Here is a 57671-nt window from a genome sequence, read left to right as displayed (position 1 = left end):
GTGATATATTGTTTGTTCTTGACCCTAGCAAATATGTCATAGCACTAGAGCAAGCAGAACTCGCATTGAAAGCAGCCCAAGAACAAGAAAAATCTCTATACGCTCAGAAAAAGATGGCGATGGCCAGTATCTCTAGAGCTGAAGCTGGCTACGAGAATGCGCGTGCAGACTACCAACGAGTTGCTGAGCTTGCTAAAAACCAAGCCGTATCAAAATCGAATTTGGATAATGTGTTCAAGCAGTATCAAGTGGCAAGTTCAGTACTAGAGATTGAGCAACATAATCTTGGTACTTTGGTTGCTCGCTTAGGAGAACCGGGTATACCAACAACAGATGTATTGTTGGCTGATAATCGTGTGAGACAAGCAAAACTTGATTTGACCAACACCACTGTACGCTCACAAAGTGCAGGGGTTGTGACTAACTTGCGTTTAGAAGTTGGCGCAATGGCGAACGCGAATATGCCGCTGATTACCTTGATATCTGACGGTTCTATGTGGGTCGCTGCAGACTTTAGAGAAAAGTCGGTCGCTCACGTGCAAGAACGTTATCGAGCGCTGGTTACGTTTGATGCTCATCCTGGGAAGGTTTTTGACTACCGCGTAGCGAGTCGAGATTTAGGTGTAGCTTCTGGACACCAAAATCCAAATGGGACTTTGACTCAGATTGAAGGAAACAACCGTTGGGTACGAGATGCACAGCGTACTCGAATTAACCTGCAAAGTGATGAAGCATTACCAAGCCCGTTATTCGTAGGTTCGCGCGCAACGCTCGCTTTGTACTCAAACGACAACCGTTTTTGGCGATTCGTAGCAAAAATGCGTATCCGGTTGATTAGTTGGTTTCATTTCATCTATTAGGCGGTTGCGATGAAGACACTTCGAATATGGTTTGGTTGTTCTTTCGGTCTGGCTGTCAGTATGACTATGGGCTGGGATTTGGGTTTCTTGGCAATCTTACTGCCTCTTTTTGTTCTTAGCATCAGCGACAGCTTGAACTTACCATTGTTACTGATCATTTTCGTTAGCGCTATTTGGTCAATCATTCAAGCCAATGTACTGTGGGGAGCATTAGGCAGCTATCCTCTTGTTTTACTGACTGCTGTGGCTTTGGTGTTCTTGTTTAAATGCATCGCCATGACAAATAAGCAGACCTTTATTGTCGGTTATATGGGCCTGATTGTTATTTCTATTTTACTGCATCTAAATAGTTATGACTTTATCGATGTCGAGCAAATCTCAATTACCATCGGGGTTTATTGCTTATTGAATATTGTTATCTGCTCAATAGCGTATTGGTTATTTCCTGATCCGATTTGTGATGAGCAATATCAGCAACGCCAAGAGTCACATCAACAGCAGCCCGCTGGTAATCTGAAAGGTGAAGTAGAACCCCCTATTCAGTATGACGTCACACAACTCATAGTGATTTGGGTTATTGTGATGTTATCTTTTATTATTTTTCAAGTCGTTGAATTGTATGACTCATCCGCGGCCTACGCGTCAATATTGGTGATCTTGGCACCTTTAACTTGTGCTGGCGCGGTTGATATGGCCAAAGTGAGAGTGATTGGCACCGCAGCAGGATGTGCTGCAGGCTTAGCGGTGCAGTTAACATTGGGTCAATGGTACGAAAATGCATTTTTATACTGGCTCTTATTCACGATTGCGATGGGACCATTTTGTTATTGGCACACACAAGGCAAGCTTAAGTCGGCCTTAGCATCTTCAGCGATGGCTTCGTTAACGGTGCCGTTGACAACCGTACTTATTCCCGGTGAACAAGATGCCTTTTTCTCGATTTTATATCGATTTAGCTCCATTTTTATCGCAGTAGTGATCAGTGCTCTATTTATCTTATTGATGCAGAAAATACTTGAGTATAAGGTGGTAAATCGTGCTGTATAAGCCTGAAAGAGACACTGCATTGATCACACCAAAACCTGCGTTGTTCATTATAGTCATATTCGTGTTGTTGGTATCAGGTTGCGCCCAAACACCTGAACGTAACGTCTTATTAAATTCCGAGCGGCTAAACCCCTTAGACACGCCGGGTTTGAGGTTTTGGGATGAATCCGTGATCTCGGCTGATAATTACGATTTTAGTCACGCTATAGAATCTCTTGTTGAACACAGTAACAAGTCCGGGCAGGTAAACCATCTTGCGCTGTCAGGTGGCGGGTTTAATGGGGCTTTCTCTGCGGGGGTTTTGAACGCATGGACTGAAAGTGGAACTCGACCCGAATTTGATGTTGTTACAGGGGTATCAACGGGCGCGATTGTGTCGATATTTGCATTTTTAGGCAGTGAATACGATCAAAAACTGAAAAATTACTATACGCGAACGACAGCCGATGAAATGTTTAAACGTAACTCAATTTTTCAGTTACCTTTCCGAAATTCAATGGTGGATGTTAGTGGTTTTGAATTCAAAGTCCGTGATGCTGTTGACACTTTAATGGTCAATCAGCTTGCTGTTGAGAGAAGCAAAGGGCGGATATTACTTATCGCGACAACAAGCTTAGACAATGAAAAAATGGCGATTTGGGACGTTGGCAAAATTGCCCAGCTCGGTACGCTTCAAGCTCAACAGTTGATACAAGATATCATTATTGCTAGCAGTGCCGTTCCTGGGCTATTCCCTGCTACTCGAATTACATTGCCATATCAGGGAGGAACGGTCGACGAACTGCATGTGGATGGTGGTGTTTCAAGGCAAGTTTTTCTTATTCCACAGGGTTTTCAAAAAACCTTTGTCCCTCAAAATATAAAAAAGAACATTTACGTTATACGTAATGGTTTTCTTAAACCTGAGTTTGAAGAGATTGAGAATGGCTTAACGTCAGTTTCTTATCGTGCGTTGTCGATTTTGATTCGTCGGCAAAGTATCGGTGATATAGAGCATATTTATAACTACAGTGAACGTAACCAAATTGGTTTCAATCTAGCTTATATAAATGATGACTTTTCGATGGGGGATCTCAGCTCATTTAGTTTAGAGTATATGCAAAAATTGTACGCTTATGGGTACCAAAAAAAGTTAGATAGTAATTTGTGGAGCCAGACATTGCCTTATTCAAACTAATATTCGTAATGCGCTTTCAGATTTAGTTTTAACATCAACATAAGCTGCGTATCGATAATTTATATCGAAAAAGTTAAAGCAAAAAAACTAACTTAAACAGACGGCTAAATCCCCTTCTTCTGTTTGACTCGGGGTTAAAAACTGACAAAGCGCATCATAAGGAATAGGGCGAGAGAAGTAATAGCCTTGCATCAAGTCACATCCACATGCCTTTAGAATAGCGAAGTGCTCGTTCGATTCTACGCCTTCTGCTAATACCACCATGCCGAAGTTCTTACCAATTGCGATGATGTTTTGCACCATAGTCAGTGACTGCTGATCGACAGCAATGTTCTCAATAAAGCTCTTATCGATTTTAAGTTCATCGATAGGCAGTGCTTTCAACATACTCAGTGACGAATAACCAGTGCCGAAATCATCTAAAGAGATCTTTATATTTTTCTCTTTCAGGGCTTCAAAAGTCGGTTTAACCAAAATCACATCTTCAATGAACAAGCTTTCCGTAATTTCTAGCGTTAAACAGCTAGGAGAGAGTTGATACTTATCTAGTGTCGCGAACAAGTGTTCAGAGAAGGATTGATGAGAAAACTGACGCACTGATATGTTGATCGACAGCCCGATCTTTTGTTCTGTTGTTCGGTGCAAGTGCGCGATCTGCATAATGCTAGACTCAATAATAAAAGTACCCAGTTTTTGCATTAAGCCTGTGTTCTCAGCTATCGGTATAAAGACATCCGGCGGAACAAAACCCAATTCGTCATCAATCCAGCGAACGAGTGCTTCTACTCCATGAATACTTTCATTTGCACGAACTAGCGGTTGGAAAACCATGAACAGCGTTTGTTTGTCGATAGCGATGCGTAACCTTTGTTCTACTTTCATTTTGTAGAGGTGCGCATCTTGCATTTCTGTTGTGAAAATACTGTATGAGTTTTGCTGCTGCTTCGCTTTATACATCGAAATATCTGCAGAACGTAACAGGCTATCTAGATCTTTTCCGTGTTCAGGGAAACGCGCGATACCGATGCTACAACCTAACAGGAACTGAGCATTTTCAACTTCATAAGGCTGAGAAAGCACTTCAATAATGCGCTTGGCGAGTCGTTTAATCTCAGCTTCATTCGACAAGGGCGTTAAGAATAAAAACTCATCGCTTGATTCACGTACCAATAGGCTGAGGCGAGATCTGAACCTCATCAAACGCAAAGCGATCTGTTTGAGAACCTTGTCTCCGAAGTCATGCCCATGGGTGTCATTGACGCACTTGAAATTATCGATATCGATAAACAATAGCGAAAACTGCTCAGATTCATCTTCAATCCATTTGCCAATATTTTTACGCATGTACAAACGGTTTGGTAGAGAGGTTAATGGATCATGGTTAGCTTGGTAAATGAGTTGGCTACGAGTGCGTTGTTCGTTCTTTGCAATCGATTTAACCAAAAAGTAGAAACCAAACTGAAGAAAAATAAAGGCAACGAAAAGAATGCTGAACTCTTGTACGAATAAGCTATCGACGTGAGTTAGGTCCGTACGTCCTACCACCCATAATTTGTAATTTGGGATGTATTTTGCGCTCATTAAAGAGTGGTATTGTTCATCGTCGACGACAAAAGAATAGGTTTCTTGTCCATTCATTGCTTCTTGCACACTAATTCCGAAGTGGTCGGTAAATATGCGTGTAATTTGCTGTATGACATCTTTGCTTACTGGAGAGGAATACGCACTCTCAGATTCGATATCACTCGAATAAAATTGGCGATAGCTGTCTGCTCTGATCAGACTTAGTGTATTGAAACTTCCGGCGTGAGCATTATTTTCAAATACGATCGTGTCGTCTAATCGTAGCCCTGCGGTCATTACTGCATCGGTTTTCTTGCCATCGATTGAAATGGATTTTCTCAGCGGGATAACCAAGCTATTCAACGATTCTTGAAAATAGGTACGGCCAAGCACCATGCTACTGCTTGAGAGGGCGTCTAAAAAGGAGTCTCTCGTTGGCGCGTATTGCAGCAAGTTCTTTTGATTAGCAAGCTGGAGATTTGAGCTGATCGAGAGGTAGTCACCATCGGTGTTCAACAAGCCAAACGCAGCTATCGCAGGGTGGGTCTCAAGTAGCTTGTCTAAAATGGGCCTAATTTGGATAGACGCAGTACGTGTAAAATCAGACTGTTGAGCCAGTTGGTGGCCAACCACTTCTAATAAGGCTTCTTGACTTGTCAGCAGCGAGTTGACTGAGCTCGAAAATAGCTCAACCTGAATGTGTTGCTGCTCTATGAAGTCGTCTCTGTTTGCTTTCCAGTTTGTTACCCCCAACGCGGCGAAAAGTATCAGGGTCAGTAGTACGATAAACGCGTACAGCGACCAGATATTTTTCTTAAATAGAGCCATGAGATGCCTTTTGTTGGTTACTACTTTTAACAGACTGCAAGTGACAAACTGTTGGGTCGTCAGCGTGATTCATGCAACGAAAGATACAAACATCAATGATGAAAGAATCAATGATTAAATAGTGTAACGACTACGAGCAGAGATTCTTGAGTGAAATATTAGTATTCATAACGTCGATAACGATTAGTTTATGATTAATCACAAATTATGGTTAACAAGTTGATGTGGAATAAAAATCAAACAGCGTTGATCGAATCTTGGTCTCAAACGAACATAGCGTTAACTGCGGCATAAAGGCTTACTTCATTAATGTGAGGTCATCATTATCAGTAAGCTCTTTATGCAAGCGCAGTATATTCTAACAGTGGCAGTAAGCGAAGTTGAATTACTCTTTAGTCACGGCGATAGGGAGTTTGTCGTTAGCACCCCATTCCGTCCATGAACCATCGTAAACGCCCATTTCTCCTGTATAGCCAGCGAGTTTGGCGGCTAATAATATGATACAGGCTGTTACGCCAGAGCCACAGCTAAAGAACATAGGTTGAGAAGGCGTTAATTGTAACGTTGAAAAGATATCAACAAGCTCTTCTTGAGGCTTCAACTTGCCGTTATCGAGTACTTGGGCAAATGGTAGGCAAATCGAATTCGGTATATGGCCACTCCGTAAGCCTTCACGTGGTTCAGGAACTTCTGAATCGAAACGAGCTTGAGAACGAGCATCTATGATGTTTGCGCTCTTGTCCGTCGAGTAACTTTCAATCTGCTGAGCACTGACAAAGTAGTTATCTTGAGTATGACCTTCAAAATTGCCCGCTTTTACTTCGGTGCGATAGTCCGTCTCTGTCGCGTAACCGGCTTCGATCCAAGCGGGTAAACCGCCATCTAGGACATATACATTGTTGTGCCCCATTGCCATAAACATCCACCATGCACGAGGAGAAGCGAAGGTTCCGGAGTTATCGTAAACCACAATCGTACTGTCTTCATTGATGCCGATTTCTTTTGCGCGAGTGTTGAAGTGTTTTTCGGTCGGGAACATGTGAGGAAGTAGAGTATGCTTGTTACAAAAGTCTTTGTCGTAGTCAAAACGAATAGCCTCAGGAATCATTTGTCCTTTGATTTTTTCTGACTCGCTTGGAATTTGAAACTCGATACTGGCGTCGAGGAGGATGATATTGTCTTCTGCTAGCAAACGTTGTTGAAGTTGTTTTGGTGAGATGAGTGGCTGATTCATTATTGTTATATCCATTCTTGTTGTTTTAGCGTTTCTTGCTGTTATAGCAAATACAGTGTTAGAGCGATTACTGTTGCTTTTGCGAATACAGTTGTTGTATCGATAGCTACTGTGCGGCTCGACAGTGGATGAACTGATAACTGCTTTGTCCGGTTATTTGATTGTTTAATGTATCAAGCGCGACCACAGAATCAATAGGGCAGTCTGTGGCAGGAGCAATAGAGACCCGAAATACGTCATTATCTTTTGTCTGAACCGTCAGATAACGCCTGGGTCCATCTAAGGATTGAGTCAGTGTGTTCGAAATCACTTTGGCTTGAATGCGTTGTCCCGTCTCAGAGGTTAGCGGGAAATAGGCAAGGGCAATTAATACGCCTACGCCAAACATTAAGATAATTAGACCTATTTTTAACTGTTTCATGAGAGTAAGTCTTTGAAGGTTATATTGAAAATATAAGTGAGATTGGCGGTAAAGTGAATGCTACTGGCTAAGAAAGCTGAATTAACTGCAATTCGACGAAAACAAAAAAGTGAGCATTTCTGCTCACTTTTAGTTCTACAGATTTTAGTGCCGCCATCAACTACCAAACTATCTGAGAATCACCGCTTGAAACCACTTGTTGTAATGGAGGTTGACCATCGTAAAACCAAATCTCTATCAAGAGGGCTTCATGGTTTACCGGTGCTGCAAAGTTGGAAGCGAACACACCATTGTCCAATGGGCCTGCAATGACTTTACTGGAGTAATCTGGCTTCAAGGTTGAGTCATCTCTTGTACTAAAACGGCTGTAGACGGTCACAAAAGAACGGTCTGTTGAAATGTTGCTGATGTCGATGTCGAGATCAAACTGTTCAACAGAGTCATAATTGAATCCGTCAGGTACAACTAAATCCTCCATGGTGTAACCTTGTGCAGTCACTGTACTGACCGGAGTCGACGGTGTTGCAGGTGTCGTGGGTGTAGATGTCGATGGAGTAGATGCACTGCCGCCACCCCCACCCCCACCGCCACCACCCCCACAACCGACTAATACTAATGGCGCTGAAGCTAAAATAACGGCTAGTGACTTTTTCATGTTCCAAGTGCTTTGTACAGACATACGTTTTTCCTCAGAGAGATTGCGATTTGAATCAACGCAATGATTGTCTCGATATTGTTTAGTGTGAATAGTCATAACGTCTCTCCTTATGGTTCGTAACGTTGGTTGTCTGCAGGTGATTGATACCATGTTTGGTTCGTCTCACCGCCGGATTCTGCGTATTGTTTAAACTCTGGGTAAGCGGTAACAATATCGACGTACTCTAGAGGCCACTCCCATTCGTCATCCGATGTCACTATTAGCGCCCAAGGGTGGTTCTCTGCTGTTTTGAAGTATTTACCTGTTGATGGATTGCTGTCATCAACGCCTAATCCAGCTTCAAAGAGGTTAGTAGTGTCAAATGCCTCGGTTGGAGCTTGGTCTGGCAAGTGAACCTCCCAGCTACGTCCTGGATGAAGAGGTAGGTTTTCACCGTGATAATACCCAGGCGTTGCGAAAATGAACGGGTCGTAAGGCATATCGGTCCAGTTGTCTGTACTCACACCGTCACCGGCTAAAGAAATACCAACTTGGAATGAGAACTGCTCATCTTCTTTACATCCATTACTGGTACGGTAGAAGGTACAACCAGTGCTGATTTTTTCTGTCAGGTCATTGGCGATAACAAAGATTGCTTCGCTACGTCCATCTTCTAGGTCAAGGTCAGTAAATACACCATTGTGTTTCATGTAAGAGCTACCACTACTCACTAAGCTCAGGTCTAAGTTAGGAAGTCGAACAGCAAAACCATTTCTGTACGTTGCCCCGACAGCTGCTAAGCGGCCGTCGATCGTAGATTTAACGACTTTTCCATCTTTAAGGATTTCGGTAATACGATACATAAGAACAGCATCGTTCATGTCGTAGTCAGCTTTATATGGCCAGTTATCTTCGTATGCGAGCGTTGCGTAGCCAGAAGCACTCGGGAAGTAACGAGCGGTGGCGCCATCGTTAAGAACATCGACTTGAATATCGACCACCTCACCAGAGGTTGAACCGCCAAAGTAACTTAGGTTGGTTTGTTGACTGAATCTAAATCGAGCCCACGTAGTACCAGTAAGTGCGTTGATATCGACGTTTAAGAACAGATCGTTTTCACCAGCATCTAACAGGTAATCTGTAAACACTTGTTCGTTGGCGCCATCGAAGCTGCCATCTTGGTTCCAATCTATCCAAGCTGAAAGGTAACCGGTTGTAGAAGCTTCAATCACCACCTTCGAATCAAGCCCGGCTTCAAGCGCAGTAACAAAACCGATACCGCCGTTTGCCCACTCATCATCAATGCCAACACTTTCATCCGACTGCGGAGTTACATAGCCATCAAGATCGGCGTCGGGCGCATCTGTACCTAACCACGTCACGCCATCCAGTTCATGTCGAGGGCCGTTGCTTGCTAATAACGTTAGGTATGTATCTGGAGCGTCACCGAAGTCGATGTTGGAATCTTCATCAACAACAGGCGCATTCGCGCAACGAGCGCCGTCATTTTGACCAGAAGCTGGGCCATTCGATACAAATTCAACCGCTGGAACAATCCCTGCTGCGATATTGGTCGCGTTGTCGGGAGATAGGTTGATTCGGTAGATTTTCCCGTCTTGATTTCGAGATACGTAGTAATAGCCGTTTACATCGAAATAACCCGCACCGAATGTGCCTGTTTCTCCGGTGTCACCGATGTAGGTTTCTGCACCAGTTGTAGGGTTGAAGCTGTATAAGCCACCCGAATCGTTATCAATACCATACAAAGAACCGTCACTTGGATGGAAGGCGAAATCAGTCAGTTTTACGGTTGCCGGGCTCCCAGCTATTTTGTTAACTGTAACAGTCGCGCTTGGGTCGGCGTCTAACGGCGATAGGTCAACGGTGAATAGCCCTTTGCCCGTGCGGTATAAGTAGTAAACGTGGCCATATACGTCACCTACATAAAAGGTGTGATCGGTTGGTAAGCCACTGGTATTGATAATTTCTGCTTGGAAGTCTTTGCCAAGACGCACCAAGCGTTTGTTGGTGGTGTCATAACCATAAATATATCTGTCTTCGAAATCGAAACCGACGCCGTTGATGTTGGCATTCATACCCGTGTCGTCTTCTAACAGGGTGGTTGAACCTGTCACTAGGTTTACACCCCAAACCTCGACGGGTTTAGACTGAAAGAGGTAAGCCTGACTGGGGCAAGTGTCGAATGGTGTTGCGTTGGCGACTAGAGGCGCACTTAATAGCAAACTTAACGTTGTAATTCTCATATCTACATCCTTGTGATGGAAGGTACAGATACTTTTACAAGTCACGTGCCAATTTTAACTTGTTGATTTTTAGTGTTTTTATTTTTTTATTTTTTTATTTTTTTGTTTTTAGGTTTGTCATTGTATTCTCAAAATGAGAACTCAAATGAAACTAATTTCTCATAGAGTATTTCAAATTGATAAAGCGATTTGAAACGCTGATGTTGAGGCCTAAAAAAGCCCTGACTTTTAGTCAAGGCTTAGGTTCTCGATAGGAGGGGATATGGTTTAGTCTATCGACACACTGAACAGCCCGGCATCTTCATCAAATTCATTTCGCGCCAACTGTGTGACATGGCATCGAGAATTAAAAGTTTGCCTTGTTTTGGCTGCCCGAATTTAGCAATCACCTTAATCGCTTCCAAAGCTTGAGCAGCGCCTACCATACCAACAACAGGTGCCATAACGCCTGCTTCAACACAACTCAGTGCTGCGTTACCAAATAGCGCGCTTAAACACTGGTAACACGGTGCGTTTTCATCTTGATAAGTGAATACGCTAATCTGACCTTCCATGCGAATAGCAGCACCAGAAACAAGTGGTGTTTTTGATGTGTAGCACAAGCGGTTTAATTGATTGCGTGTTTCAACGTTGTCGCTAGCATCAAGAACAAGAGAGTGTGCTTCGATTAAACTTGCTAGCGCTTCGTCATCAAGTCGGTGATTGACAGTTTCAATCGTCAGGTGAGGGTTTAAAACCTGTAAAGACTCAGCGGCAGAATCCACCTTCTTCTTACCAATGTCAGCATCGGTGTGAAGCACTTGTCGCTGCAGGTTTGAAAGCTCAACAACATCATCGTCGATCAGTGTCAGCTTACCAACACCCGCAGTCGCAAGGTATTGAGCAGAGGCACAACCCAAGCCACCGGCACCCAGAACCAAGATTGAGCTCTGTTTCAGAGCTTCTTGGCCTTCAAAATCAAACTGTTTAAGGATGATTTGACGGTTGTAGCGAAGCATCTCTGCGTCAGACAGTATTTCCATCAGTAAGCCTCGTTAGTAAAGCGTCGAGTTAAACAGTTGGATCTGAACCGTTTCACCAACTTCAACACGGCCACGTTCACGCTCTAGAACCACAAAGCAGTTTGCTAAGCTCATTGAGCGGAAAGTGCCTGAACTTTGGTTGCCTGTTGTTTCTACGACAAACTGACCGTTTTCAATCGAGTAGATACCACGTTGGTAATCAGTACGGCCTGGGCCTTTTTTGAATGCAGATTTAGTAATAGCAGGGATCGACTCTGGTGCCGTCCATGCTGTGTGACCTGCCAGTTTAGCCAACATCGGTTGAACCAAAACATACATCGTCATCATTGCAGATACTGGGTTGCCCGGTAGGCCACAGAACCACGCATCATCCAATTCACCGAATGCAAATGGCTTGCCCGGTTTGATTGCCAGTTTCCAAAAGCCGATTTCGCCAAGTTCTTCAAGAATATCTTTGGTGTAATCTGCTTCACCAACGCTTACACCACCAGATGTCACGACAACATCTGCTAACTCTTGAGCTTTTACAAAGGTTTCTTTAAGCGTTGCAGGGCAATCGGGGATGATGCCTAGATCAATCGCTTCACAACCGAATGCTTCGATCAGCGGTTTAATGCCATAGCGGTTACTATCGTAGATTTGACCATCTTCAAGCGGTTGACCTAACGGTTTTAGCTCATCACCGGTCGAGAAGAAAGCGACTTTAGGTTTGTGCGCAACAGTCACGTGGCTCACACCGAGTGAGGCGATCATTGGAATGTCGCGAGGTGTTAAACGTTCACCTCGGCTAAGAACGATATCACCTTGTTTGATGTCATCACCAGTAGGGCGAATATTGTTGTTCAGCTTGATGTCGTCTTGTTGAATCTCAATACCACCGTCAGTTTCGACAGTATTTTCTTGCATGATGACAGCGTCACAACCTTCAGGGATTTTTGCGCCAGTCATAATGCGAATACAGGTATTGCTTGGCCATTCACCTTCGAATGGCTGGCCTGCAAAAGATTTGCCTGCTAATGGTAGCACTTTACCGTTCTCAAGGTCTGCTAAGCGCAGTGCATAGCCGTCCATTGCTGAGTTATCAAAAGGAGGTACGAAAATAGGGGAAAGAATATCTTCAGCAAGTACGTAACCCAATGCATCTGCAAGTGGCAGAGTCAGGGTTGTTTGGATTGGTTTGATTGGTGACAGCAGCTTATCTAGTGCTTCTTCAATTGGCATTAAGCCCGGAGCGTCGCAGCAGCCCATAATTGAAATCCTTTGATCGTTATTGTTTTGATTTTGTGGTTAGCAATGGTGATTGAAAGTGATCAGAACACCTGATTCGCCAACGAAATTCTAGCCACTCTAGCACAGTTTAAGCCCCGTAAATAATGACCTCCCTTAAAATATGGGTGTATTTATTCAAAATTCCGAGTATCCTTGTTTGCCATCCAGAAGGGGTAATAAAAGAGGAAGTTCAATGTCAGGTCTTAGCGAATCAGCGAAGTTGGTTAAAGATGCGCTAGCAAGCCGTGGTTTAGAGACGCCAATGAGTCCAAACCAGGTTAGCCGAGAAGAGAAAAAGGAACGAATTGAATACCATATGCGTGAGATTCTCACTCTCCTTGAACTTGATCTTACGGACGATAGTCTGGAAGAAACACCGCAACGTATTGCCAAAATGTACGTGGATGAAATTTTCTCTGGTTTGGATTACGCCAATTTCCCTAAAATTACTGTAATTGAAAACAAGATGGGCGTTCGTGAGATGGTACGTGTAAAAGACATTACCGTGACCAGTACTTGTGAGCACCACTTAGTGACGATTGATGGTAAGACTGCGGTCGCTTATATCCCTCGTGGGAAAATTATCGGCCTTTCAAAGATTAACCGTATTGTTCGATTCTTTGCTCAGCGCCCACAAGTTCAAGAGCGTATGACTCAGCAGATCCTTGTTGCACTTCAAACGTTACTCGAAACTGATGACGTTGCTGTAACCATGGATGCGGTTCACTATTGCGTTAAATCTCGCGGTGTAATGGACGCAACCAGCGAGACGACAACGACAGCTCTGGGCGGTATTTTCAGATCAAACCCAGCAACGCGCCACGAGTTCTTACACGGCCTGCGTTAATTGCCTTGTGATGTGATAAGTACGATTTAGCCTCAGTAAATCGACAACCAAGATTCTAAGCCTCGCACTCGCGGGGCTTTTTTGTACTTGTAGTAAAGTTAATTACAATGATTGAGAATGAGCGAGTAGGGAATCTGTTAGTAAGTGTGGTTTTCTGATTTCGTATGAGATCCCCGACTCAGTCGTCCCTCTTTCTCGGGGATGACGAAGAATATTGGCGTGTTAATGCAGAAGTGTTTCGACGAGTTTATCCAGGTGTATCTGAGAATAGAGGGGATATTTTGTATGTCTGTTTATCTGTGTAAGTGTTTAGGTGAAACGCACTCAATAAATTTGGAGCACACACATTCGTCATTCCCTAAAGTGAGGAACGAGCGTAATAGGGAATCTGCTCTTATGCGAATAATTGATAATGGAAACGGTGGTTGGAAATAGATGCGCTCTACAGGGTGTAAAGCGCAACTTGGATACAGCAGCTGGTGGAATACTTAAGAAAGATTAAACAAACGCTTTAAGTGATGAACAATACCAGATGGTTTGTTCTCTGCTTGATAGATGTTCAAGCCATCATAAAAACTCGCCATGAACTCTACGCGAATCTCATCATCACTGCTTCTCGAAATGCGAGACAGTAGCGTCGCGGCTACAGCAGCATGATCATTGGCTAGGCTGTAATCCATTCCTAGTCGTCCTTGAATGAACAACCATAAATGCGTCACTAATTTTAACTGCTGAGCGTTAGAGTTTTGAAACTTGTCGCCGTGCTCACTGCCTACTGTATTATCGAAGACACTTTGCATCGCTTCGTTAGCGTCTTTATTACTCTCAAAACGATAGCTTGCATCGATATGCTCTTTGGTCAACAAGCCAAGCAATGTCTGACGCGACGAGTTATCAGGCTTATTCTCACAAGCGTGTTTAAACAGGGCATGATTTGCGTCGATAAAAGACGCTAGCTCTTTTTCAAAATCTGTCGCAATCGCAGTTACTGAGTCTAAACCAGACTCTTTCAAACAAACGTAGAGTTTAGTTTTGGCTTGCTGGTTTGCTTCAAGTTTCTGCTGACTGTTAGTTGGTAGCTCAGTCATTACTCTGTAGCTCTTCCCACGTTACTTCAGCTGATTGCGTGTCGCTATTTACGAAAGCAGAGTTACCTGACAGCATTACTGAAAGATCCATTGTGCGTTGTGTCATTGCGGCTAATTGCTCGATACCTTCGTTATCCAAACGAACGATTTGAGCTTTTAGGTAACCGAACTTACCTTTGTTCTGCTCCCACCAAACGTTCGACTTGGTGTTGAAGCTGAATACACGCACTGATTTAGATAGGCGAGTTGCCTTCTTAACACGTTCTGGATCCGGTTCGCCCACATCAACCCATTCTAGAATTTGATCATCTAACGATTTCTGCCATAAATCGGGTTCTTCAATGCTAGACAACCCTTTAGTGAACTCAAGTTCAGGAGACGCATTGATACAGAAAGCCATGATACGAGCCATCATTCGCTGTTCTGTTTCTGAAGGGTGTTGTGCAACCGTTAGATTAAAAGAGTCGTAATAGTCGCGATTCATATCGGTTAAAGAGATACGAAACTTGTAGATTGTCGGTTTAAGAGCCATTGAGGGGGTGTCTTAGGTAGAAATAGTGAAGGGGAATATTACCTTAAATCTCTGAATAGCGGGTAAAAAAATAGCCAGCAGAGGCTGGCTATTTTTAGAAAGCTTTAAAATACTAAATTAAAGTACTTTGATGCTGTCAGCTTGTGGGCCTTTTTGACCTTGAGATACTACGAACTCAACTTTTTGGCCTTCAGCAAGAGTTTTGAAACCGTCGCCTGTGATAGCAGAGAAGTGTGCGAATACGTCTGGGCCGTTTTCTTGTTGAATGAAGCCGAAGCCTTTAGTTTCGTTGAACCACTTTACTGTACCAGTAACTGTGTTAGACATGATGATATCCTAAAATTAAATTTTTATTTTGAGCCAATTGTGGCACTGATAGCGCGGAAAAGTTTATTGCTATTGCGTACAACACAACGGGGTTACTAGTAATCCAACGAAATGTTTATATACAAAGAACTTTCTTTCTAGCCGGAAACGAGTCTAAATCAAATCAGGGGATAGTCAATCGAATACATAGGGAAAGGTTGCAGAAACTTGGGGGTAGTCAAACTTTGCATTCCTTAAATATCATGGAGTTACAGTTGTATGGTGATTTCTTGTCGTTTTTGTGAAAAACATAGGTATGTTTGATGACGAAATTAGAGTTGTTGCACTGTTTTGGTACATTTTATTTTGTAGTGAGTAAGCCGCTATTTGGACTTTGAGCCCAGTTTTAACGGCTTGTATTTAGAAATTTCGTTGTCAGTATCGTGTCTCTATTTTAAAGAGGGTCAGGCTATTTTTTCAGTCGGTAAAGGTTGCCGTTATCAGTACTAAAATAGATGTCACCGTTTGGTGAGGTTTCGATGTCTCTAATTCTCTCACCTAAGTCTCCTAAAATGCGCTCTTCTTTTATTGCCTCACCTTGCTCGTTGACTGTGACGATATTGATGTGGGTAAGTTTGAGTGCCCCTGCCAACAGTTTACCTTGCAGTTCTGGGTATTTCTCGCCTTGGTAGACGATCAAACTTCCCGGTGCGATTGAAGGGACATAGACTCTTTTAGGTGCTTCAATACCATCTTTGGTTTCAGATTCACCAACGCTGATAGGGCCCCAATACTCTTTTCCGTGTGATGTGACTGGCCACCCGTAGTTGGCACCTGCTTTTATGAGGTTAATTTCATCACCACCACGCGGACCGTGTTCAATCGACCAAAGCTTCTGAGTCGGGAAATCGTAATGTAGCCCTTGTGGATTACGATGACCAAAGCTCCAAATTTCATTGAGCACCTTGCTGTTATCCGCGAATGGATTATCGCTTGGTGTACTTCCATCGGCATTCAACCGTAATATTGAGCCAGCGTGAGTCATGGTGTTTTGGCCGTTGTCTCGATCACCACGGTCGCCGATTGAAAAATACAGGTGGCTATCATCAAAGGTGATACGGCTGCCAAAGTGACGTCCGGTGTCCGTTCTGGATTTCGACACAAACACGTCTGTCCAATTGGTGATTTCACTATTGTTGTAATTAGCAGAGGCCAGTGTCGTTACGCCTTCACCATCGACGTCCTTACTGTAAGTGACGTAGAACTTACCGCTTTCAAAAGGAGAGAGTGCGATATCCAATAATCCACCTTGACCTTTAGCCCAAACATTGGGCAGCCTGAACAGTGTGCTTTGATCACCTGTTTTTAAATCGACATGTTTAATGACGCCTGATTTTTCGGTGACTAGCATGGACTTATCGTTGACATAAACTAAACCCCAAGGGATCACGAGTCCGTCAGTGATCTTTTCTGCCTGCCACGCAAAGGCTGACGTTATAGGACCAGAGGCAAGCAGCGCCAAAGCACATGAAAAAATACGGTGATGAGTGTTCATTGAAGTCCCTTGATTATGAGCATCTAGTCTTAGTCTAGCGCCTATGACCGGTAGGCGGAAAGCCGAGGTTGCTGAAAAGTGACTATTCACATATTTAGCTGAACGCCTATTGTATGATTATACAAGCTCACGTATGTTTACTGTGCCTTTCTCTATTAGATCCCGTCGGAGCATTATGAACAACTCGCCAGCAGCATTTTTGCTATTTTCTCAGTTTTTATGTTGTGAGTTAGATACGCACGATTTTTCCTCGAATGGACGAATTAAACGATGAGTCGTAGATTTGATTTTAAATCGATCTTACTTGCGTGTTTGGTCATCAGTATTGGCCAGCTCAGTATGGGCTTGGTGTTCCCTTCTTTACCTTGGATCGCGAAAGATTTTGATGTCTCGCTAGAACAAGCGCAGCTTTTGGTGAGTGTGTATTTATTAGGCTTCGGTCCTTCCCAGTTTATTTATGGCCCTATTTCCGATGCTTTGGGACGTAAGAAGGTACTGTTGAGTGGCCTGTTGATCGCCATGCTGGGACTATTGATGATCATCTTCTTCAGCCACTCGTTTACCAGTATGGTGATGGGGCGATTCCTGCAAGGCTTAGGTACTGGTTGTTGCGCGGTACTTGCTCGTGCTTCCACGCGAGACCGATTCAGTGGGGCAGATTTACCGCTCGCGATGTCTTACATTGCAATGGTTGCGTCTATTACACCTTTGATTGCGCCCGTTATCGGCGGCTTTATTAACTTCCATTTTGGCTGGAGTATGGTGTTTATCTCACTACTTGGCTATGTATCAGTGGCTTGGGTGGTATTGGCGTTCAAGTTTAAAGAAACTGTTACTCAGGTTTCGGCTATTCCTTCACCGAAGAAAATGGTTTCTCAATATAAAGAGCTACTCACTTCTCGTTATTTTATGAGCTTCGCGAGTATCGGTTGGCTTAACTTTAGCTTGATGATCACTACTGTGTCGGTGATGCCGTTTATCATGCAGAACCAGATCGGCATGACGTCAGATGAATACGCGATGTGGGCGGTGATTCCTGCATTAGGTATGCTAGGTGGAACAAGCTTATGTAACCGTATTCGCCCTATGCTTGGTAACAAGAAAACTCTGTTATGCACGCCTGTATTGCACGTTGCTGCGGCGTTGTGGCTGTTCTTCTGTCCACTCGATCCTTTATATCTCATGCTTGGTCAGTTCTTGATGATCCTTGGTAATGGTATTGCGTTACCTTGTGCTCAGGCATTAGTGATGTTGCCTTATAAGAAGAATGCAGGCGCGGCGGCTGCGATGTCTGGCGGCGGGCAGATGGTGGTGTCTTCCATGGTGAGTATGGGGTTAGTTCAATTAGGGCTAGGAGAAGCGTGGCATTTATCGCTCGTCATCATGCTGTTCACATTGATTACCCTGTTTAACATTTTGCGTGGCTTTAGTAGCCAAGAAGCCAGAGATTCTCAGCTTAGCTAGTGAGTTAGAATTAGTTAGCGAATTTAAACAGAAAAGGCCATTGAAGTGATGAATTTCAATGGCCTTTCTAATGTTCAGCGTTTGGGTTTAACTGTCAGAATATAAGCTATTCGCAGACCACGGCGACTTTTTCGCTTGCGGCTGTTTTGGCTGGAACTGGGTGGTCGATCAGTCGGATAGGGGACTCATACAGTGCCGATAATGCCTGTTCATCGAGTAACTTATCGGCACTGCCTTCAAATGCGATCTGACCTTTCTTTAAAGCAACGATGTGTGTCGCGTAGCGCAGCGCAAGATTCAAGTCGTGTAAAATAACGATCACCCCAACATCTTCTTTTTTGTTGAGTTCCGACAGTAAGCCCATCAGTTGAAATTGATGATGAACATCCAATGCAGAGGTCGGCTCATCAAGGATCAATACCGGAGACTGTTGAGCCAGTAGCATAGAAACCCATGCACGTTGACGTTCACCACCAGACAAATCATCCGCTAATGCTTGTGAGAATTCAGTAACCCCAGTTCTTTCCATTGCTTGTTGGATGATCGATTTATCTTCTGAATTCCAACGGCCTAATGCGCCTCGCCATGGAAAGCGGCCTAAACGAACCAGTTCTTCGACGGTTAAGCCAGCAGAAGCTGGGAGTTTTTGCGGTAAATACGCAATCTTCTTAGCTAAGTCTTTGCTTTTTAATGAAGAAAGAGAAGTACCGTCTAATTCAACGCTGCCATGATCCGGTAACATCTGCCCTGATAGCAAATTAACGAGTGTAGATTTACCTGAACCATTATGGCCAAGTACGACAGTGAGTTCATTGGTCGGAATAGTAAGGTCTTCAATTGAAAGAATGGTTCGTTCATCACGAACAATTTTGATGTTTGAAAGCTGAAACATGTCAGTCCTGTGTCTAGACCAATAAAGCGACTCAATGAAATCAAACGAGCTTTATTGGCCTTTAAAAATAGAGGGTGTTATTGAGCTGCTTTTTTGTTGTCGGGATGTCTTGGACAATCGTCGCAATACTTTCCTGATTCGCATTTGTAAACTAAGCAGCAGCTGACTCTGATTAGCTTTAGCATGCCCGAATTAGTATCAACCTTCAGGCTGTCCAAATGACTTTCTGACAATTGGCATGCTGCTAACCAAAGCTTAGCTTGTTCAGTGATATAGTCGTTGGTTAGGCTTGGTTCGTGTTGCTGAAGTTTTATCAAACTGCCTAACAGTAGGTCAGCCAATAAATGATTGGTAAACCCCGGACGAATACGTGTCCATTCACTTATTTGGCTGCGATAAAACTCAGTGAGTGCAAGTATGGCTTCGCCAGCTTTAGGTATCAATTCCTCAGGTGAGCCGTGTTGATGATCACCATTAAAGAAGCGATATCCTGTGACGAACTCTTTGTACCTAAACTGACCGATATTCTTGATATCAGGCAGGGAGTGAAGGCCGTAGATAGAAACGAAGGTCACATAGATGGGCTGCCAGCAGACGAGATCCCAAGTCCGGGTCAACCAATAAGCTTTACCTGCTTCTGTGTGATTTTCCGCTAAGCCATCGTAAACACGTTTGATCTCGATATGGCTCTTCTCATTCGTCATTGCGATGCTTCTGCTGCTCAGAGATCCATAGCTGCCGCTTAAATAAGGCGTGACTTGTTTAGAGTAAGCGAAGATTTTTTGGTGTAGAGAAGGAGCTCTCCGACGAGTGATGATGTTGTGCAGCTGGGAAAGCATCATAAACCATTAAATGAGAATCAGTTTCGTTATCATAGCGAACCTTCTCGAGGATAACCATACAAAATGGAGCATACCCGCGGAGAACTCGTTATATAAGATATTTATAAATTGAGCATGCCTTGGTCATTTTAAGTGATAAAAGTCGCTTTAAATGATAAAAAGTATTTCTGAATCTAATATGTTGTTACCACTACCGAGAGTTTGAAAGCTTGAATATGAACACACCTGCATTTGACCGTATCAGCCGCGTCTTGGCTTATATCCATGCGAATCTTAGTTCTGCGTTATCTCTAGAAGATATTGCAAAGCAAAGCTGTTGGTCTCGCTGGCAACTGCAAAGAGTGTTTCAAGCCGAAACAGGGCTTACTGTGGCTAACTACGTGAGAGAGCTAAAGCTGAGCCAGGCTGCCGAAGAGCTACTTGATGGAAGAGAGCGTGTCATTGATGTTGCACTTGGGCTTGGGTTCAACTCAGAAATCAGTTTTAGTCGTTCCTTTAAGCAGATGTTTGGGGCAAGCCCAAGCCAATATAGAAAAGCGGGCAAAAGAGTTGGACTAAGAAAGCCGATACAAGTTTCTGAAACCGTGAGTGCAGAAGAGAAAGGCGCTCTGAGTTTTGTTGAGGTACGCATTGATGAAAGAGAGTCTTTCCTTGTTAAAGGTATTACCTCAGAAATAAGCGGCTTGTTTTCACTGACCCAAGATTTTGCACAAAAAGTCCCTCAATTGTGGTCGCGCTTAGAAGGCGAAGTGACACTGCCAGACGATAACGCACTTCAGTTTATTGGTGTTATTGACCTTACCCAATCTTGCTTTGATGGTACCAATATTCATTATTGGGCCGGAGTAGAGCTTGATGACGAGATTTCAATTCCTCAATTGCCGAGCATTATCTCTGATAAGTTAGATGTATTGACCATTCCAAAGCAAACCTACGCCGTGGTTAAACACTGTGGTCCGATTGAGAACCTTAGACACACTCTGAGTTGGTTTGTACTTAACTGGCTGCCGAGTTCTGGTTATCGAGGTGTTGATGGTTATGAGCTTGAAGTATACCCATTAGCCTATCAAGCTCGTGCTACAGATGCTGTCATGGAATACTGGGTTCCTATTACTAAATCCTAGCCATACCTTCGCTTTACCTTTTCGTTAAACCTCATCTAAAATAGGGTCAATTGTGCTTTTAATCAGCAATTGACCTAATTCCATTGAAAATAGGCCAAGTTCTTTGTGAGTTTGCACCAAATTGTTAATTATCCCATTCATAGATACATACAATGCAAATGAGATTTATTATTATTTATATTAAGCATTGGTACCGAGGGAATCATGACCACTCACACTCGTTTTAAGTATTCATCACTTGCAGTAGCGTTGCTCACTGCGTTTTCAGCGCAAGCCTTGGCGGAAGAAACTGTAACAGCAGCAGATTCGAATGTAGAAACTGTTACGATTATGGGTAAAGCCTATCGTAATACTGCAACTAAGTCGGCACTTGAGCCAGAAGAAACGCCTCAAGGTATTACCGTTATTGATGAAGAACAGTTAGAGCAACGAGGTGTTCAATCTTTGAATCAAGCCCTTCGTTATGCACCGGGTGTTGTAACTGAAAACCGTGGTAGCTCGGTGGCAATGTTTGATTCTTACTCTATCCGTGGTTTTGCTACCAACAACGTTAACTACTACGATGGTCTTTCACTTCAATTTTTGAATGGTTGGAACTTACAACCGCAGATTGATCCGATCGCAATGCAGCAAGTAGAGATCTTCAAGGGGCCTACCTCTGTGCTTTATGGCGCAATGCCACCGGGCGGTATGGTGAACATGATTGCTAAAGCTCCGCAAACGGAATCGTCGACTAAAGTTGGCGTAGCAACAGGCTCTCGCAATCTACAAGAAGCTTCTATTGATACTACAGGTCAGTTTGGTGACAGTGATTTTTCTTACCGTTTGATCGCACTTGCTCGCAAGCAAGACAGCCAAGTTGATAATGCAGAAGAAGAGCGTTACTTAGTTGCTCCTTCGGTGGACTGGCAAGCAACCGACAACACATTAATCAACTTCAATCTGTACTACCAGAATGATCCTTCAATGGGCATCAACTCGGCAATGCCACTCGATGTGCTTAAAGCAAGCGATCCATCTGTTTCTATGGGTGACAAGAACTGGAGTAAATTCGAACGCGAAGTGTTGATGGTTGGCTATAAGATTAACCATGACTTCAATAACAATTGGACGTTCTTACAGAATGCTCGCTATACCGATGCATCTCTATATCAAGAGAACACATATCACCTTAGTTACGATCCAAGCACACCAAACCAGTTGGCTCGAGCGCTCTATTCAACAGATGAGAGCTTCAAAGGTTTTGTTATTGATAACCAGTTGAGCGGTATCGTTAATGTTGGTTCAGTAGAACACAACTTATTGCTTGGTTTAGATTACCAAGACATGGATGGCAATGTTAACTACTCAGCTTACAGTGCGAATGGCAGTGGCTTTAATAGCTTTGATCCATTAAACCCTAACAACGATCTGCTTGACCGTAGTGATGTTACTAAAGAAAACGAATACTTAGATGATACGACGTCAAGTCAGTTAGGTTTCTACGTTCAGGACCAAGTTCGTTTGGACGCATTAGTACTGATTGCGGGTGCGCGATTTGATCACTACAAATCTGAGAGTGATTACTATGCTCATGAATCTGATCACAAGCAGTTCACTTACCGTTTAGGTGGCTTGTACCAGTTTGATAATGGTTTAGCACCGTTTGCAAGCTATGCGACGAGCTTTGAACCAGCTCCGGGTGTTGATAAAACAGGTAACGAATTCGACCCAGAGAACGCACAACAAGCAGAGATCGGTGTGAAATACCTGTCTGACGATATGTCGAAAGAAGCAACAGTTTCTCTATTCCATATTGTTAAGCAAGACATGTTGATGACAGACCCGACAAATGTTTATGGTCCAAGAATCCAAGTCGGTGAAGTAGTATCGCAAGGTGCAGAACTATCTGGACGTTGGTTCGCAACAGAAAACTTCGATATTGCGGCTTCATACACATATGTTGATATGGAAATTACCGAAGACTCTAGCAACGGTTTAGAAGGTACGACGCCAATCTATGTACCTGAACACACAGCTAACATGTGGGCTAACTACAATGTATTTAACGGCATGCTAGCGGGTTCTCGATTCAGTGCAGGTGCTCGTTACGTTGGCGAAATGCAAATGGACGCAAGCAATACTCAAGGTAAAGTTCCGTCTTACACGGTTGTTGACTTGTCGGTGGGTTATGATTTGGGTGCAGCAAGCGATACGCTATCTGGCGCAACAGCGAACCTAGCGGTGAACAATATTTTCAACGAAGAATATTACGCCTGTTACGACCAATCGAACTGCTGGTTCGGTGCTGAGCAGTCTGTAGAGCTAAGCGTGAACTATGAATTCTAACTAAGTTAGCGTTCCCAATTTTAAAGCAGCCTTCACTAGGCTGCTTTTGTCGTTTGTAGAAATATCGAATTTAGATTAAGTAGGCAAATATATGAGCTTAAAACCAATAGCTTCCCATTTTTCTAAAGTAAAAAATTTGAATACAAAACTCGTTCTAACGGTGTTGTTGAGTGCTTTATCGTTTAATGCGATGGCGGATTATCAAGTTGAAGACAGCGAGGGCGTTAAAACCCTTGAAGCTCAGCCTGTTAGAGTGGCTGCGTTGAACTGGGACATTGCAGAGCAAGTGATCGAACTTGGTGTTACTCCAGTCGCGGTGCCGGATATTGCTGGGTATAGCGATTGGGTTGTTCAACCTGCGATTCCTGAAGGCGTGACGGATATTGGCACTCGAACTGAGCCTAGTTTTTCTGCTTTGAAGAAGTTAAACCCTGATGTGATTCTTATCGCTTCGCCTCAGAAAGATCTTCAGGAACGACTTTCTGAAATCGCGCCCGTGCTTTATTACCAAACGTACAGTGAGCAGCACAGTAATGCGGCGGCTGCTATCGAGAACTTCAAGAAGATAGGTCAATTGCTTGGCAAAGAAGAGCAAGCGAACAACAAACTGGCTGCGATGGATGAACGTATTGCGGTTTTAAAAGCTGAATTAGATAAAGCGTATCCGGGCGATCGGCCGAAAGTGACGTCTTTTCGTTTTGCGAGCACGACTTCGGTTTACATTTACGGCGATAACTCGATTCCGCAATATGCGCTTGAACAGCTAGGTTTTGAAAATGCGATGGATCTTCCTGCGAGCCAGTGGGGTATCAGTCAAAAGCGTATGACTGAGCTTAAGAACGTCAAGGGTGGTATTGCGCTTTACTTTGAACCTTTCCCATATCAAGACAAGTTAGATCGTTCTCCGGTTTGGAAGAGCATGCCTTTCGTTCGTAATGGTCAATTTAGCCCTGTAGCAGCAAGTTGGAGCTACGGCGGTGCAATGTCTATTTTGTATAACGCAGAAGCTATGGCGCAATCGTTATTGATGTTAGCGGAGCAGTAATGAAATCCTGTGGTTTGATGATGGTGGTGGTGTTATTTATCGCCGCCCTTATTCATTTGTGGTTAGGGCAGTCGGAATTCGGCCCTATTGGTGGGTTGTTTCAGCAAGTCTCACAGATAAGTGACATCGTTACATTCAATAAAATGGTCGATGATTCATTCGAGTTGATGGCGTTAATCTATGTCAACTTACCTCGTTTAGTGATGGCGATTTTGGTTGGTGGGACACTCGGTACTATCGGTAGTTTATTCCAACAGTTAACGCAAAACCGCATGATGTCTCCGCTTACACTCGGTACATCATCAGGGGCGTGGCTTGGTCTGGTTATTCTGAATGTGGTCGCGCCAATGTTGGTCGCTCAGTATTCAGTTTGGTTTGCTCTAGTTGGTGCGCTGCTTGCGATGGGGCTGATTGTTTCGATTGTTGGCATCAAAAACATGAGCGGCTTGCCAATTGTCTTGGCGGGTATGGCGGTCAACTTGTTGCTAGGTGCATTTGCAACGGCGATTATTCTGCTTAACGATCAGTACGCACAGAATCTGTTTGTGTGGGGAGCGGGCGATCTCGGGCAAAATGGCTGGGAACAAGTGCTTTGGTTAATGCCTAAGTTGTTGCCGATTTTTGCCATATTCTTGTTGGCTCCAAGAGTGTTGACTCTACTTTCAATTGGTACAGAAGGGGCTGCTGCGCGTGGTCTTAACATCGGCACGACCTTCTTTGTACTCATGGCAATTGGCGTTTGGTTGGTTTCCGTGTCGATTACCTCGGTGGGCGTGATCAGTTTTATTGGCTTGATTGCTCCGAACATTGCTAGGCATCTAGGTTTTCTAAAGGCCAAATCTGAACTCATCGCGAGTTGTGTATTAGGTGCTCTATTACTTTGTATCACTGACAGTTTGGCGATCTTCTTGGCACAATGGTCTTTGGACATGATTCCAACAGGAACGGCAACTGCTGTGATTGGTGCTCCTGCATTGATCATTATTGCGAGAAAGCAGTTATCTGCTCAAGATCAGCTGTTTTTCTCGATGCCGAAAGGACCAAAGTTCATTTCGCCTTTGGCTTATTTCTTGTTGGGCACGATGATCTTCGGTTTGTTGGCGTTAAGCTCGCTCTCACAGCCTTCTTCCGATATCGGCTATTTTGTTATCCCAGACGCATTTGAGTGGTCGATTCGCTGGCCGAGAATGTTAACTGCCATATTCGCTGGTGGCGGGTTAGCGGTGGCGGGTGTGATTTTACAAAGATTGGTCTACAACCCGCTCGCAAGCCCAGATATTCTTGGTGTATCGGCGGGCGCGGTTCTGGCGTTGATTTTCAGTAGCCTGTTTATGGGCTATTCGATTCACTCTTTGAGTCCTTGGATCGCTTTCTTAGGCAGTGCGATTGCACTTTGTTTGTTGTTGTTCCTTGGCAAGAAACATCAGTTTGCACCGTCTATCCTAATCCTTACTGGTATTTCGCTGACCGCAGTCTTAGAAGCTTTGGTGCAATTCTCTTTAACGCGAGTAGGTGAGGGGAAATACACCTTATTGGCTTGGTTAGCAGGCTCTACCTATCGTGTTGAACCCGAGTCAGCAACCATAATGGCCATCGTGATAACGGCTTGTATTGGTGTTGCTTTGCTGCTGAGTCGTTGGGTAACGTTAATTGCTACTGGCCGACAGTTCGCGAGTGCGAGAGGGCTAAACATCAACATCGCCTACGTGGCATTGTTGTGCATTGTTGCGATCTTATGTTCGGTCGTGACCACAACCATGGGACCTGTGGCTTTTGTCGGATTACTCGCGCCGCATATCGCTGCAATGGTGGGGGCTCGTTTGGTTCGAGAGCAGATCATCTTGTCGTTTTTAATTGGTGCTGCTCTCATGCTATTTGCAGACTGGTTAGGTCAAGTAGTGGTATTCCCAGCTCAGCTCGCGGCAGGGACGCTAGTTTCCATTATTGGTGGTAGCTACTTCATCTTCTTGTTACTGAAGTCTCGAAGAGCATAGGTTCTGCCAATGACCTAAAGCCATTGGTAATAAAACCTATTGTTAATCAAAGCTATTGGCAATAAAGCTACGAATGAAAAGCAGTGAATGGAGCGATCCATCACTGCTTTTTTATTGATGTTGTTTGTGTAAAGGGAAGTTGTTAGGTAACACAGGTCTCGCTTCTTAATGTGCAGGTTTGGCATATGTTAATAAAATGTATAACCTAAAGGTCTGACCACCCATAAGGTAGCCACCATGCCAAACCTCGATCGTATTACTTGTTCTATCGATGAAAACCAAATTGCGACGGTTGTGTTGAATCGGCCCGATAAGCTGAATGCTATTGATATGGCAATGTTCCAAGGTGTGAATAACATGGTGACTCAGCTGAAAAAGAACACTGAGATTCGTGCCGTAATAGTAAAAGGCGAGGGATCTGATTTTTGTTCAGGGCTTGATGTTAAATCTCTTTTGACCAGCAAATCTGGGGCGATGAAACTCTTGTTCAAATGGCTACCGACACTGCCTAACGCTGCACAACGCTTTTCACTTGGTTGGCGAGAGATTCCATGCCCTGTCATTTTTGCGATTCATGGTCGTTGTTGGGGAGGCGGTCTACAATTGGTCAGTGGTGGCGACTTTAGAATTGCTAGCCCAGACGCCAATTTCTCGATACTAGAAGCGAAATGGGGTTTGATTCCTGACATGGGCGGCGCGATAGCCTTCCGAGAACTGATGCGTAAAGATCACACTCTAGAAATGGCGATGACGGCTAAATTGATCGACTGCGAAACCGCGAAAGAATATGGATTGGTGACCAAGATTGCCGAAGATCCTTACGCTGAAGCCTATGAGTTGGCTCTTGAGTGCGCGAATCGGTCGCCGGATGTCGTCGCAGCTAACAAGAAACTCTACAACAAGACTTGGTGGTCAAGCCCTGGCATGGCTGTGTTCTACGAGACTTGGTATCAGATAAAGGTTGGGTTAGGTAAGAACAGGGCGATTGCTGCCCAACGTGAAACTAACCGAGACAAACCACGCCCTTACGTCGCGAGAAAGTTTAAATAACGTTTGTACAGGAATAATGGATATTCCCTTTTTTTATAGGGCTTTGCGGTAGCCTTAGAGCAATTTAATGTCTAAGGCTGAATGAGCACCCTGATGAACAAAACTTTTACCTACTCTCTAGCTGCCACCGCAATATTTACAAGTTTAAACGCTTTCGCTAGCGGCCTGTTTTTACAAGAGGCTGTTGTTGCCAACGCAGGTACTGCTGGTGCAGGTGATGGTGTTTACACTCGATCTGCTGCTGCGATGTGGACGAACCCTGCCACTATGTCTCATATGGGCGAAAGCAAAACGACCATCAACACCATGGCGTTTGATCTTGAGATGAAATATAAAGATAACCAAAATTCTAGCGGCGATGGGAGAGGGCATTCAGTTCTTCCTTCATTTGGTGCCTTCCACGCGCATCAAGTTACAGACAAATTGCACCTTGGTATTGCGCTCGGCGCTGTTGGTGGTTCGAGCCTAGATTACGGCAGTGATTGGGCGGGTGCTGCGCTTCTAGAAGATATTACTCTAACTGCAATGCAAGTGAACCCATCACTGAGTTATAAGCTGAATGACCAATGGTCGGTAGGCGCGGGTGTGCAATTTAGCTGGGGTGCATTCCAACAAACGACATCGGCATTTACTGCAAAACAAGACACTGATTGGGCTTATGGTTACAACCTTGGTGTAATGTTTACACCAACTGATAAATTTAAGCTGGGTGCGAGCTACCGCTCGAAGCTAGAGCATGAATTTAACAATGAAATAAATGGAAGCTTACTGCTTAATTCGTTATCAACGGATATTATCTTGCCTGAGATTATCGACTTAAGTGCAAGCTATGCATTGAACTCTCAACTTGACCTATTGGCGAGCGTGCAACTCCATCGTTGGAGCGAATGGGACACAACAGTTCTTGATTTTGGTGTTGTTGGAAGCCCAATTAGTGGTGTTCCAATTGTGCGTGATTGGGATGACGTTTGGAAGTTTGCTGTCGGTGCTGATTACCAACTTAATTCTGACTGGTGTTTAAAAGCAGGCTTCTCTTACGAAACGTCTCCACAAGACGACCCAACAATGCAGTATGTTGACCTTCCAGTAGGCGAGCAATATCGCTACTCGGTAGGCGCGTCTACTTACTGGGATGATATTTTAATCGACGTGTTCTACGAATATGCTGATTTAGGGTCGGTTGATATGGACAGATTTATGGTAGATGGCTCGTTCGATGGCCGTATCCACTTCGTTGGCGTTAGTGCGACCTTCTAATGACATTACGTAATTTATTAATTATTACTTCGGTAATACTGGGCTCAACGGGTGCTTTTGCTGAAGAGAAGCACCCTGATGATCCGACTAAAATCGTGACCAAAGCTGGCGTTGCTTATAACGAAGATTTGCAGTTCTCTGGGTCTATTGGGCTTGATGAAGCGCGAATGATCAACGCTCGTGTCAATGCAGACGGCGAAGAGTGGCGATTAGGCGGTTCATGGCTGTTACCTATGGGTATCGTGAACTTCAACTTTAGCCGCTCTGAGTATGATAACGATGCCTACAAGAATAACTACAGTATTGGTACGTTTATACCACTGAGTTATTTCGACATTGAGCCGTTCGGTTGGCAAATCTTCCCTATGGCTGGTTACAGTTACAACGATGGCGAAGTGGCAGTGTTCGATGATGATAACGTTGGCTCTGACTATGTATTGATGCCGAGTTCGACACACGGTGGCTACATTGGTGCGTTTGGTTTAAAAACGATTACTGATGAATGGTCGATCATGGGCTTCGGTGGCGGTTCAATGGGATCTGATGATTATTCAGGGTATTGGGCAGGCGTCGGTGCTAGCTACAAGTTGAGTGATGCTCAATCATTCAATTTCTTCACTATTTTTGCTGAAGATGACTTCGGTGAAAATAACAGTGTTGGCGCTTCTTATACCTATGAGTTCAACTAGCTTTTCTGACATATCATCTTAGATAAAAAACTGAGTGTAGGGTCACCAATTTAGTGAATCTACACTCAGAACTTATTGCTTTTCTATGATCTTTCTAGCGTTGAAGCCGTGCTAACAAGCCGCTTCGTAACGTTCAACATAGCTTTGCATTACCTCGTTCATCGCTTTCGTGATATTGGCGTATTGTGCTTCCTCTAGGTTAGCGAGAGACACTCGCAGAGACCACGTTGGCGCATCAAAACCTGCCCCCGGCATCACAATCACGCCATGTTCTTCTGCAAGGCGAACCAAGAAATCCAACGGCTCATACGTTTCTTCTAACCATGCGAAGAAGTCGTTGTTGTGAATCGTTTGAGCAATCTCTTTTAGATCAATCTCCACGTAATAGAACGCACCGGTTTGATCGCCTTCGGCAACGATTGGCGCGGTTAAGTTCTTCTGCATTAGAGTGTGGTAGCGACGACGCACAATTTGTTTTGCGAGTCGTTTGTACTCTTCGCCATCCTTCATCAAAGACAGTAGCGAGAACATTGTCATTTGGATCTGCTGAGGTGTTGAAAGACCTGCTGTATGGTTCAATGCCACTGCGCGGCTGTCTGCCACCAAACGGTCAATGAACTTAATCTTACTCGGCTCAAGTGTAATGCCTTGGTATCGCTGAGATAACGTGCTTCGAGTGTCTTCTGGAAGATCTCGAATCATGCGGTCGAAATTATTGTCTTCATGTACGCCAATCACGCCTAAACGCCAGCCTGTTGCACCAAAGTATTTAGAGTACGAATACACCAAAATAGTGTTCTTTGGAGCGAGCATTGCCAGTGATGTGAAGTTATCAGCGAAAGTGCCATAAACATCATCAGTAAGTAGGATGAGGTCAGGGCGACGGTTAGCAACCTCCGCAATCTTATAGAGTGTCTCATCGCTTAATCGAACCGAAGCAGGGTTGCTTGGGTTAACGAGGAAGAAAGCTTTAACACTTGGATCGTTCAGTTTTTCCAACTCAGAGTCTGGGATTTGCCAAGCAGATGCTTCATCCGCAATGATTTCAACTTTGTTGAGCGCGTAATCTTCTAGCTCTGGCATTTCAATGTACGGAGTGAAAATCGGCGCACCAATCGCGATGGTGTCGCCAGGGTTTAATAGTCGGTTGCTCTTTAGCGTGTTAAAGATGTAAACCATGGCCGCTGTGCCACCCTCAACAGCAAACAAGTCAAACTTCCCAGCAGGCAGTGGTTGTGATCCTGCCATCTCTTTTTCTATGTATTTACGTGCGATCAGCTCTGAGTACTTAAGCATGCGATCCGGGACAGGGTAGTTATTGCCTAAAATGCCTGCAACCCATTCATAAATAAGGGCATCACCGTCTACGTGATATTGATCTGTGATGAACTGAAAAGCTTCAATCAAAAACTGTACGCCTTCTTGTTCTTCGTGTTTCTCACAGAATTGGAGGAAACGCAGGCTAATGTCTTCCTTTTCTCCCATGCCGCCAAAGCCTTGGTAACCAGAGAAGGTTGCTTTTGACTCTTCAAGCGCAAACATACCGAGTTGGAAAAAGGCTTCACGAGGCGCGGTCGCGACCCAGTTTGGGTTACCACGACCAGCGTTGATCATGGTTTTTTCATGTGAATGCTGGGCAAGGTCGATCAGTGTGTTTTTTACTTCGAATGGGCTTAGTGTTTCTAGGCGTTTTTCATCTGTGCGTTTCATAGTCGTTTCTCTTTTAATTTGTTTAAGATCCAAGTTTGTTGGATAGATAAGTGAGTCATTTCTTTGAGCAGCTAGTCTGCTTGGCTAGCTGCTGTGTTAAGTCGTTAATTAATAAGATGAATCATCAATTGGCTGATTAGGTGTTGATTACGAGATTTTGGTAATTAGGTTGATGATGATCGGACCCCATAAGGTGAGGAAGATATTGGCAACCGCATAAGTCATCGTGAAACTCGGTACTGGTGTGCTGTTTTGTGTTTTTTCTAGCAGCGATGCGAAAGCTGGGTTAGCGCTGCGGCTACCAGCGACAACGGCTAAGGCTTCTACCGGGTTTTTGATTTTCAATACGTAGTAGTTGAACAGGAACGTAAGTATCTGAGGAATGAGCGTGACCAACACACCAAGCAGCAGCAGGGTTACGCCATTTTGTTTGATAGCCGTCAGTGCTGGAGCACCTGCATTGATGCCCACAACGGCAACGAACACAGCAAGGCCAAAGGTTTGCATGAAGTTAGCGGCACCGTGGTTAATGCTGCCCAGACGTGGTGTGCGCATTCTTAAGTAGCCAACCAATAATCCAGAGACCAAACAACCTAAACCTGAACCTAGAGCGATATGAGAACCGCCGATGGTGAAACCAATCTCGCCAATCAGATAGCCAAGCACCATGCCGAAAGACATTGTCACGAAGTCAGTTACGCTTGGAAGCGGGCTGTTGTAGCCTACTTTTTTGGCTACTTTTGCTAGGTCTTCTTTTTGGCCGACAAGAGTGACTTCATCACCAAGGTGAAGTTCGGTTTCTGGTAGCGTTGAGATGTCGTGCCCCATACGAGAAACCTGTGTCACGTATACGCCTCGACGTACGTTCGCATTGGTTTCATCACGCAGTTTACGCAGAGTAACGCCAGCGAGTTTTTTGTTGGTCAGTACGATTTTTTGTCGTGTGTGAACCACATTGTTTTCTTCGCTAAATTCACCTAGCTCAACACCCAATGAGGTCACTTTAGGGAATGCTTGAGTTAAGCCTGTAAGGTAGACTTTGTCGTTGGCAGCTAGGATTGGGTTTTTGGTCAGATCTAAGCTTGTGTCCTTGTCTTCATTTCCACGGTGAATCGCTTCAATCGTTAGGTCTGCATTGAACGCTTCTTCAAGCTCAAGCACGCTTTTGCCAACAAATATTGAATCGCTACCTACTTGATAGGCACGTGATGACACTCGGCTTAGTGCTGAGAATTCCCCTTCATTTAACTGTTTGCTGCCAGAACCCATTTGTTCAGCGAGCTTTTTCGCTTCTTTAGTGATGTTCCAACCCATCACCATAGGAATGAGTGACATCATTAGAATCGGACCAAGAGAGCCGAAGATGTAGGTGATTGAGTAACCTACAGCCACGTTTGTTTTAAGCGTTGAGGTGACATCTGGTGCTAGGTTCAGCTGATCAATAGCATTACCTGCAGTACCTATGATTGCCGATTGTGTTAAGCCACCAGCCGCAAGGCCCGCTGCTAATCCTTTGTCTAAACCTGCCCACTTAGCGAGTAAAACGACAGTAATAAGCCCGACAAAGGTCATCACGAACGAAGCAAATAAGCGTGTGAGTGAAGAGAGACGGAATGACGAGAAGAATTGTGGTCCGCCGTTGTAACCCACCATAAAAATAAATAAAGCAAAGAAGATGCTTTTTACTTCGTTAGAAATCGCGATACCGCCGATCTGACCAAGCGCTACAGCAACAAGCAGTGAACCTGCGATTCCACCTAATTCAAACTTACCGATTTTAATTTTACCGATTAAGTAACCGAGACCGAGTGATAAAAAGAGCGCTATAAACGGATAGTCTCTAAGTTGTTCAATAATAAATGACATAATAATCCTTGAATGAAATAGCAATCATTATTGACTCTCTATTTCATTTTTTAATTTGGTTTAACGTTTGATTAAGCATTAATCCATATTTGGTTGATGAATTGATCTAATGCTTATTTTTAATGATCTGGAATTAACCCAGGTTTCTATTTTTTATGATGCAGTCGTGATGACTTTTTATGGTCATGCATTTTATCTTTGTGGTGTTTATTATGATGACCATCAGAATGGTGTTTGACTAAATGCTTATGACCTTCTGGGTCGCCACCATGTTGACCAGAATGAGAGGGTTGATGCTCTCTATATTCTAAATGGTCTTTATTATGCTTATGGGCAACATCTTCTCCATATATACGTTTCATCTTTTCTTTAATAGCGACTTTAGTGTGATTGATTTGATTCGACATAGTTAACTCGTTTAATTGTTTAAGGAACGATGAGAATTATATCGATCGAGAAAATAGATAAATCATTTTCAAATAAAATAGCAATAAAACAAAAATTTAGTGTTGATTGGTGTGTTTTGTCTAAATTATTGATTTTTAGTGTTTTATTTTTATTTTATATACGATTTAGTAGATGTTATATGAGTTTTATTTATTGGCAGTGTCGATAGATAGAATGACCAGACTTAAAAAACAAGGTGAACACATGAGTAAGTATAAAGGCGTTATTGTCGGATCAGCTCTTTTTATATTACTGTCTTTTGTATTTGGCTTTCACTATGTAAAAGGTGAAATGATCAAAGAGAAGGTCGCTAATTTTAAATTGCCAGCTATATCTGTAACAACAGAAAAAGTAAATCAAGATACTTGGGATAAAAGTTTAAAAGTCATTGGTAACATTCATTCTAATCAATCTATTGATGTGACGAGCCAAATGTCAGGCCAAGTAAAAGAAATCCTATTTACTTCAGGTCAGCAAGTAAATAAGGGGGATGTTCTTATTAAATTGGATGATGCTTTATTTAAATCCAACTATAAGAGCCAGAAATCCAAAGTTGAATTGGCAAGAGTCGAGTTGATGAGAAATAAATTGCTCCTTAGAAATAACAGTGTTTCAAAAAACTCGGTTGATAAGCTGCAAGCTCAATTTAATGCTGAAGGTGCAAAACTTGAATATATTGCTACGCAAATTGACTATATGAAAGTGAAAGCTCCATTTTCTGGCAGTGTTGGGATTCGCAATATCGATGTGGGTGATTTTATTAATTCAAGCACCGCGATTGTCGAACTGGAAGACAAATCAAAACAGTATGTCGATTTCTCTATTCCAGAGCTTTATTTACACGATGTGAAGGTAGGGCAGGATTTACAGTTTTATTCAGAGGCAACCAACGATGAAGTCTTTCACGGCACTATTTCTGCCATTGAACCGAGCTCAGACAGCAACACGCACAATATCGAATTGAGAGCCATGGCTAACCAAGCGGTGCCGTTAGAGGCGGGTATGTATGTCGACGCTACGTTAATCACATCGGAATCGGACACTATCGTGGCGGTGCCTTCTGTTGCGATCAGTTACACCTTATACGGGAACACTGTGTTTGTGTTGGATACGTCAACCAAAAAGGCCAGCGAACACACAAGCAAAGATGCATCACCATTCTATGAGTACAAGGTTGTGCAGCGCACTGTCGAAGTCGGCCCTAAACAAGGTGGCTATGTTGGCGTGGTTTCGGGTTTGAAAGCAGGAGATGTGGTTGTGACTTCAAACCAACACCAGCTTAAGAATGGTGGATGGATTCTGGTTAATAACCAACATCCGCTGATCACTGACAAAAGTACAAAGCAAAGTAACTAGGAAACTCCCATGACATTTACTGATGTATTTATCAAACGTCCAGTTTTGGCAACGGTATTAAGCCTTGTGCTGTTGGTGTTAGGTCTTAAGGCCTTTACCTCACTGCAAGTGCGTCAATATCCAGAAATTGAAACGGGTGTTATTACCATTACAACGAGTTATCCAGGTGCCAGTGCATCCAGCGTTCAAGGGTACGTGACGCAGCCATTGCAGGCAGAAATTGCCCAAACAGCGGGCATTGATTACATGACATCGGATAGTGCTCTGGGTAAGTCGGTTATCACGGTTTATTTGAAGCTCGGGTATCCGTCTGATAGTGCTTTGACTGAGATTTTGTCTCTCGTGCAGCAAGTAAAATATAAGCTGCCATCGGGCGTATTGGATCCAAGTATTCTTAAGTCGACGTCTCAATCTCCGATCTTATATGTTTCATTTTCGAGTGACACATTGAAGACAGAGCAAGTCTCGGACTATGTGAGCCGCGTAGTTAAGCCGACTTTCTCTACTGTTGAGGGGGTGTCAAAGGTCGACATATTGGGGCAAGAAGATTTTGCAATGCGAATCTGGCTGAACCCTCAACGACTGGCTTCATATGGTCTGACGGCGGAAGATGTCCAAAACGCGCTTCGTGCAAATAACATTGTGAGTGCGGCGGGCAAGTTGCAAAACCCTTATATCGAAGTTGATATTAACGCTCATACAGATTCAAGTTCGGTAGACGATTTCAAGAATATGGCTTTGAAAGCGCATGACGGGCAACTGGTGCACTTAAAAGATGTGGCGACGGTTGAACTAGGTGCTGCAAACTATGACTCAGACGTTGAGTTTAATGGTGTGACTACTGTATCAACGGCGATCAGCAATACGGCAACGTCGAACCCGCTAACGGTTGTTGAAGGTATTTACGAATTGCTTCCGCAGATCCAAGCAGGCCTACCTGATGGTATTAAAGCGGACGTAATCTATGACTCAACTAAGTTTATCGAAACCTCAATTGATGAAGTAGCGAAAACCTTAATGGAAGCTGCACTGATCGTTGTCATCGTTATCTTCGCCTTTTTGGGCTCAATGCGAGCGATGTTGATACCACTTGTAACGATTCCTTTGTCATTGATTGGTTCTATGTTCTTCATGTTGAGCATGGGCTTCAGTATTAACCTGTTGACGCTACTTGCCATGGTATTAGCAATATCGCTGGTGGTTGATGATGCCATCGTGGTTGTAGAAAACACCTTTCGCCACTTAGAAGATGGCACTAGCCCAATTAAGGCGGCAATAGACAGTGCTCGTGAAATTGCAGGCTCGGTTATTGCGATGACCATTACATTGGCCGCAGTGTATGCGCCGATTGGTTTCATGGGAGGACTCACCGGTAAGCTGTTTACTGAGTTCGCATTCACTTTGGCGGGTTCAGTACTAATTTCGGGTTTCATCGCCTTAACGCTAACGCCGATGATGTGTTCAAAACTGCTTAATAAATCGGTTCTCGACGGAAAACTGGTTAAGAAGATCGATGCGGTCATTGAAGGCGTAACAGAGCGCTATCGTAAAGTGCTCGAACATGTGTTGAACAACCGTGTTTATATTTGGCCGGTGGTAGGAACGTTACTGATCAGTTTGGTGTTCATGTTTATGAATACTTCATCTGAACTGGCACCTGAAGAAGATCAGGGCGTTATGATTGTGATGGGGCAAGGTCCTGCACAAGCGAATACCGATTACATTCGCCACTTTACTCCGGCTCTGATTGACTCTATCAGCAAGAACGATGAAGTCGAAATGACCATGCTAGATAACGGTTACATGAACAACAATGCGTTCTTTGGTTTGGGTGTTTTGAAAGATTGGGATTCGCGCGAAGCAACGGCAAAAGAGGTAATGCAACGTTTCGAAAAAGAGAGTTCTGTATTACCGGGTTTGCAGGTGTACACCTTCTCTCCACCGGACTTGCCAGGCACACCGCAAGGCTTGCCATTCCAGATGGTTCTGAAAACGCCAACGGGTTCTTATCAGGATCTCTATCAGTACGCTGAAAAACTGAAAGAGTACGCGCAAAAGAGTGGCAAATTCATCTATGTGCAAAACGACCTGAATTTTAATAAGCCACAGGTAGAGATTCGCATCGACCGCGATAAAGCTGCTCAGATGAACGTGAACGCACAAGACATCGGTACCGTGTTGTCTCGCTTTATCAGTGAAGGCTTCGTGAATTACTTCTCGATGGATCAGCGCAGCTACCAAGTTATTACTCAAGTACCTAACGAGAACCGTAACTCTTGGGATGATTTGAAGAACTACCACGTACGCTCTAACACCAATGAGATGGTGCCACTGGCGTCATTGATTGAAATTAGCCAATCAGTACAGCCATCGAAAGTGGATCAGTTTCAACAGCTTAACAGCGCCATGATTGAAGCGAAAATGATGCCGGGAATCAGTATCGGTGAAGCCTATAAAGTGATGGAAGAAGGGGTGGCGAAGATATTGCCGAAGTCTTATACGACGGATACTTCAGGCCAATTGAGACAGTTCCTACAAGAAGGTTCGTCACTGGTTACGACGTTCTTCCTCGCGCTTGTGATTATCTACTTGGTATTGGCAGCGCAGTTCGAAAGTTTGCGAGATCCGCTGGTGGTACTCACCAGTGTGCCACTGTCGATCTTTGGTGCTCTGATGCCGCTGTATTTGGGTATTGATACGCTCAACATATACACCGAAGTGGGGCTGGTGACCTTGATAGGCTTAATCAGTAAGCACGGTATTTTGATTGTGGAGTTTGCTAACCAAATGCAACAAGAATTGAAATGCAGCCGACGTGAAGCAGCCATTCGTTCGGCTACTGTTCGAATGAGACCAGTATTGATGACAACCGCAGCCATGGTTGTCGGTGTCGTACCGCTCCTGATTGCAAGCGGAGCCGGTGCACAAAGCCGATTCTCGATTGGTTTGGTCATTACGGTTGGTATGTCGGTGGGTACATTATTCACCTTGTTCGTTGTACCAACGATATACACCTACTTGGCGGCAGATCACCGCGGGCAAGAACAAGAAATCTAGTCCGCTATCTGGCTGGTTACTTTAGCTAGCCAATACACATAGAAGCTTAATTAATACGAATCCCAATTTATGAGCCTTATCGCTTAGGGATTCGTGCACTCAAAATTTAGAAAATTAGAGGTTCACATGAAACTACATTACCTATTCCCATTGATCGTTTTATTCACTGCTGGCTGTTCAAGCAACATGCCAAATAAACAAGAAATCCAGAGTGTCGATTCAAACCACTACTTCATTGATAGCCAGTTTGATGACGACATGAAAGGGGTATCGTGGATAGCTAAAGACAGCGGTTCACTTCACTTCAATGAGTTTGAATTTACGACCGTTGGCATAAAAAGTTCGGGGATTGACCAGCGAGTATCAAAGCAGGTTCAGTCTCAATTTAAAACACAGCTCCACAAGAAAATGGACGAGAAGCTGGCGACTAAATTACAGGGCTACAAGAACGTAGTGTTGGAGAATAAGGAACTCGATATTAGCGTGATGCTCTATGACATCAATGATATTCCTGAAGACATGCGCGTGACTGAGTTTATCCCTGTTGGCTCTGTTATCGGCGCCATTAAATATGCGGCAGGCACTCGTGACCGCTCGATTCGTATATTGGCGAGTGTAGATCTGAAAGATCATGATTCCTCTCAGCTCATTGGTCGCCGTATTTTCGTCGTGAACGATAATGGCGTACTTGAGAACGATAAATCAGAAATCACCATCGAGATGCTCGATAAAAACCTTGAGCAAATTACCCAACAAGCGGTCGACTTTGCTTTTGAAGTGACTTATCTCGATAAAAAGCAAGGGTAGTGTGATGCAAGCTCGTAAACAAATCATCGCTAGTAAAGGCATCGGGATTGGTGAAAGTCTAGCTAAACACAAAAACACGCTTGCTCTACTGGCTATCGGCCTCGTTGTGAATGCTTCAGCGTATGCCAATACTGGCGGTGCTGAAGAGCGAGCAAATTATGAGCATTGTATTTTGGCTTCATTGGCCAAAGCGACCAATCAACAAAGTATCGAGTGGTTAAAGCAGCAATGTTCATCGCAAGAAATCGTTGCATCAAGCAAGGTGCCTAAGGTTAAGCTTTCCGAGGAATCAAGTGCAGATGACATAAACTCGAACAGTGAAAATGTACTGGAATCTAAGGTCCCTCGATTGAAGATGGAGTACACAACCGAAGATAACCCGTTTGTTATAACGCCTTATCGTTTGAACTACATTTTGCCAGTGACTCACATGACTAACGTAAATACACAGCCGTACGGGGATGAGCTATTCGGAGGTAAAGCGGATGACCTCAGTGATGAAGAGATCAAACTGCAGTTAAGTTTAAAAATCCCAGTGGTCGATGATGGTGTGTTTAATCAAGCGGACAAAATCTATTTCGGTTTTACGCTCAAATCATTTTGGCAGGCGTACTCTTCTGATATATCGGCACCATTTAGGGAGACCAACTATCGCCCCGAGATCTTCTATGAAACACCTTTGAATATAGAGTCGGCTGATGGTGTTTGGTTCTCGCGTTTGGGTTTGGAGCATGAATCTAACGGACGAACAGCAGAGCTTAGTCGTAGCTGGAACCGCGCTTATGTTGGGCTAGGGTATACCGAAGATGATTTTGCGGTGTACTTCCAACCTTGGTATCGAATTCCTGAGTCGAGCAGTAGCGATGATAACCCTGATATTCAAGATTATCTCGGTCACTACGAATTGTCTGGCGCTTACAAATGGGATGGTTTTGAGGTTTCAGCATTGGGCCGTTACAACTTTCAAACCGGTTATGGCGGAATACAGACATCACTCAGCTTTCCTTTGTATGGTCGGTTACAAGGGTATGTCCAGTACTATAAAGGCTATGGAGAAAGCTTGATTGATTATGACTACAACAGTGAAAGGATTGGTGTGGGTATTTTGCTAACCAATGCCTTATAGCGGTTATCGCTTGATTATTAAAGATTAGCTATAAACGATTACTGATTTCAGGGAGAGCCAAAAACACACCGCCTGAGTAAGCGGTGTGTTTGCCGTGTTAATAGCTAATAGCTCAGAGTTGTTAATCATTGGCTGATACCCAATTTGGATTCAATCTCGGTGACGTTACTTTTGAAAAACAGTGTTTGGGCGACTTTCAAAACCACAGAGTGGCCCGATTCCAATATCGCTTCATAGTAATACTCTTCCGCCATTGAAGGGTTGCCTTGAGACTCTTCTATTTTGGCCAATATAATCATAGACATCACACTGTACTCATTCCTTGGAATCAAGCTCAAATAGTAATCGGCTTGGTCTGGATCATCTTCAGTGAGGAAGTAGGCAGCTAACGCGTCATAGACTCGGTAGGAGTTGGCATTGTTTTGAGCATTTAATAACTGTTTTTTAAATTTCTTATTGAGCGCTTCAACCTGCTTATTCTTATTTTTCGATCTCATTATAAAAATGTCGGCAAGCTCATACATATAGTGACTCGACATCACATAATGGTTGTCGGGTTCTAGCTCATTAGCTTGGGCTATCTTAGACAAGGTGTCGGTTCTATCTAACGTCATGAAGGTGAGCCCGAGCGCTTCAAGGGTGAGTTTTAAGGCTTCTTCTTGTTTGGGTAACTCAGAGATTTGCTGCTTCAATATCGATTTTTGAATGTCCAAATTAAATGAATCCAACAGGTCATCAAGCATTGAACGCATTGTCGTGTGGAGTGAAGCTGGGTCAATTAGGTAATCTCGACCTAGGTGTCTGAAGTTAGAAATTCGGTTGAAGTAGGTGATATCAAGGTATTCTCTGTCGCCATCAATTTCGCTCTTGAAACTGATCACATTGGCTGAATTCGGTACCAAGGTTTCATCAATTACGACACGAAAATCGCGATAGGTGGTCAAGTAGCTCATTAATTTATGGATAATGCCGCGCTTGAAGGCATCCGTCTTCAAGTTGTCATCGATACTTACGTAAATGTATCTAGGTTCTAAAGACAAGTAGTGCACAGATTCGTGTGCTTTGTGGGCATCTATATTTTGACTGCTGGCAGTCTGGTTAGAGCGGCTTAGTTCCGCTAATTGATTTGAGTCGGGTTGTGGTTGGTTTGATTCATTAGCGGCGGTATTTAAACTGCTCAAATCGAAGGCGTCCGATGTAGGGCTAGTCGGCTTTAACATCCACCAAATAAGTCCAAGCGCAATAACTATAACGCCTCCAAGTATCACAGCACGAGACGTTCTTTTTTGAGGTTTATTTGCTGCGATAGGCGCTTGTTTGTCGTTAGCAGTCTTATTTACAGATGACTGTTGAACGGACTGAATTGTACTCGAATCGCTAGATTTTGAATCAACAGGCTCTTGCGAAGCAGGTTGTTTTGAGGTGGGTTTGATTGAACTCTCTTTAGATTCTTCGAGTATGGTTTTGGCCGTTGAGCTTTGTTGACTGTTGCTCAGACTCTGACCCGTAACCGATTCTGCTTTTGTTTCGACTTGTCTTTTATCCTCCCCAAAAACTGGTGAAGTATCGGGTGCGTTTGTCTGAATTGAAGGAGAGGGTTCTACATCTGCGACCGACACGGTATTTGTTGTGACGCTAGCAGGCACCAAGATGGTTTTGTGGACATCAACATCCAATTTATAACCGCGTTTGGGCACGGTGATGATGTGTCCCATGGAGTGTCGTTCAGCCACTTTGAGTATTTTTCGCAGTTCAAAAATGGCTTGTGTGATCACCTGATCCGTCAAGATTGAGCCATTCCAGACTTCATTAATGAGCTCATCTCGTGAAAATACAATCTTAGGATTTTGGCAGAAAAAGTTGAGTAGTTTAGATAAGCGATTGTCGATAATCACGTCTTCTTCGTTCATGACGAGTTTGTCTTCATCAGGAATAAATAACCACACGTCGAAAGAGTATTGAATGCGTTCTTTTTTCATAACCACCGAGACTAAGTCATTGTATTAAAATTACTTTAGTAGACATGTTGAGGCAATTCAATTAACCAATGTTTAAATATGATAAGTGGTCGTGCTTTTGGGTAGAGTTAGTGAGAACCAGCAAAAACTTAAAAATAACATTGAGACTTATTCTCATTTATTGATCTCGATAAAGGAACGGTTTAGATTGTCTGGTTAGTATCACTACAACATGAATATTATGAGGTTTTTTATGAGTACGGTCGTTGTATGGGGAGCAGGAAGTGGGCTAGGTGCTGCAATTGTTGAGCATTTTCACAAGCAAGATTATCAAGTGATAGCCATTGCGAGAAACCCAGAGAAGAACACGCGTTTAGCTGAACTTGGTATTACTACACTTCGCTGTGATGCTACCGATAAAGAACAAGTTGAATCTGTGGTTGCTCAGTTACCTAAATCTGCACTTATCGTTTCTAGCATGGGCAGCTTCAGAGCTGACATTCCTGTTGATTACATTGGGCACCGACATCTAACAGACGCGCTTGAAGCCAATGGCATCGCTCGATTTGTACTAGTAACGTCGTTGGGTTGTGGTGACTCTTGGCAGTATTTGTCGGAGCGATCTAGAAAAGGGTTTGGCGCGGCGGTTCGTGAAAAGTCGTTGGCTGAAGCTTGGTTAGCCTCGAGCTCTTTGGATTACACCATCTTACGCCCGGGTGGCTTGTTAGACGGTGAGGAAACTGGCAATGGTGAGCTTTCCCAGCAGGTCGAAGTTCATGGTGTGATTTACCGACAAGAAGTAGCACGACTTATTGAAGCTTTGCTAATCAATGAAGCGAGCATTGGGCAGATCTATCAGTGCGTTGATCCTACGGTTAAATATGGATAACGCTGTTAAGTCTGATTTTTACTAAATCCTTCAAGCTATAAGCCTATAAATCCGTGAAGCCGTTTAGCAAAACTAAGCGGCTTCTGTTTATTCCTTTGTTTTCTCTAGCTCCTGTTTTTCTATTCTTTTGCTGTCTCTTTCTACCTTTTTCCATATGAGAGTGCCGCTCTCTTAATCTAGATTAAGTTTTCCCTGTCTTATTCTCTGTAGTATCCGCCTGAATCAGTGCCCATGCTTAATGGGTAACTCGCGTAATACGATTTTGAGAGGAAGACACTTGAGCACTTTGTTTACAGAAACCCACATTGGCAAGATGACATTAAAGAACCGCTTCATGAGAAGTGCAACGTGGGAAAATATGGCCACCGAAGATGGGCATATGACAGATAAACTTTACGCTATCTATGAAGAGTTGGCTCAAGGTGAGGTCGGCTTGATCGTCACGGGTTACGCGAACATCGTTGAAGAAGAAAAGCCGAATGCGGGCATGATGGGGATGTATAACGACTCATTTATTGAAGAGTATCAAAAGCTGACTCAACTGGTTCATGACAACGACTCCAAAATCGTGATGCAATTGGCTTATGGTGGCACCAAAACCACGCATGATCTTGGCGAACGAGTGATTTACGCACCAAGTGAGGTTCCAGAAAAAGGAACTCAAACACTAGGCAAAGCGATGACCAAAGACGAGATCGACTACATTGTTGATGCCTTTGCTCAAGCGTCTTTGAGAGCAAAAAAGTCAGGCTTTGATGGAGTTGAAATTCATGCCGCTCACACTTACCTGATTAATCAGTTCTTAAGCCCTTACTACAACCAACGTGAAGATGAGTACGGCGGTAGCTTAGAAAACCGAATGAGATTCTTGTTAGAGATCTATACCGCGACGCGTAAGCTGGTGGGTGATGATTTCCCTATCTTGGTTAAGCTTACAGCGTCGGAGTTTTTTGAAGGTGGCGTGACCTTCGACGAAACACGTATTGTGTGTAAAAAGCTTGAACAAGTGGGCGTGGATGGCATTGTCGTGTCAGGTAATATTCATGGCAAAGCAGACACCATGATTGGCGAGTCGCACGATGGTTTTACCATTCAAGCTGAAGGCTACTTCCACGAATATGGTCACGCGATCAGCCAAGACGTTAATATCCCGGTTATCACGGTTGGCGGCCTGACAGATTTCGATGCTATCGAAGCGATTGCAAACAATACGGGCATTGAGTACTTCGCGCTTTCAAGACCGCTGCTTTCTGAACCGCATTTAGTTAAGCGTTGGAAAGAAGGGGATAGAAGCCCTGTTGAATGCGAACGATGCTCTAAGTGTCGCACTAAGCGCGGTAACTTCTGCGTGGTGAATAAAGACAGAAAAGTACAGCTTGCTCGAATGTAGTCGCTGAACCCAGCTTCAAGCGTGAGCCGAAATTTATAGCCGAGTCTAAGTTTGAGCCTGTGTAATCGCGCAGGCTCTTGTTTATTCCGTATTCAACGAAACGAAATTTGAAACCTTATTAACCACATCTTCCTGTCAAATTGGCGCGATGAAACAGTTACAATACCCCTGTAAATTATCTAACCAAGTTATCGATAAAAAACTGAGCAAACTTTGAAACTACTTCCTCTTCTTAAGCAACCTCGAATCCACTGACGCTCTTTAGTTTTAGCGACATTGCTATGATTTAAGTGTGATAACCACTATTCATCCCATTGAACCCTGTGTTTATAGGGTGTTAGTTGGTGCGCCTTGAATTTGCATCGTCGAACATTTTGATATTGAAACGAATAAAACTAAATAGATCATTCAGAGGTAAAAATGCAAAAGAAGCATTGGTCCAAATTCGAGTTACTGCATGAAGTCGTAACCAACCCTAATATTCACGTAAAAGGTCAACACAGTTATTACAGCGATTGTTGGGATTACGGGTTTGAGCGTTCTGTTGTCCGTTATCTGCATGGTGACGAGGTCAGTCGCCAATGGGAACCGCGTTGGGAAATCGATGAGCTCTACATCGGTGATTACGTCTGCATTGGTGCTGAAGTCGTGATTTTGATGGGTGGCAACCATACACACAGAGTTGATTGGTTTTCGCTGTATCCATTTATGGATGTGATCGAAGAAGCCTACATTGGTAAAGGCGATACTCATATCAACGATGGGGTTTGGCTAGGGATGCGTGCCATGATCATGCCGGGCGTAACCATTGGAGAAGGCGCAGTAGTGGCGGCGAACAGCGTGGTAACCAAAGACGTCGCACCCTACAGCATTGTCGGTGGCTCTCCAGCGAAGTTAGTTAAACACCGCTTTGATAAGTCTATTATCGAAGAGCTAACCTCAATAAAGATATACGACTGGCCACCAGAAAAGTTTGAAGCGTTGAGGAAGCACTTGTGTGATTCTGATTTAACAGCGCTTAAGAATGCGATGGCTGAATATGATATTCATAAGTTGTTGAATACTTAATCGTACCCAACAAAAGGGTCACTCCATTGCTTATGGAGTGACCCTTTTGTTTATCTATGCAGCAGTCACTGCTATTTTTATCAAATATTTACCCTTCATCATTGACCTTACCCTTAGGGTAACCTTTATAGTTACTCTATAAATTTAAAGGTTAGCTATGACAAACACACTCCGAACAACTTGGATTACTGTTTTCAGCATCATCGCGATGTTGATGTCTATCTACGCCTCAAGCTCATCAGCCATGATGACTGAAGTAATGATGATGGAAATGAGCTCGGGTAAATCGGCTTGTTACCACAACGATGCGTCAACTAATGACTCAATGGCGGGATGCCATGTGATGAGTGAAGAAGTACACGCCGAACACTCTAATATGAGTGCTCATGACTTGATGGCTCAATGCGACATGTCTTCAATGAGCGAAGACGGCGGCCACATGATGGGTAACCATTGTTCGAGTGCCGATTGCTGCGCCTCAGTGTGTTCTGCAACTTCTTATCCAATTCAGGCTGTTCAAGCCGCCAATCCCTTTGTCTCTTCACTAGCTCGTTTTCAATCTGTCATTATTGGGCAGAAAGTCGCGCGCGCTCAATCTTTGTTACGCCCACCCACCGCATAAATCTATATCTAAAAACATAGCGATATCAGAGTTATAAATCTGATACGCCGATCTTTTATATGCGTTATTTAACGCTAGATATGGACATTCATTGTGAATATAAAACCAACAACCTCCGTGTTTGGACTAAGCGCGAGTGTCGTGGTCGCTGCTGCCTTTGTTTCGAGTGCTGCTTTTATTTCAACCAGTGCTTTAGCTGCTCCTACTTCAACACAAGCCGATCAACAGAGTTCAACACAGCAACTCTATACATTGATTGAGATAGCATTGAGCCAAGACAGCAATCGCAAGCAGTACTTTGCTCAGTCGCAAGCGATGCGGGAAACCGGTATTGCCAGCGCGACCTTAATGGATCCGAAATTGAAAGTCGGATTTGGCGGACTGCCAGTCGATAGCTTCCAGTTTGATGAAGACCCGATGACCAATATTTCGGTCGGTCTAATGCAGCAATTCGAGCGTGGCGATACGCTAGACCTCCAGCAGAAAAAGGCGGGTCAGCAAGCGGATGGATTAGCGCTTCAAGTTCAGGCTCGTGAACTTACCGTTGCTAATAGCATGACGCAGTTATGGCTTGAATTGGGTTATCAACAAGTCGCTGAAGGTGTGATGCGTGAAAACCGACGCCTTTTGGTTGAGCTAGAGAACTATGTACAAACCAATTACTCGATTGGCAAAAGTGAAGCGCAAGATCTGCTTAATGCTCAGCTTCAAGTCAGCAAGCTTGATGAAAAGTTGCAAGCCAATCAGCAAGTTCAACGCCGTCTGATCTCTCAACTGTCTGAGTGGCTCGGTTCTGACTGGTTAGGGAATCAAGCGATTAGCTCTCAGGCTCTTGGTTCTAAAGGGATACTTCATGCGACTAATCAAATTGATTGGTCGTTATTGGAAAGCAAATTAGCAACCAACAACGATGCAACCAAGCACTATCAACTGTTGATGGAGCATCCGCTCGTTAAGATCACGGACGCGACGATCTCATCCAATCAAACACAAGTTGAGCTAGCCGAGCAAGCGTATACACCTCAATTTGGTGTGGAAGTGATGTATGCCCATCGACAAGCGAACAACATGGCTGGAGAACCGGCTTCTGATCTTGTCAGCGCTTATCTAACAGTCGATATCCCTCTGTTTACGGGGAACCGACAAGACAAGAATTTGTCTGCGGCTCAGTACCAAGTCGGCGCAGCAAAATCCCAAAAAGACACCTTACTTTCCCAAATGAACGCGCAAGTGAATGCGTTATTGGTGGATAAGGCGAACCTCACCCAGCGTTTAGAACGCTATCAAAGCACCTTGTTACCTCAGACATCCGCACGAATTAGTGCGGTGGAAAGAGGTTATCAAAACAACACCGCACAGTTTAACGATGTTATTGCAGCAACGGCGGATGAACTGGCACTCCAGCTTGAACAACAACGCTTAATCACCGATCTCAACATCGTAAATAGCAAGCTGGCATCGCTGGTCAGTGGCTTTGACTATCAAGTTAATGAACTGCAACTCAACACAAGCGCAACTCAAAACAACAGCCAATCAATAAAGGAATAGACAATGAATACAGTAAAAGTAGCGACTATCGCTTTGTTGGTCGGTGGTGCATTGGGTTTTGGTGTGAATCACTTCGTCGTTGGATCAGCGCATAACATGTCAGCGATGGCAGGTATGGAGGGAACGAAATCCAAAGCTGACGAAAGTAATGAACCTCAGTATTGGGTTGCACCAATGGACCCAAATTATCAGCGAGACAAGCCGGGTCAGTCACCTATGGGGATGGATTTAATCCCTGTTTATGCCGATGACTTAAGTGGGGGTTCAGACAAGGCAGGAACCTTATTTATCGACCCGTCGATAGAAAATAATCTTGGAGTCAAAACAGCGAAAGTTAATTTCGAAGCGCTGTCTCCTCGGATTGAAACGGTTGGTTATGTGGCGTTTGATGAAAGTACATTGTGGCAAACCAACGTAAGAGCAGCTGGCTGGGTTGAGAAGCTTTATATCAATGCTGTCGGTGAGAAGGTCAATAAGGGCGATGTGTTGTTCACTCTTTACTCGCCAGAGCTGGTAAAGGCACAAGAAGAGTTACTGAGTGCTTATAAAACGGGTCGCAAAGGATTGGTCAAGGGCTCCACTGAACGCTTGATCACCTTAGGTGTAGATAAAGCACAGATAAGGTCCATCGCTCGTAAAGGGAAAGCCTCGCAAACCATCGAAATCAAAGCGCCTGCGGATGGTGTGATCGCTAGCCTGAATATTCGAGAGGGTGGTTACCTTTCGCCTGCTCAAGCGGTAATCAGTGCAGGGCCTCTAAATGAAGTGTGGGTTGATGCTGAAGTCTTTGAACGCCAAGCACACTGGATCTCGTCAGGCAGCAATGCAGTGATGACGCTAGATGCCATTCCTGGCAAAGAGTGGTTGGGTAATGTCGATTACGTTTACCCAATCCTTGACCCAAAAACTCGAACCTTGCGCGTTCGTTTGAAGTTCTCCAATCCAAATGGCGAGCTTAAGCCAAATATGTTCGCCAATATTGCGCTGAAACCGATCAGTGATGAAGCAGTTCTTACTATCCCAAGATCGTCGGTGATTCACTCCGGTGGTATGACTCGAGTGGTGATGTCAGAAGGTTCTGGCAAGTATCGTTCTGCTCGTATTGAAGTTGGTCGTGAAGCTGGCGAAAAAATAGAGGTGCTTCAAGGGCTAGAGCAAGGTGAGAACATTGTCACTTCTGCGCACTTCATGTTGGATTCTGAATCGAGTCAATCGGCTGATCTTTCACGCATTAACGGCGTTGAAGAAGAAGCCGAAACCGTGTGGGCGAACGGTGAAATTTCCGATGTTATGCAAGGCAGCCGCATGGTGACGATTAACCATCAGCCCGTTCCAGAATGGGATTGGCCGGGCATGGTGATGAACTTCACCTTCGCTGAAGGCTTAGATATGAGAGACGTTAAGCTTGGTCAAGTTATTGATTTTGAGATGATCAAAACGGAATCAGGTCAGTATGAAGTCGTTGACTACAAGGTAAGCGCTCATCAAATGGCGAGCGAAGTGTGGGTAAAGGGAGACATCACTATGCTGATGGCGGACTTCGGAATGATCACTGTAAATCACAAGCCAGTGCCTGACTGGGATTGGAAGGCGGGTGAAATGAACTTCCAAGTAAGTGATGACCTTGATTTATCCGAGTTTACCGAGGGGCAAAGCATTCGGTTTCTAGTGGCGAAGCAGGGTTCTGATTATGTGCTCAAATCTCTCGAACCGACGAATAGCACGGGTGAGGGCACATTATGATCAATGCAATCATTCGTTGGTCCATCAGTAACCGATTCTTGGTTCTGGTTGCCACGGTCGCCATCGTATTTGGTGGCTTATACAGTGTTAAAAATACACCTGTTGATGCCATTCCAGATCTGTCTGATGTACAGGTGATCATCAAAACCAGCTATCCGGGGCAAGCGCCTCAAGTAGTCGAAGATCAGGTGACCTATCCGCTCACAACGGCGATGTTAGCCGTTCCGGGTGCAGAAACGGTTCGTGGTTACTCGTTCTTTGGTGATTCCTATGTATATATCATCTTCAACGACGATACCGATATGTACTGGGCACGTTCTCGCGTGTTGGAATACCTCAGCCAAGTAGCGCCTAACTTACCATCAAGTGCTAAGCCAACATTAGGACCAGATGCAACCGGTGTGGGCTGGGTATACAGCTATGTACTGCAAGACAAAACTAGTAAGCACGACTTGGCGGAACTTCGTAGCCTGCAAGACTGGTTCTTGAAGTATGAGCTGCAAACCGTTGAGGGCGTGTCTGAAGTCGCGACTGCCGGTGGCATGGTGAAGCAGTATCAAGTACAGATTGATCCTGCCAAATTACGTGCTTATGACCTAACGCTTCAGCAAGTCAACAAGGCGATCCAAGATGGTAACCAAGAAACGGGAGCCTCAGTGGTTGAGATTGCTGAAGCGGAGCATATGGTTCGTACAACCGGTTACCTCACAAGCATCGAAGACATTCAATCACTGCCACTAAAGGTGACCGACAAAGGCACACCGCTGTTATTGGGCGATATTGCTGACATTAACCTTGGCCCGCAGATGCGTCGTGGTATCTCTGAGCTGAATGGTGAAGGCGAAGCCGTTGGTGGCGTTATCGTGATGCGCTTTGGTGAGAATGCCAGTGAAGTGATTGATTCTGTTAAGAGTAAACTCGCAGAGCTGCAAGCGGGATTACCAGACGGTGTCGAAATTGTCGCGACTTATGACCGTTCAACCTTGATTGGTTCTGCGGTAGAAAACCTATGGAAGAAGTTGGCAGAAGAGTTCTTCGTGGTTGCGATTGTGTGTGCGCTGTTCCTCTTCCATATTCGTTCCTCACTGGTTATCGCACTGAGTCTGCCTGTCGGTATATTAGGGGCGTTTATCGTGATGCATTGGCAGGGCATTAACGCAAATATCATGTCTCTCGGTGGTATCGCGATTGCGATTGGTGCCATGGTTGATGGTGCGATCGTAATGATAGAGAACGTTCACAAGCACATAGAACGAACACCTCTGACCGATAAGAACCGTTGGCAAGTAATTGGTAAAGCGGCAGAAGAGGTGGGTGCGCCGCTGTTCTTCTCCCTGATTATCATTACTTTAAGCTTTGTTCCTGTATTCGCGTTAGAAGGCCAAGAGGGCAAGATGTTCTCGCCACTCGCGTTCACCAAAACGTATGCAATGGCAGCGGCTGCAGGCTTGGCTATCACGCTTGTACCAGTGCTAATGGGTTACTTCATTCGTGGCAACGTGTTACCTGAGCATAAGAACCCAGTGAATCGCAGTTTGGTCGCGATGTATAAGCCGCTGCTTAACTTAAGCCTCAAATATCCAAAGGTGATGATTGTGATTGCATTGGGTTTGATGGCTTCTGCGTATTACCCAACTAGCAAGCTTGGCAGTGAGTTCATTCCTCCTTTGGATGAAGGTGACTTGATGTACATGCCGACTACTTACCCGGGGATTTCGATAGGTAAGGCGCGTGAATTGCTGCAGCAAACCAACAAGCTGATCAAGACCATCCCAGAAGTTGAAACCACATGGGGCAAAATCGGACGTGCGGAAACGGCAACCGATCCTGCACCACTCACCATGATTGAAACCGTTATTCAGCTAAAACCTCGCGATGAATGGCGTGACGGCGTCACTACGGAGTCATTACGTAAAGAGTTCGATGATCTGATTCAGTTCCCGGGTTTGACTAACGCATGGGTTATGCCAATCAAGACTCGGATCGACATGTTGGCGACTGGCATTAAAACACCAATCGGAATCAAGATAGCAGGACCGGACTTGAGTGTTATTGAGAATATCGGCTCTCAGCTTGAACCTATCTTGAACGGTGTTAGCGGCACGGCTTCTGTGTATGCCGAACGTGTGGCTGGTGGTCGTTATGTCACGATAGACATTAAGCGTCGTTCTGCTGCTCGTTACGGATTAAGTATCAAAGAGGTTCAGCAGGTTATCTCGACTGCAGTGGGTGGGATGAATGTTGGTGAAACCGTTGAAGGGCTAGAGCGTTACCCGATTAACGTGCGCTACCCGCAAGATTATCGTGATTCTGTCGTGAAGTTGCAGAGCTTGCCACTCGTTACGCCAAACGGTGCTCGTATCGCTTTATCTGATGTTGCGGATATTCGTTACGAAGATGGCCCGCCAATGATTAAAACAGAGAATGCACGTCCTAATGGTTGGGTATTCGTGGACATTGATGGGCGTGACCTTGGTTCTTACGTGGCAGAAGCGCAGCAAGTCGTTGCCGAGCAAATAGTATTGCCTGCAGGTTACTCACTCGCATGGTCAGGTCAATACGAATACATGGAACGCGCCAAAGATCGCCTGAGTGTGGTAGTGCCTATCACTATCGCCATCATTATGTTGCTGCTGTATCTGAGCTTCCGCCGTGTCGGTGAAGTGATGATGATCATGCTGACATTGCCGTTAGCCATGGTGGGTGGTTTGTGGTTGATGCACTACCTCAATTACAACTTTTCTATTGCAGTTGGTGTCGGCTTCATTGCGCTAGCGGGCGTTGCGGTTGAGATAGGTGTGATCATGTTGGTGTACCTCAACCAAGCGTGGCATTACAAAAAGCTCGATGCAGAACAGAACCAACAAACACTTCAGCAAGCTGATCTCACAGATGCCATTCGTGAAGGGGCAGGGCTTCGTGTGCGTCCAGTCATGATGACGGTTCTTACGGTCATCATTGGTCTAATTCCAATCATGTATGGCGAGGGTACTGGTTCGGAAGTGATGCAACGAATTGCCGCGCCAATGATAGGAGGAATGGCGTCTGCACTGCTGCTTACTCTACTGGTGCTGCCCGCAATCTTCAAGCTCTGGAAGCAGCGTGATCTCACTCAGAGCCAAAACGAGAAAAGTAAATAACGTACTGATTATAAAGCCCTTACTTGCGAGATAGGAGTAAGTAAGGGCGCACCACATGAACATATAAAACTAACAACACAAACAGAATTAATCTAAGGAACGACTATGAAAAAGACACTGATTGCTATCGCCCTAACACTGACTACTGCAACGGCTTTTGCTGCTATGAATCATTCAGCTGGTGACCACTCAAACATGGATCACTCAGGAATGGACCACTCGATGATGAAGAGCGGTGAAATGGATCATTCAAAGATGGATCACAGCATGATGAAGGATGGAAAGATGAACCATTCAAAGATGAACCATTCAAAGATGATGAATATGGATGGAATGATGGACATGGAAGGTATGTCGGAAGTTGGTATGCCAGCTCAAGGCGCTAAACCCGATAAAGTGGTTCATGTTCTACTGAGTGACGACATGAGAATTACGTTTAAGAACAGGGTCGATATTGAGCCTAATGACGTGGTGCAGTTTGTAGTGATGAATACAGGCAAGATTGACCACGAATTCTCGATTGGTTCTGCAACAGAGCAGTTAGAGCATCGTGAAATGATGAAAAAGATGGGTAACCACCATCATGATTCTGGCAGCACAGTGACAGTAAAACCGGGCAAAGCGAAGCAGTTGCTTTGGCATTTTCACGGTGATAATCACGTAGAGTTCGCATGCAATATCCCAGGTCACTCAGAAGCGGGTATGGCGAAGTCGATAACGCTGTAGGCATTATCTAATAGAGCTAGAAGTAGCTGCTAGACAAGTACAAGAAAGCTTAAAGATAAGTCTTAGCTCATCGCGTAGTTGAGACTTATCTTTCTTGGCCACTACTGTAATAGGATCGATGTTTCCAGTAGGTGCTGAGCTTCACCACTTAGGTGCGGTAGCTCTGACATGATCTTCTTAAGCTTGTCGTCGATCGATTCCACTTCACTTAAAGAGCGAAATGCAAGAACGGCTTGCTCTGGTTCGTTGCTCACATAACCCTTCAACGTATTAAGCTGAATTTTGTTCGCATTTTCGACTTTTGACAGTGCGACATTGATTGCTTCGATGTTGATTGTTAACTCATTGCTTTTAAACATTTTTATTATTTTTTGGTTGTTTCTAATTGGCGCACATTAACACAACCATTTTTTCGGATATTGACCAAGATTATTAAATTGGAACAATTTCGAAAACGACTAAAAGTAGAACAGCGGCATTAGCTATTAAAATATGAAGCAATAGAGGGAGTTAACGGGTGTATCTAGAGACAATAAAATTGATGTTGAAGCGTTTGATCTTTGGGAGAGTTTTGGCTGAATAAAGCCTAAGTAGGATTGGAGCGTGCAGCGGGAATCGAACCCGCATCATCAGCTTGGAAGGCTGAGGTAATAGCCATTATACGATGCACGCACACTGTCTTAAGAGTAAGACTGAGGCATCAAGAAGACTGGAGCGTGCAGCGGGAATCGAACCCGCATCATCAGCTTGGAAGGCTGAGGTAATAGCCATTATACGATGCACGCACATCGTCTTAACGAGTTTGATAATGCCACATCTAACTGAAAACGAAACCTTTTTCTTTCATTTTTATTCTAAGTGCTCGCATAACCACCACTCCGCTAGTTTTTCAATCATGTCTGGCGTTTAGAGAGTGAATAAAATGTGACTAAACTCTCGTTAAGCTCAAGAGTCAAACGGGTACTGACTTGATAGTTTCGGGGAAGGAGAAAGGGATGAATTTATAAACTGGTATCGGATGTTATTTCCTCACCAGTATAGGCGAAATCTAAGGTTGAACGTGTTAACACCATCGAGATTTAAGCCAAATTTACAAGTGCGTTTATAACAATGTGGATGCATAGATTTAACTTACGAACGATTCGTATTATTCATTAAACTAATCCCAAATGAGTAGAGCGATACATGCCTCAGTGTGTTCGCAGAAAAAAGTAACGAATTTAGTTGATAATTCACGCAAAAGTCTCGTCATTCCGTCTATCGTTTGGTACATTTGCCGCACATTTTGTCTCGCCTAAAATACCCATGCCTTCTCAGTTCAGAATTAACAAAATTGTTGAAATTGGTGACACTCTTCACCGCAGCGGTTGTGCTCCCTATAAGCTTGAAAAATACACACAGTTCTATGCAAAAAAGCATGGTGTGGATGTGATGATCCAAGCAACACCAACCGCGATTAATTATCAATTTCCAGACGATAACAACGCCGTTATTCTTAAGCGTCTAAAGCCTGCTTCAATTAATCTGAGTTTGTTGGCAAATACCATCATTCGTATCAACCAACCAAGCAGTGAGCCAGTGCCAGAGCCTGTCGGTTACTCAAAGTTTGTTACGGCACTAGCTAATATGGGCATTCCGCCTGCGTATTTGATGCTAGTCGGCAGTACGTTGGAAGCGGTTGGCTTTTCTGCGTTATTGGGTTTGATGGTTTGGGTATGTCAGCAAGTCCTGCATTCACGTCGCGCAATTGCGGTTGAATTTATCTCAGCATTATTGACGGGCATCTTTGTGGCGTTTTTGGCAAGTACAGGCTTGCCGATCCCTGTGTGGGCGTTGTGTATTGCGTCAATCGTCTTATTCGTCCCCGGATTATCCATAGCCAACGCATTAGAATGTTTGGCCTTCAACGATCTCGTTTCGGGTACCAGTTTGCTAGGGCAGAGTGCCTTAACGCTGATCAAGCTATTTGTTGGGATTATCATGGGTCTCAATATTGGTGAAGCGATATGGGGACAAGCGGTCTCCATCGACTATACCAATGCGGTGCCAGTGTGGATGCACATATCAGGCTTGGTGTTGATCTCTGTGTCTATCGGCGTGATGTTCAATGCTCGCCCTAAAGATATCTTACTTGGTCTGCCTGTAGCGGTTCTGGGTATGTGGGGTCCGTTCTATCTCGGTTTTGATAGTGGTTGGGTTGTCGGTACTTGGGTAACCACCGTTCTTATTACTTTGTATGGTACTTGGATTGCTAAAAAGATGGAGCTCACGGGGTCTATTTACATCGTGCAAGGGATCATCATCTTAGTTCCGGGTAGTCGCGTATTGGTGAGTGCGAGTCAATCGGTGTTTGAGCAATCTATCTTGCCGATCCCGAGTATCGGTTTATCGGCGCTGTTTATGTTCTCCGCGATTGTGGCAGGGCAAATCACCGCGTATTCGATCTACTCACCAAAAGTCGAGCGTTAATCTGATTCGATTCCAACTGCCGCTCAGGTAACTTCGTTTCTTCAACAAACACAGCTTGGCGGCTGTGTTTGTTCGTTTTAGAGCTGCTCTTTCCCTACTTTAGGCTTATCTTCAGGCAATCGATTAGATTTGTACTCGCTAAGCCTAGCAAGAGTCATTAAAATAGACGCAAATTCTATTTAAATGAAGTATTAACGTATGTCTTTACCTCCTTGTCCGCAATGCCAATCTGAATATGTCTACCCAGACCAAAACAACCTAATCTGCCCTGAGTGTGCCTATGAATGGAACCCAGAAGAAGAGCGTTTAGAAAGAGAAGCTGCGCGTGTAAAGGACGTTAACGGCGCAGTGTTAGATACCGGCGATAAAGTCACTTTCATTAAAGATTTAAAAGTGAAAGGCAGCTCTAGTGTACTGAAAATCGGTACCAAAGCAGTGATTCGACGCATCAACGAAGGCAAAGATCACCAGCTAGATTGTAAGCTTGATGGTGGCGGTGAAATGCTGGTGACTGCAAAGTACGTGAAAAAACAGTAACCATTCTTTCGGACGATTGTCGTAAATGTTCAATGCTTTTGGGCCGTTATTGAGCATACTGACTAGCGAACAGAGTCAAACTCAAACGTTAGAGAATCAACATGATCAGAGAATACAGCGCAGCCGACACCGAAACGGTCATAAATATATGGCTCACGGCTTCCATTAAGGCTCACAACTTCATAGCGCCTGAATTTTGGGAGTCACAAGTAGGCAATATGCGCGATATCTACCTTCCTGCGTCACAAACCTATGTGTTCCAAATTGATGGGCAAGTTCGCGGGTTTTATTCGCTTTATGAAGGTATATTAGCCGCGATCTTTGTCTGCCCTGAGCATCAAGGGAGTGGTATCGGGAAACAGCTCATGCAACATGCCAAGCTTGAATGCCCTAATTTGTCATTGAATGTGTACAAAGAGAATCAAGTGACCATTGAGTTCTACCTTTCTCAAGGCTTTAGCATCGTAAGTGAACAAGCCGATGAGCACACCGGGCACCAAGAGTACACCATGCATTTAGCCTAGCGTTGGGCTTAGTGAATAGTCCGACGAGCATTAGGCAGGAAAAGAGGTTATATGGATATAGTCAAAGCCGACATGGCGCACTCGAATGCGTTCCACCATTATGTAAACGCTTGTATCGATGATGGACTTGAAATCTATACCGGTATTACCGATGGCAGTGATACTTACTTAGAAAGGCGAATCGCTTATTCAAAAGGTGAGTGTTTGCCTGAAGGTTGGACGCCAGCTTCTACTTACTTTTGTATTGATTCTGACCAGATTCTTGGTGTGATCAGAGTTCGTCACGGTACCAGTGAATACATTCATGACGTTATCGGGCATATCGGCTATGAGACTCTGCCACAAGCGAGGCGGCGAGGTATCGCAAGTCACATGTTGTCTTGGGTTCAGCGTCATATACTTATCGAAAGCGCTATTATTACCTGTGATTACGACAATGTTGCTTCGCAAAAAGTGATTGAGAAGTGCGGCGGCCAGTTTTTAAATACCTTTTATTCAGAGCAAGATCAGCAAGAGGTGTTGCGCTATCAGCTAGACCCAAAATGAACACTAAAGCATGGCACTTGCTTATGTTCGCTTACTTTCCGTTAGCGAGATTTTATTAAATTGAAGCCACCATTGATGGTGGTTTCTTTAGTTATAGTTCATCGATTATTGTTGGAGATATTTTGAAGTATTCGACAAGACCTGCTCAGTCATCAGATTATGAATTTCTGTTCGAGCTAAAAAAGGCGGCTGAATTTGAGCCAATCAAGGCTGTTATTGGCTGGGATGAGCAAATTCAACGAGATATACACGCCGAAGAGTGGGCAGAGGAAAGGCCTGAAATCATTGAGTATCAGGGCAAAGCGATTGGCAGTGTGTTGCTGCAAGACAAAGGTGACCACTTCTACTTTTGCCGATTCTTCTTGTTGCCTGAATATCATGGCAAGGGCATTGGTAGCCAAATCCTCACCGATTACTTAGCTCACGCAGATAAGCTCAGTAAGCCCGTTGAGTTGTGTTACCTGCAAGGTAATCGCGTTGGAGAGTTGTATCTCCGGTTTGGTTTTGAAATCACCTCGCAAAATGACCAGTTTGTATATATGTGGCGTAAATAGACATTCATTCAAAATGATCACACCGTGTCTGTAACTTGATAGGCACCTGACACCCATCTAACGTAAAACCTTGTAAAGCTCCCTATGCTCGATAACTAAGCGATTACACTTAGAACAGATCGAGCGTAAGGGAGTGTGCAATGAATTATTACCCAACTTCAAAAATTGTGGCTGAGCAAAGGTTTGGTTTTGGGCCTAGATTAGGTCAAGCAGCCTATTATTCGCCTTTAGAACAGTTAGATAAAAAGCCATT

General features: G+C 44.2%; 48 protein-coding genes and 2 tRNA genes (2 of these 50 cut by a window edge). 30 read left to right on the top strand and 20 right to left on the bottom strand.

What is annotated here, in order from left to right; genetic code table 11:
- The 3 genes in view from ITG09_19310 to ITG09_19300 are tightly spaced (at most 9 nt apart) and all read left to right on the top strand, a layout consistent with a single transcriptional unit that may run on beyond the window.
- Window positions 1-860, top strand: partial view of an HlyD family secretion protein gene (locus ITG09_19310; protein ID UPR55075.1) — the 3' portion only. It extends 205 nt beyond the left edge of the window; 860 of the gene's 1065 nt are visible here — the last part of the coding sequence; its start codon lies beyond the left edge, outside the window; its stop codon occupies window positions 858-860.
- 9 nt (window positions 861-869) lie between these two features.
- Window positions 870-1907, top strand: a complete 1038-nt coding sequence (locus tag ITG09_19305) for a DUF2955 domain-containing protein (GenBank protein ID UPR55074.1) — start codon at window positions 870-872, stop codon at window positions 1905-1907.
- A complete protein-coding gene (locus ITG09_19300; GenBank protein UPR55073.1) occupies window positions 1897-3084 on the top strand; it encodes a patatin-like phospholipase family protein in 1188 nt (395 codons plus the stop codon). The genes ITG09_19305 and ITG09_19300 overlap by 11 nt, the downstream gene beginning before the upstream one ends.
- Before the next feature lie 87 nt (window positions 3085-3171).
- Here ITG09_19300 and ITG09_19295 read toward each other — a convergent pair whose 3' ends face one another.
- The 7 genes from ITG09_19295 to moeA all read right to left on the bottom strand — a co-directional run bounded on the left by ITG09_19295 (window position 3172) and on the right by moeA (window position 12301).
- Complete coding sequence (locus ITG09_19295) at window positions 3172-5475, bottom strand: EAL domain-containing protein (GenBank protein ID UPR55072.1); 2304 nt, start codon at window positions 5473-5475, stop codon at window positions 3172-3174.
- 385 nt (window positions 5476-5860) lie between these two features.
- Complete coding sequence (locus ITG09_19290) at window positions 5861-6709, bottom strand: sulfurtransferase (protein ID UPR55071.1); 849 nt, start codon at window positions 6707-6709, stop codon at window positions 5861-5863.
- A 106-nt stretch (window positions 6710-6815) separates the two neighbouring features.
- Entirely contained in the window at window positions 6816-7130 is a 315-nt protein-coding gene (locus ITG09_19285; GenBank protein ID UPR55070.1) for a hypothetical protein, read from the bottom strand.
- Window positions 7131-7290: 160 nt separating this feature from the next.
- Entirely contained in the window at window positions 7291-7884 is a 594-nt protein-coding gene (locus ITG09_19280) for a hypothetical protein (protein UPR55069.1), read from the bottom strand.
- A gap of 11 nt (window positions 7885-7895) precedes the next feature.
- The gene (locus ITG09_19275) at window positions 7896-10031 is read right to left on the bottom strand and encodes an LruC domain-containing protein (protein ID UPR55068.1); all 2136 of its coding nucleotides are present in this window, start codon (window positions 10029-10031) and stop codon (window positions 7896-7898) included.
- Window positions 10032-10303: 272 nt separating this feature from the next.
- Complete coding sequence (moeB, locus tag ITG09_19270; GenBank protein UPR55067.1) at window positions 10304-11053, bottom strand: molybdopterin-synthase adenylyltransferase MoeB; 750 nt, start codon at window positions 11051-11053, stop codon at window positions 10304-10306.
- 12 nt (window positions 11054-11065) lie between these two features.
- Window positions 11066-12301: a molybdopterin molybdotransferase MoeA gene (gene moeA, locus ITG09_19265; GenBank protein UPR55066.1), complete on the bottom strand. Its 1236-nt coding sequence runs from the start codon at window positions 12299-12301 to the stop codon at window positions 11066-11068.
- 214 nt (window positions 12302-12515) lie between these two features.
- On the opposite strand from moeA, the gene folE reads away from it, so the two are divergent.
- Window positions 12516-13169, top strand: coding sequence for a GTP cyclohydrolase I FolE (gene folE / locus ITG09_19260; protein UPR55065.1), 654 nt, complete (start codon window positions 12516-12518; stop codon window positions 13167-13169).
- A 488-nt stretch (window positions 13170-13657) separates the two neighbouring features.
- Here folE and ITG09_19255 read toward each other — a convergent pair whose 3' ends face one another.
- The 4 genes from ITG09_19255 to ITG09_19240 form a co-directional block, all read right to left on the bottom strand.
- Window positions 13658-14257, bottom strand: a complete 600-nt coding sequence (locus ITG09_19255) for a hypothetical protein (GenBank protein UPR55064.1) — start codon at window positions 14255-14257, stop codon at window positions 13658-13660.
- Complete coding sequence (locus ITG09_19250; GenBank protein ID UPR55063.1) at window positions 14250-14789, bottom strand: YaeQ family protein; 540 nt, start codon at window positions 14787-14789, stop codon at window positions 14250-14252. Before ITG09_19250 ends, ITG09_19255 begins: the two co-directional genes overlap by 8 nt.
- 117 nt (window positions 14790-14906) lie before the next feature.
- Window positions 14907-15116, bottom strand: coding sequence for a cold-shock protein (locus ITG09_19245; protein UPR55062.1), 210 nt, complete (start codon window positions 15114-15116; stop codon window positions 14907-14909).
- 448 nt (window positions 15117-15564) lie between these two features.
- On the bottom strand, window positions 15565-16650 hold the full coding sequence (locus ITG09_19240) for a PQQ-dependent sugar dehydrogenase (GenBank protein ID UPR55061.1): 1086 nt from the start codon (window positions 16648-16650) through the stop codon (window positions 15565-15567).
- A 270-nt stretch (window positions 16651-16920) separates the two neighbouring features.
- Here ITG09_19240 and ITG09_19235 point away from each other — a divergent pair, with 270 nt between their 5' ends.
- Window positions 16921-18114 (top strand): multidrug effflux MFS transporter, encoded by a 1194-nt coding sequence (locus tag ITG09_19235; GenBank protein ID UPR55060.1) that lies wholly within the window; start codon window positions 16921-16923, stop codon window positions 18112-18114.
- Window positions 18115-18220: 106 nt separating this feature from the next.
- Here ITG09_19235 and ITG09_19230 read toward each other — a convergent pair whose 3' ends face one another.
- A complete protein-coding gene (locus ITG09_19230) occupies window positions 18221-19006 on the bottom strand; it encodes an ABC transporter ATP-binding protein (GenBank protein ID UPR55059.1) in 786 nt (261 codons plus the stop codon).
- A gap of 77 nt (window positions 19007-19083) precedes the next feature.
- Window positions 19084-19845, bottom strand: coding sequence for a siderophore ferric iron reductase (locus ITG09_19225; protein UPR55218.1), 762 nt, complete (start codon window positions 19843-19845; stop codon window positions 19084-19086).
- Between the two features lie 218 nt (window positions 19846-20063).
- Here ITG09_19225 and ITG09_19220 point away from each other — a divergent pair, with 218 nt between their 5' ends.
- The 7 genes from ITG09_19220 (at window position 20064) to ITG09_19190 (ending at window position 29335) form a co-directional block, all read left to right on the top strand.
- Window positions 20064-20972, top strand: coding sequence for an AraC family transcriptional regulator (locus ITG09_19220; protein ID UPR55058.1), 909 nt, complete (start codon window positions 20064-20066; stop codon window positions 20970-20972).
- 204 nt (window positions 20973-21176) lie between these two features.
- Window positions 21177-23300: a TonB-dependent siderophore receptor gene (locus ITG09_19215; GenBank protein UPR55057.1), complete on the top strand. Its 2124-nt coding sequence runs from the start codon at window positions 21177-21179 to the stop codon at window positions 23298-23300.
- Window positions 23301-23391: 91 nt separating this feature from the next.
- Window positions 23392-24345, top strand: coding sequence for an iron-siderophore ABC transporter substrate-binding protein (locus ITG09_19210; protein ID UPR55056.1), 954 nt, complete (start codon window positions 23392-23394; stop codon window positions 24343-24345).
- Window positions 24345-26339, top strand: coding sequence for a Fe(3+)-hydroxamate ABC transporter permease FhuB (gene fhuB / locus ITG09_19205; GenBank protein ID UPR55055.1), 1995 nt, complete (start codon window positions 24345-24347; stop codon window positions 26337-26339). The genes ITG09_19210 and fhuB overlap by 1 nt, the downstream gene beginning before the upstream one ends.
- Window positions 26340-26576: 237 nt before the next feature.
- The gene (locus ITG09_19200) at window positions 26577-27389 is read left to right on the top strand and encodes a crotonase/enoyl-CoA hydratase family protein (protein UPR55054.1); all 813 of its coding nucleotides are present in this window, start codon (window positions 26577-26579) and stop codon (window positions 27387-27389) included.
- Window positions 27390-27482: 93 nt separating this feature from the next.
- Window positions 27483-28646, top strand: a complete 1164-nt coding sequence (locus tag ITG09_19195) for a TonB-dependent receptor (GenBank protein ID UPR55053.1) — start codon at window positions 27483-27485, stop codon at window positions 28644-28646.
- The gene (locus ITG09_19190; protein ID UPR55052.1) at window positions 28646-29335 is read left to right on the top strand and encodes a hypothetical protein; all 690 of its coding nucleotides are present in this window, start codon (window positions 28646-28648) and stop codon (window positions 29333-29335) included. Before ITG09_19195 ends, ITG09_19190 begins: the two co-directional genes overlap by 1 nt.
- A 111-nt stretch (window positions 29336-29446) precedes the next feature.
- Here the strand turns inward: ITG09_19190 and ITG09_19185 are convergent, their stop codons facing one another.
- From ITG09_19185 to ITG09_19175, 3 genes are all read right to left on the bottom strand, one after another.
- Window positions 29447-31045, bottom strand: a complete 1599-nt coding sequence (locus ITG09_19185) for a bifunctional aspartate transaminase/aspartate 4-decarboxylase (GenBank protein ID UPR55051.1) — start codon at window positions 31043-31045, stop codon at window positions 29447-29449.
- Between the two features lie 147 nt (window positions 31046-31192).
- Entirely contained in the window at window positions 31193-32911 is a 1719-nt protein-coding gene (gene aspT / locus ITG09_19180; protein UPR55050.1) for an aspartate-alanine antiporter, read from the bottom strand.
- Between the two features lie 146 nt (window positions 32912-33057).
- Window positions 33058-33318: a hypothetical protein gene (locus ITG09_19175; GenBank protein UPR55049.1), complete on the bottom strand. Its 261-nt coding sequence runs from the start codon at window positions 33316-33318 to the stop codon at window positions 33058-33060.
- 172 nt (window positions 33319-33490) lie between these two features.
- Between ITG09_19175 and ITG09_19170 the strand changes: the two genes are divergently transcribed.
- From ITG09_19170 to ITG09_19155, 4 genes are all read left to right on the top strand, one after another.
- On the top strand, window positions 33491-34714 hold the full coding sequence (locus tag ITG09_19170; GenBank protein ID UPR55048.1) for an efflux RND transporter periplasmic adaptor subunit: 1224 nt from the start codon (window positions 33491-33493) through the stop codon (window positions 34712-34714).
- A gap of 9 nt (window positions 34715-34723) precedes the next feature.
- A complete protein-coding gene (locus tag ITG09_19165) occupies window positions 34724-37771 on the top strand; it encodes an efflux RND transporter permease subunit (GenBank protein UPR55047.1) in 3048 nt (1015 codons plus the stop codon).
- Window positions 37772-37897: 126 nt separating this feature from the next.
- Window positions 37898-38578, top strand: a complete 681-nt coding sequence (locus ITG09_19160) for a DUF3313 family protein (GenBank protein UPR55046.1) — start codon at window positions 37898-37900, stop codon at window positions 38576-38578.
- Between the two features lie 4 nt (window positions 38579-38582).
- On the top strand, window positions 38583-39704 hold the full coding sequence (locus ITG09_19155; GenBank protein ID UPR55045.1) for a phospholipase A: 1122 nt from the start codon (window positions 38583-38585) through the stop codon (window positions 39702-39704).
- A 125-nt stretch (window positions 39705-39829) separates the two neighbouring features.
- On the opposite strand, the gene ITG09_19150 is transcribed toward ITG09_19155, so the two are convergent.
- Window positions 39830-41683: a winged helix-turn-helix domain-containing protein gene (locus ITG09_19150; GenBank protein ID UPR55044.1), complete on the bottom strand. Its 1854-nt coding sequence runs from the start codon at window positions 41681-41683 to the stop codon at window positions 39830-39832.
- A 232-nt stretch (window positions 41684-41915) separates the two neighbouring features.
- Between ITG09_19150 and ITG09_19145 the strand changes: the two genes are divergently transcribed.
- The 8 genes from ITG09_19145 (at window position 41916) to ITG09_19110 (ending at window position 52788) form a co-directional block, all read left to right on the top strand.
- Complete coding sequence (locus tag ITG09_19145) at window positions 41916-42551, top strand: SDR family oxidoreductase (protein ID UPR55043.1); 636 nt, start codon at window positions 41916-41918, stop codon at window positions 42549-42551.
- A gap of 277 nt (window positions 42552-42828) precedes the next feature.
- Entirely contained in the window at window positions 42829-43941 is a 1113-nt protein-coding gene (locus ITG09_19140; protein UPR55042.1) for an NADH:flavin oxidoreductase, read from the top strand.
- A gap of 420 nt (window positions 43942-44361) precedes the next feature.
- A complete protein-coding gene (locus ITG09_19135; protein ID UPR55041.1) occupies window positions 44362-45009 on the top strand; it encodes a CatB-related O-acetyltransferase in 648 nt (215 codons plus the stop codon).
- 157 nt (window positions 45010-45166) lie between these two features.
- A complete protein-coding gene (locus ITG09_19130) occupies window positions 45167-45631 on the top strand; it encodes a hypothetical protein (protein ID UPR55040.1) in 465 nt (154 codons plus the stop codon).
- A gap of 99 nt (window positions 45632-45730) precedes the next feature.
- Window positions 45731-47179, top strand: coding sequence for a TolC family protein (locus ITG09_19125; GenBank protein ID UPR55217.1), 1449 nt, complete (start codon window positions 45731-45733; stop codon window positions 47177-47179).
- 3 nt (window positions 47180-47182) lie between these two features.
- Window positions 47183-48922, top strand: coding sequence for an efflux RND transporter periplasmic adaptor subunit (locus ITG09_19120; GenBank protein ID UPR55039.1), 1740 nt, complete (start codon window positions 47183-47185; stop codon window positions 48920-48922).
- Complete coding sequence (locus ITG09_19115; protein ID UPR55038.1) at window positions 48919-52062, top strand: efflux RND transporter permease subunit; 3144 nt, start codon at window positions 48919-48921, stop codon at window positions 52060-52062. Before ITG09_19120 ends, ITG09_19115 begins: the two co-directional genes overlap by 4 nt.
- Before the next feature lie 105 nt (window positions 52063-52167).
- On the top strand, window positions 52168-52788 hold the full coding sequence (locus ITG09_19110) for a copper-binding protein (GenBank protein ID UPR55037.1): 621 nt from the start codon (window positions 52168-52170) through the stop codon (window positions 52786-52788).
- 101 nt (window positions 52789-52889) lie between these two features.
- On the opposite strand, the gene ITG09_19105 is transcribed toward ITG09_19110, so the two are convergent.
- From ITG09_19105 to ITG09_19095, 3 genes are all read right to left on the bottom strand, one after another.
- A complete protein-coding gene (locus ITG09_19105; protein ID UPR55036.1) occupies window positions 52890-53147 on the bottom strand; it encodes a hypothetical protein in 258 nt (85 codons plus the stop codon).
- A 238-nt stretch (window positions 53148-53385) separates the two neighbouring features.
- A tRNA-Gly gene (locus ITG09_19100) sits at window positions 53386-53460 on the bottom strand.
- Window positions 53461-53498: 38 nt separating this feature from the next.
- Window positions 53499-53573: transfer RNA gene (locus tag ITG09_19095), tRNA-Gly, on the bottom strand.
- A 520-nt stretch (window positions 53574-54093) separates the two neighbouring features.
- On the opposite strand from ITG09_19095, the gene ITG09_19090 reads away from it, so the two are divergent.
- The 6 genes from ITG09_19090 to ITG09_19065 form a co-directional block, all read left to right on the top strand.
- Window positions 54094-55257 (top strand): threonine/serine exporter family protein, encoded by a 1164-nt coding sequence (locus tag ITG09_19090; GenBank protein ID UPR55216.1) that lies wholly within the window; start codon window positions 54094-54096, stop codon window positions 55255-55257.
- Window positions 55258-55455: 198 nt separating this feature from the next.
- Window positions 55456-55794 carry a PhnA domain-containing protein gene (locus ITG09_19085; GenBank protein ID UPR55035.1) on the top strand — a complete coding sequence of 113 codons (339 nt, stop codon included), beginning with the start codon at window positions 55456-55458 and terminating at the stop codon, window positions 55792-55794.
- Between the two features lie 101 nt (window positions 55795-55895).
- Complete coding sequence (locus tag ITG09_19080) at window positions 55896-56318, top strand: N-acetyltransferase (protein UPR55034.1); 423 nt, start codon at window positions 55896-55898, stop codon at window positions 56316-56318.
- 51 nt (window positions 56319-56369) lie between these two features.
- On the top strand, window positions 56370-56864 hold the full coding sequence (locus tag ITG09_19075; protein ID UPR55033.1) for a GNAT family N-acetyltransferase: 495 nt from the start codon (window positions 56370-56372) through the stop codon (window positions 56862-56864).
- Between the two features lie 122 nt (window positions 56865-56986).
- Window positions 56987-57418, top strand: a complete 432-nt coding sequence (locus tag ITG09_19070; GenBank protein UPR55032.1) for a GNAT family N-acetyltransferase — start codon at window positions 56987-56989, stop codon at window positions 57416-57418.
- Between the two features lie 140 nt (window positions 57419-57558).
- Window positions 57559-57671 carry the 5' portion of a DUF1800 domain-containing protein gene (locus ITG09_19065; protein ID UPR55031.1) on the top strand. The gene runs 1249 nt beyond the window's last position, so the window shows 113 of its 1362 coding nt (coding positions 1-113); its start codon is at window positions 57559-57561; its stop codon lies beyond the right edge, outside the window.

Source organism: Vibrio cyclitrophicus, assembly GCA_023206055.1.
Lineage (GTDB): Bacteria > Pseudomonadota > Gammaproteobacteria > Enterobacterales > Vibrionaceae > Vibrio > Vibrio cyclitrophicus_A.
The sequence above is the reverse complement of the archived record's forward strand: the minus strand, read 5'-3'. Positions and strand labels throughout refer to the sequence as shown.

Excerpts from the sequence above, each read along its gene's own strand:
- ITG09_19295 (UPR55072.1), bottom strand. The coding sequence starts at position 5,475 with ATGGCTCTATTTAAGAAAAATATCTGGTCGCTGTACGCGTTTATCGTA.
- ITG09_19110 (UPR55037.1), top strand. The coding sequence starts at position 52,168 with ATGAAAAAGACACTGATTGCTATCGCCCTAACACTGACTACTGCAACG.
- ITG09_19085 (UPR55035.1), top strand. The coding sequence starts at position 55,456 with ATGTCTTTACCTCCTTGTCCGCAATGCCAATCTGAATATGTCTACCCA.
- moeB (UPR55067.1), bottom strand. The coding sequence starts at position 11,053 with ATGGAAATACTGTCTGACGCAGAGATGCTTCGCTACAACCGTCAAATC.
- ITG09_19115 (UPR55038.1), top strand. The coding sequence starts at position 48,919 with ATGATCAATGCAATCATTCGTTGGTCCATCAGTAACCGATTCTTGGTT.
- ITG09_19155 (UPR55045.1), top strand. The coding sequence starts at position 38,583 with ATGCAAGCTCGTAAACAAATCATCGCTAGTAAAGGCATCGGGATTGGT.
- ITG09_19245 (UPR55062.1), bottom strand. The coding sequence starts at position 15,116 with ATGTCTAACACAGTTACTGGTACAGTAAAGTGGTTCAACGAAACTAAA.
- ITG09_19170 (UPR55048.1), top strand. The coding sequence starts at position 33,491 with ATGTTATATGAGTTTTATTTATTGGCAGTGTCGATAGATAGAATGACC.
- ITG09_19190 (UPR55052.1), top strand. The coding sequence starts at position 28,646 with ATGACATTACGTAATTTATTAATTATTACTTCGGTAATACTGGGCTCA.
- fhuB (UPR55055.1), top strand. The coding sequence starts at position 24,345 with ATGAAATCCTGTGGTTTGATGATGGTGGTGGTGTTATTTATCGCCGCC.
- ITG09_19285 (UPR55070.1), bottom strand. The coding sequence starts at position 7,130 with ATGAAACAGTTAAAAATAGGTCTAATTATCTTAATGTTTGGCGTAGGC.
- ITG09_19160 (UPR55046.1), top strand. The coding sequence starts at position 37,898 with ATGAAACTACATTACCTATTCCCATTGATCGTTTTATTCACTGCTGGC.
- ITG09_19230 (UPR55059.1), bottom strand. The coding sequence starts at position 19,006 with ATGTTTCAGCTTTCAAACATCAAAATTGTTCGTGATGAACGAACCATT.
- ITG09_19275 (UPR55068.1), bottom strand. The coding sequence starts at position 10,031 with ATGAGAATTACAACGTTAAGTTTGCTATTAAGTGCGCCTCTAGTCGCC.
- ITG09_19215 (UPR55057.1), top strand. The coding sequence starts at position 21,177 with ATGACCACTCACACTCGTTTTAAGTATTCATCACTTGCAGTAGCGTTG.
- ITG09_19185 (UPR55051.1), bottom strand. The coding sequence starts at position 31,045 with ATGAAACGCACAGATGAAAAACGCCTAGAAACACTAAGCCCATTCGAA.
- ITG09_19090 (UPR55216.1), top strand. The coding sequence starts at position 54,094 with ATGCCTTCTCAGTTCAGAATTAACAAAATTGTTGAAATTGGTGACACT.
- ITG09_19195 (UPR55053.1), top strand. The coding sequence starts at position 27,483 with ATGAACAAAACTTTTACCTACTCTCTAGCTGCCACCGCAATATTTACA.
- ITG09_19145 (UPR55043.1), top strand. The coding sequence starts at position 41,916 with ATGAGTACGGTCGTTGTATGGGGAGCAGGAAGTGGGCTAGGTGCTGCA.
- ITG09_19290 (UPR55071.1), bottom strand. The coding sequence starts at position 6,709 with ATGAATCAGCCACTCATCTCACCAAAACAACTTCAACAACGTTTGCTA.
- ITG09_19135 (UPR55041.1), top strand. The coding sequence starts at position 44,362 with ATGCAAAAGAAGCATTGGTCCAAATTCGAGTTACTGCATGAAGTCGTA.
- ITG09_19240 (UPR55061.1), bottom strand. The coding sequence starts at position 16,650 with ATGAACACTCATCACCGTATTTTTTCATGTGCTTTGGCGCTGCTTGCC.
- ITG09_19165 (UPR55047.1), top strand. The coding sequence starts at position 34,724 with ATGACATTTACTGATGTATTTATCAAACGTCCAGTTTTGGCAACGGTA.
- folE (UPR55065.1), top strand. The coding sequence starts at position 12,516 with ATGTCAGGTCTTAGCGAATCAGCGAAGTTGGTTAAAGATGCGCTAGCA.
- ITG09_19225 (UPR55218.1), bottom strand. The coding sequence starts at position 19,845 with ATGCTTTCCCAGCTGCACAACATCATCACTCGTCGGAGAGCTCCTTCT.
- ITG09_19075 (UPR55033.1), top strand. The coding sequence starts at position 56,370 with ATGGATATAGTCAAAGCCGACATGGCGCACTCGAATGCGTTCCACCAT.
- ITG09_19220 (UPR55058.1), top strand. The coding sequence starts at position 20,064 with ATGAACACACCTGCATTTGACCGTATCAGCCGCGTCTTGGCTTATATC.
- ITG09_19120 (UPR55039.1), top strand. The coding sequence starts at position 47,183 with ATGAATACAGTAAAAGTAGCGACTATCGCTTTGTTGGTCGGTGGTGCA.
- moeA (UPR55066.1), bottom strand. The coding sequence starts at position 12,301 with ATGGGCTGCTGCGACGCTCCGGGCTTAATGCCAATTGAAGAAGCACTA.
- ITG09_19250 (UPR55063.1), bottom strand. The coding sequence starts at position 14,789 with ATGGCTCTTAAACCGACAATCTACAAGTTTCGTATCTCTTTAACCGAT.
- ITG09_19280 (UPR55069.1), bottom strand. The coding sequence starts at position 7,884 with ATGACTATTCACACTAAACAATATCGAGACAATCATTGCGTTGATTCA.
- aspT (UPR55050.1), bottom strand. The coding sequence starts at position 32,911 with ATGTCATTTATTATTGAACAACTTAGAGACTATCCGTTTATAGCGCTC.
- ITG09_19235 (UPR55060.1), top strand. The coding sequence starts at position 16,921 with ATGAGTCGTAGATTTGATTTTAAATCGATCTTACTTGCGTGTTTGGTC.
- ITG09_19080 (UPR55034.1), top strand. The coding sequence starts at position 55,896 with ATGATCAGAGAATACAGCGCAGCCGACACCGAAACGGTCATAAATATA.
- ITG09_19105 (UPR55036.1), bottom strand. The coding sequence starts at position 53,147 with ATGTTTAAAAGCAATGAGTTAACAATCAACATCGAAGCAATCAATGTC.
- ITG09_19305 (UPR55074.1), top strand. The coding sequence starts at position 870 with ATGAAGACACTTCGAATATGGTTTGGTTGTTCTTTCGGTCTGGCTGTC.
- ITG09_19150 (UPR55044.1), bottom strand. The coding sequence starts at position 41,683 with ATGAAAAAAGAACGCATTCAATACTCTTTCGACGTGTGGTTATTTATT.
- ITG09_19175 (UPR55049.1), bottom strand. The coding sequence starts at position 33,318 with ATGTCGAATCAAATCAATCACACTAAAGTCGCTATTAAAGAAAAGATG.
- ITG09_19210 (UPR55056.1), top strand. The coding sequence starts at position 23,392 with ATGAGCTTAAAACCAATAGCTTCCCATTTTTCTAAAGTAAAAAATTTG.
- ITG09_19255 (UPR55064.1), bottom strand. The coding sequence starts at position 14,257 with ATGACTGAGCTACCAACTAACAGTCAGCAGAAACTTGAAGCAAACCAG.
- ITG09_19130 (UPR55040.1), top strand. The coding sequence starts at position 45,167 with ATGACAAACACACTCCGAACAACTTGGATTACTGTTTTCAGCATCATC.
- ITG09_19200 (UPR55054.1), top strand. The coding sequence starts at position 26,577 with ATGCCAAACCTCGATCGTATTACTTGTTCTATCGATGAAAACCAAATT.